Annotated in this window: 61 protein-coding genes and 1 pseudogene (2 of these 62 only partly in view); 25 read left to right on the top strand and 37 right to left on the bottom strand. The window is 40.1% G+C overall.

The annotated features are described in order from the left end of the window. A protein-coding gene (locus tag BQ5321_RS02265) for a hypothetical protein (protein WP_071392998.1) crosses the window boundary here: on the top strand, nt 1-219 show its 3' portion. Its footprint begins 36 nt before the window's first position; only the last 219 of its 255 coding nucleotides appear in the window; its start codon lies beyond the left edge, outside the window; its stop codon occupies nt 217-219. A 70-nt stretch (nt 220-289) separates the two neighbouring features. On the opposite strand, the gene BQ5321_RS02260 is transcribed toward BQ5321_RS02265, so the two are convergent. After that, nucleotides 290-490 (bottom strand): hypothetical protein, encoded by a 201-nt coding sequence (locus BQ5321_RS02260; protein WP_139187746.1) that lies wholly within the window; start codon nt 488-490, stop codon nt 290-292. A 470-nt stretch (nt 491-960) separates the two neighbouring features. Beyond that, nucleotides 961-1,362: a bacteriohemerythrin gene (locus BQ5321_RS02255; RefSeq protein ID WP_071392996.1), complete on the bottom strand. Its 402-nt coding sequence runs from the start codon at nt 1,360-1,362 to the stop codon at nt 961-963. 379 nt (nt 1,363-1,741) lie between these two features. On the opposite strand from BQ5321_RS02255, the gene BQ5321_RS02250 reads away from it, so the two are divergent. Next, complete coding sequence (locus tag BQ5321_RS02250; RefSeq protein WP_071393041.1) at nt 1,742-2,134, top strand: GntR family transcriptional regulator; 393 nt, start codon at nt 1,742-1,744, stop codon at nt 2,132-2,134. Between the two features lie 40 nt (nt 2,135-2,174). After that, nucleotides 2,175-3,266, top strand: coding sequence for a DUF1648 domain-containing protein (locus BQ5321_RS02245; protein ID WP_071392995.1), 1,092 nt, complete (start codon nt 2,175-2,177; stop codon nt 3,264-3,266). A 32-nt stretch (nt 3,267-3,298) separates the two neighbouring features. On the opposite strand, the gene BQ5321_RS25050 is transcribed toward BQ5321_RS02245, so the two are convergent. Together BQ5321_RS25050 and BQ5321_RS02240 are read right to left on the bottom strand one after the other, a co-directional pair. Beyond that, entirely contained in the window at nt 3,299-3,403 is a 105-nt protein-coding gene (locus tag BQ5321_RS25050) for a hypothetical protein (protein ID WP_390622130.1), read from the bottom strand. Further along, nucleotides 3,384-4,757 (bottom strand): hypothetical protein, encoded by a 1,374-nt coding sequence (locus tag BQ5321_RS02240; RefSeq protein WP_071392994.1) that lies wholly within the window; start codon nt 4,755-4,757, stop codon nt 3,384-3,386. Before BQ5321_RS02240 ends, BQ5321_RS25050 begins: the two co-directional genes overlap by 20 nt. Nucleotides 4,758-5,160: 403 nt before the next feature. Between BQ5321_RS02240 and BQ5321_RS02235 the strand changes: the two genes are divergently transcribed. Next, nucleotides 5,161-5,397, top strand: coding sequence for a hypothetical protein (locus tag BQ5321_RS02235; protein ID WP_071392993.1), 237 nt, complete (start codon nt 5,161-5,163; stop codon nt 5,395-5,397). A 36-nt stretch (nt 5,398-5,433) separates the two neighbouring features. Here the strand turns inward: BQ5321_RS02235 and BQ5321_RS02230 are convergent, their stop codons facing one another. The 4 genes from BQ5321_RS02230 to BQ5321_RS02215 all read right to left on the bottom strand — a co-directional run bounded on the left by BQ5321_RS02230 (nt 5,434) and on the right by BQ5321_RS02215 (nt 10,034). Beyond that, nucleotides 5,434-6,072 (bottom strand): HAD family hydrolase, encoded by a 639-nt coding sequence (locus BQ5321_RS02230; protein WP_071392992.1) that lies wholly within the window; start codon nt 6,070-6,072, stop codon nt 5,434-5,436. A gap of 120 nt (nt 6,073-6,192) precedes the next feature. Then, a complete protein-coding gene (locus BQ5321_RS02225) occupies nt 6,193-8,715 on the bottom strand; it encodes a bifunctional diguanylate cyclase/phosphodiesterase (protein WP_071392991.1) in 2,523 nt (840 codons plus the stop codon). A 271-nt stretch (nt 8,716-8,986) separates the two neighbouring features. Further along, nucleotides 8,987-9,730: a twin-arginine translocase subunit TatC gene (gene tatC, locus BQ5321_RS02220; protein ID WP_071392990.1), complete on the bottom strand. Its 744-nt coding sequence runs from the start codon at nt 9,728-9,730 to the stop codon at nt 8,987-8,989. A 115-nt stretch (nt 9,731-9,845) separates the two neighbouring features. Then, on the bottom strand, nt 9,846-10,034 hold the full coding sequence (locus BQ5321_RS02215; RefSeq protein ID WP_071392989.1) for a twin-arginine translocase TatA/TatE family subunit: 189 nt from the start codon (nt 10,032-10,034) through the stop codon (nt 9,846-9,848). A 243-nt stretch (nt 10,035-10,277) separates the two neighbouring features. Here BQ5321_RS02215 and BQ5321_RS02210 point away from each other — a divergent pair, with 243 nt between their 5' ends. After that, nucleotides 10,278-11,003 (top strand): polysaccharide deacetylase family protein, encoded by a 726-nt coding sequence (locus BQ5321_RS02210; RefSeq protein WP_071392988.1) that lies wholly within the window; start codon nt 10,278-10,280, stop codon nt 11,001-11,003. Nucleotides 11,004-11,283: 280 nt separating this feature from the next. On the opposite strand, the gene BQ5321_RS02205 is transcribed toward BQ5321_RS02210, so the two are convergent. Both BQ5321_RS02205 and BQ5321_RS02200 read right to left on the bottom strand, forming a co-directional pair. Beyond that, entirely contained in the window at nt 11,284-12,771 is a 1,488-nt protein-coding gene (locus BQ5321_RS02205) for an FAD-dependent oxidoreductase (protein ID WP_071392987.1), read from the bottom strand. Between the two features lie 21 nt (nt 12,772-12,792). Then, nucleotides 12,793-13,137, bottom strand: a complete 345-nt coding sequence (locus tag BQ5321_RS02200) for an FMN-binding protein (protein ID WP_071392986.1) — start codon at nt 13,135-13,137, stop codon at nt 12,793-12,795. A 555-nt stretch (nt 13,138-13,692) separates the two neighbouring features. Here BQ5321_RS02200 and BQ5321_RS02195 point away from each other — a divergent pair. Further along, nucleotides 13,693-14,106 (top strand): FMN-binding protein, encoded by a 414-nt coding sequence (locus tag BQ5321_RS02195; protein ID WP_159433397.1) that lies wholly within the window; start codon nt 13,693-13,695, stop codon nt 14,104-14,106. A 215-nt stretch (nt 14,107-14,321) separates the two neighbouring features. On the opposite strand, the gene BQ5321_RS24335 is transcribed toward BQ5321_RS02195, so the two are convergent. Further along, nucleotides 14,322-14,477, bottom strand: a complete 156-nt coding sequence (locus tag BQ5321_RS24335) for a hypothetical protein (protein WP_187143710.1) — start codon at nt 14,475-14,477, stop codon at nt 14,322-14,324. An 857-nt stretch (nt 14,478-15,334) separates the two neighbouring features. Between BQ5321_RS24335 and BQ5321_RS02190 the strand changes: the two genes are divergently transcribed. The 8 genes from BQ5321_RS02190 (at nt 15,335) to BQ5321_RS02155 (ending at nt 24,245) form a co-directional block, all read left to right on the top strand. Then, entirely contained in the window at nt 15,335-16,948 is a 1,614-nt protein-coding gene (locus tag BQ5321_RS02190) for a spore germination protein (RefSeq protein ID WP_084786608.1), read from the top strand. Between the two features lie 167 nt (nt 16,949-17,115). Next, complete coding sequence (locus tag BQ5321_RS02185) at nt 17,116-18,306, top strand: Ger(x)C family spore germination protein (protein WP_071392984.1); 1,191 nt, start codon at nt 17,116-17,118, stop codon at nt 18,304-18,306. 2 nt (nt 18,307-18,308) lie between these two features. Continuing rightward, the gene (locus tag BQ5321_RS02180; RefSeq protein ID WP_071392983.1) at nt 18,309-18,542 is read left to right on the top strand and encodes a hypothetical protein; all 234 of its coding nucleotides are present in this window, start codon (nt 18,309-18,311) and stop codon (nt 18,540-18,542) included. Nucleotides 18,543-18,559: 17 nt separating this feature from the next. After that, nucleotides 18,560-19,684 (top strand): GerAB/ArcD/ProY family transporter, encoded by a 1,125-nt coding sequence (locus tag BQ5321_RS02175; RefSeq protein ID WP_071392982.1) that lies wholly within the window; start codon nt 18,560-18,562, stop codon nt 19,682-19,684. Between the two features lie 113 nt (nt 19,685-19,797). Beyond that, on the top strand, nt 19,798-20,988 hold the full coding sequence (locus BQ5321_RS02170; RefSeq protein WP_071392981.1) for a glycine C-acetyltransferase: 1,191 nt from the start codon (nt 19,798-19,800) through the stop codon (nt 20,986-20,988). Nucleotides 20,989-21,288: 300 nt separating this feature from the next. Continuing rightward, complete coding sequence (gene sdaAB, locus BQ5321_RS02165; protein WP_071392980.1) at nt 21,289-21,948, top strand: L-serine ammonia-lyase, iron-sulfur-dependent subunit beta; 660 nt, start codon at nt 21,289-21,291, stop codon at nt 21,946-21,948. A 195-nt stretch (nt 21,949-22,143) separates the two neighbouring features. Then, nucleotides 22,144-23,046: an L-serine ammonia-lyase, iron-sulfur-dependent, subunit alpha gene (sdaAA, locus tag BQ5321_RS02160; protein ID WP_071392979.1), complete on the top strand. Its 903-nt coding sequence runs from the start codon at nt 22,144-22,146 to the stop codon at nt 23,044-23,046. A gap of 152 nt (nt 23,047-23,198) precedes the next feature. Further along, nucleotides 23,199-24,245 carry an S-layer homology domain-containing protein gene (locus BQ5321_RS02155; protein ID WP_071392978.1) on the top strand — a complete coding sequence of 349 codons (1,047 nt, stop codon included), beginning with the start codon at nt 23,199-23,201 and terminating at the stop codon, nt 24,243-24,245. A 127-nt stretch (nt 24,246-24,372) separates the two neighbouring features. Here BQ5321_RS02155 and BQ5321_RS24780 read toward each other — a convergent pair whose 3' ends face one another. From BQ5321_RS24780 to BQ5321_RS02135, 4 genes are all read right to left on the bottom strand, one after another. Further along, nucleotides 24,373-24,504 carry a hypothetical protein gene (locus BQ5321_RS24780; protein WP_261798730.1) on the bottom strand — a complete coding sequence of 44 codons (132 nt, stop codon included), beginning with the start codon at nt 24,502-24,504 and terminating at the stop codon, nt 24,373-24,375. Nucleotides 24,505-24,728: 224 nt separating this feature from the next. Beyond that, a complete protein-coding gene (locus BQ5321_RS02150) occupies nt 24,729-25,190 on the bottom strand; it encodes a hypothetical protein (RefSeq protein ID WP_071392977.1) in 462 nt (153 codons plus the stop codon). A gap of 132 nt (nt 25,191-25,322) precedes the next feature. Next, nucleotides 25,323-26,384 carry an S-layer homology domain-containing protein gene (locus BQ5321_RS02145; RefSeq protein ID WP_071392976.1) on the bottom strand — a complete coding sequence of 354 codons (1,062 nt, stop codon included), beginning with the start codon at nt 26,382-26,384 and terminating at the stop codon, nt 25,323-25,325. Between the two features lie 326 nt (nt 26,385-26,710). Next, a complete protein-coding gene (locus BQ5321_RS02135) occupies nt 26,711-27,289 on the bottom strand; it encodes a hypothetical protein (RefSeq protein WP_071392974.1) in 579 nt (192 codons plus the stop codon). A gap of 320 nt (nt 27,290-27,609) precedes the next feature. Between BQ5321_RS02135 and BQ5321_RS02130 the strand changes: the two genes are divergently transcribed. Both BQ5321_RS02130 and BQ5321_RS02125 read left to right on the top strand, forming a co-directional pair. After that, the gene (locus BQ5321_RS02130; RefSeq protein ID WP_071392973.1) at nt 27,610-27,792 is read left to right on the top strand and encodes a hypothetical protein; all 183 of its coding nucleotides are present in this window, start codon (nt 27,610-27,612) and stop codon (nt 27,790-27,792) included. 211 nt (nt 27,793-28,003) lie between these two features. Further along, complete coding sequence (locus BQ5321_RS02125; RefSeq protein ID WP_071392972.1) at nt 28,004-28,846, top strand: aldo/keto reductase; 843 nt, start codon at nt 28,004-28,006, stop codon at nt 28,844-28,846. 53 nt (nt 28,847-28,899) lie between these two features. On the opposite strand, the gene BQ5321_RS02120 is transcribed toward BQ5321_RS02125, so the two are convergent. Further along, nucleotides 28,900-29,085: an aspartyl-phosphate phosphatase Spo0E family protein gene (locus BQ5321_RS02120; protein ID WP_071392971.1), complete on the bottom strand. Its 186-nt coding sequence runs from the start codon at nt 29,083-29,085 to the stop codon at nt 28,900-28,902. A gap of 450 nt (nt 29,086-29,535) precedes the next feature. On the opposite strand from BQ5321_RS02120, the gene BQ5321_RS02115 reads away from it, so the two are divergent. After that, nucleotides 29,536-30,165: a GyrI-like domain-containing protein gene (locus BQ5321_RS02115; RefSeq protein WP_315970071.1), complete on the top strand. Its 630-nt coding sequence runs from the start codon at nt 29,536-29,538 to the stop codon at nt 30,163-30,165. A gap of 109 nt (nt 30,166-30,274) precedes the next feature. Continuing rightward, a complete protein-coding gene (gene proC, locus BQ5321_RS02110; RefSeq protein WP_071393039.1) occupies nt 30,275-31,075 on the top strand; it encodes a pyrroline-5-carboxylate reductase in 801 nt (266 codons plus the stop codon). 115 nt (nt 31,076-31,190) lie between these two features. Here proC and BQ5321_RS02105 read toward each other — a convergent pair. Then, nucleotides 31,191-34,158: pseudogene (locus BQ5321_RS02105) on the bottom strand (Tn3 family transposase). 147 nt (nt 34,159-34,305) lie between these two features. Between BQ5321_RS02105 and BQ5321_RS02100 the strand changes: the two are divergent. Continuing rightward, nucleotides 34,306-34,881 carry a recombinase family protein gene (locus BQ5321_RS02100; RefSeq protein ID WP_071392969.1) on the top strand — a complete coding sequence of 192 codons (576 nt, stop codon included), beginning with the start codon at nt 34,306-34,308 and terminating at the stop codon, nt 34,879-34,881. Between the two features lie 312 nt (nt 34,882-35,193). On the opposite strand, the gene BQ5321_RS02095 is transcribed toward BQ5321_RS02100, so the two are convergent. The 4 genes from BQ5321_RS02095 to BQ5321_RS02080 are packed head-to-tail and all read right to left on the bottom strand — an operon-like array spanning nt 35,194 to nt 36,756. Further along, the gene (locus tag BQ5321_RS02095; RefSeq protein ID WP_071392968.1) at nt 35,194-35,919 is read right to left on the bottom strand and encodes a ZIP family metal transporter; all 726 of its coding nucleotides are present in this window, start codon (nt 35,917-35,919) and stop codon (nt 35,194-35,196) included. Between the two features lie 2 nt (nt 35,920-35,921). Next, nucleotides 35,922-36,185 carry a hypothetical protein gene (locus BQ5321_RS02090; RefSeq protein ID WP_071392967.1) on the bottom strand — a complete coding sequence of 88 codons (264 nt, stop codon included), beginning with the start codon at nt 36,183-36,185 and terminating at the stop codon, nt 35,922-35,924. 11 nt (nt 36,186-36,196) lie between these two features. Next, nucleotides 36,197-36,544 carry a sigma factor-like helix-turn-helix DNA-binding protein gene (locus BQ5321_RS02085; RefSeq protein WP_071392966.1) on the bottom strand — a complete coding sequence of 116 codons (348 nt, stop codon included), beginning with the start codon at nt 36,542-36,544 and terminating at the stop codon, nt 36,197-36,199. 17 nt (nt 36,545-36,561) lie between these two features. Further along, on the bottom strand, nt 36,562-36,756 hold the full coding sequence (locus BQ5321_RS02080) for a hypothetical protein (RefSeq protein WP_071392965.1): 195 nt from the start codon (nt 36,754-36,756) through the stop codon (nt 36,562-36,564). 187 nt (nt 36,757-36,943) lie between these two features. On the opposite strand from BQ5321_RS02080, the gene BQ5321_RS23580 reads away from it, so the two are divergent. Together BQ5321_RS23580 and BQ5321_RS02075 are read left to right on the top strand one after the other, a co-directional pair. Next, nucleotides 36,944-37,105 (top strand): YvrJ family protein, encoded by a 162-nt coding sequence (locus BQ5321_RS23580; RefSeq protein ID WP_084786605.1) that lies wholly within the window; start codon nt 36,944-36,946, stop codon nt 37,103-37,105. 81 nt (nt 37,106-37,186) lie between these two features. Next, nucleotides 37,187-37,675 (top strand): hypothetical protein, encoded by a 489-nt coding sequence (locus tag BQ5321_RS02075; protein ID WP_071392964.1) that lies wholly within the window; start codon nt 37,187-37,189, stop codon nt 37,673-37,675. 124 nt (nt 37,676-37,799) lie between these two features. Here BQ5321_RS02075 and BQ5321_RS02070 read toward each other — a convergent pair whose 3' ends face one another. The 9 genes from BQ5321_RS02070 to BQ5321_RS02030 form a co-directional block, all read right to left on the bottom strand. Next, a complete protein-coding gene (locus tag BQ5321_RS02070; RefSeq protein ID WP_071392963.1) occupies nt 37,800-38,105 on the bottom strand; it encodes a hypothetical protein in 306 nt (101 codons plus the stop codon). A gap of 342 nt (nt 38,106-38,447) precedes the next feature. Continuing rightward, on the bottom strand, nt 38,448-39,401 hold the full coding sequence (locus BQ5321_RS02065) for an ROK family glucokinase (RefSeq protein WP_071392962.1): 954 nt from the start codon (nt 39,399-39,401) through the stop codon (nt 38,448-38,450). A 105-nt stretch (nt 39,402-39,506) separates the two neighbouring features. Continuing rightward, a complete protein-coding gene (locus BQ5321_RS02060) occupies nt 39,507-40,535 on the bottom strand; it encodes a LacI family DNA-binding transcriptional regulator (protein ID WP_071392961.1) in 1,029 nt (342 codons plus the stop codon). A 108-nt stretch (nt 40,536-40,643) separates the two neighbouring features. After that, nucleotides 40,644-41,135 (bottom strand): PTS sugar transporter subunit IIA, encoded by a 492-nt coding sequence (locus BQ5321_RS02055; protein WP_071392960.1) that lies wholly within the window; start codon nt 41,133-41,135, stop codon nt 40,644-40,646. 71 nt (nt 41,136-41,206) lie between these two features. Next, the gene (locus BQ5321_RS02050) at nt 41,207-41,992 is read right to left on the bottom strand and encodes an endonuclease/exonuclease/phosphatase family protein (RefSeq protein ID WP_071392959.1); all 786 of its coding nucleotides are present in this window, start codon (nt 41,990-41,992) and stop codon (nt 41,207-41,209) included. A gap of 2 nt (nt 41,993-41,994) precedes the next feature. Then, nucleotides 41,995-43,635 (bottom strand): PTS transporter subunit IIBC, encoded by a 1,641-nt coding sequence (locus BQ5321_RS02045; RefSeq protein WP_071392958.1) that lies wholly within the window; start codon nt 43,633-43,635, stop codon nt 41,995-41,997. A 72-nt stretch (nt 43,636-43,707) separates the two neighbouring features. After that, the gene (locus BQ5321_RS02040; protein WP_071392957.1) at nt 43,708-45,378 is read right to left on the bottom strand and encodes a glycoside hydrolase family 13 protein; all 1,671 of its coding nucleotides are present in this window, start codon (nt 45,376-45,378) and stop codon (nt 43,708-43,710) included. A gap of 187 nt (nt 45,379-45,565) precedes the next feature. Continuing rightward, nucleotides 45,566-47,374 carry an FAD-dependent oxidoreductase gene (locus tag BQ5321_RS02035; protein ID WP_071392956.1) on the bottom strand — a complete coding sequence of 603 codons (1,809 nt, stop codon included), beginning with the start codon at nt 47,372-47,374 and terminating at the stop codon, nt 45,566-45,568. A gap of 234 nt (nt 47,375-47,608) precedes the next feature. Next, nucleotides 47,609-48,880: a MerR family transcriptional regulator gene (locus tag BQ5321_RS02030; RefSeq protein ID WP_071392955.1), complete on the bottom strand. Its 1,272-nt coding sequence runs from the start codon at nt 48,878-48,880 to the stop codon at nt 47,609-47,611. A 725-nt stretch (nt 48,881-49,605) separates the two neighbouring features. On the opposite strand from BQ5321_RS02030, the gene BQ5321_RS02025 reads away from it, so the two are divergent. From BQ5321_RS02025 to BQ5321_RS02010, 4 genes are all read left to right on the top strand, one after another. After that, nucleotides 49,606-50,094 (top strand): sigma-70 family RNA polymerase sigma factor, encoded by a 489-nt coding sequence (locus tag BQ5321_RS02025; protein ID WP_071392954.1) that lies wholly within the window; start codon nt 49,606-49,608, stop codon nt 50,092-50,094. Between the two features lie 131 nt (nt 50,095-50,225). After that, nucleotides 50,226-50,444, top strand: a complete 219-nt coding sequence (locus BQ5321_RS02020) for a DUF1659 domain-containing protein (RefSeq protein ID WP_071393038.1) — start codon at nt 50,226-50,228, stop codon at nt 50,442-50,444. Nucleotides 50,445-50,476: 32 nt separating this feature from the next. Next, nucleotides 50,477-50,695, top strand: a complete 219-nt coding sequence (locus BQ5321_RS02015) for a DUF2922 domain-containing protein (RefSeq protein ID WP_071393037.1) — start codon at nt 50,477-50,479, stop codon at nt 50,693-50,695. A 99-nt stretch (nt 50,696-50,794) separates the two neighbouring features. Beyond that, entirely contained in the window at nt 50,795-50,935 is a 141-nt protein-coding gene (locus BQ5321_RS02010) for a YvrJ family protein (protein WP_071392953.1), read from the top strand. 98 nt (nt 50,936-51,033) lie between these two features. On the opposite strand, the gene BQ5321_RS02005 is transcribed toward BQ5321_RS02010, so the two are convergent. The 7 genes from BQ5321_RS02005 to BQ5321_RS01975 form a co-directional block, all read right to left on the bottom strand. Next, the gene (locus tag BQ5321_RS02005) at nt 51,034-51,354 is read right to left on the bottom strand and encodes a 2Fe-2S iron-sulfur cluster-binding protein (RefSeq protein WP_071392952.1); all 321 of its coding nucleotides are present in this window, start codon (nt 51,352-51,354) and stop codon (nt 51,034-51,036) included. Nucleotides 51,355-51,398: 44 nt separating this feature from the next. Then, entirely contained in the window at nt 51,399-52,313 is a 915-nt protein-coding gene (locus BQ5321_RS02000; protein ID WP_071392951.1) for a catechol 2,3-dioxygenase, read from the bottom strand. Between the two features lie 65 nt (nt 52,314-52,378). Then, nucleotides 52,379-52,765: a VOC family protein gene (locus BQ5321_RS01995; RefSeq protein ID WP_071392950.1), complete on the bottom strand. Its 387-nt coding sequence runs from the start codon at nt 52,763-52,765 to the stop codon at nt 52,379-52,381. 51 nt (nt 52,766-52,816) lie between these two features. Further along, nucleotides 52,817-54,229, bottom strand: coding sequence for an amidase (locus BQ5321_RS01990; RefSeq protein ID WP_071392949.1), 1,413 nt, complete (start codon nt 54,227-54,229; stop codon nt 52,817-52,819). 226 nt (nt 54,230-54,455) lie between these two features. Next, complete coding sequence (locus BQ5321_RS01985; RefSeq protein WP_071392948.1) at nt 54,456-55,736, bottom strand: Rieske 2Fe-2S domain-containing protein; 1,281 nt, start codon at nt 55,734-55,736, stop codon at nt 54,456-54,458. Between the two features lie 310 nt (nt 55,737-56,046). Then, a complete protein-coding gene (locus BQ5321_RS01980; protein WP_071392947.1) occupies nt 56,047-57,354 on the bottom strand; it encodes a TRAP transporter large permease in 1,308 nt (435 codons plus the stop codon). A gap of 14 nt (nt 57,355-57,368) precedes the next feature. After that, on the bottom strand, nt 57,369-57,410 hold the 3' end of the coding sequence (locus BQ5321_RS01975; RefSeq protein WP_071392946.1) for a TRAP transporter small permease. It continues 540 nt past the right edge of the window; 42 of the gene's 582 nt are visible here — the last part of the coding sequence; the start codon falls outside the window, past its right edge; the stop codon is at nt 57,369-57,371.

Here is a 57,410-nt window from a genome sequence, read left to right as displayed (position 1 = left end):
CAGTTAAAAAATGCGCAGATGGAGGTACAGAAGGCTCATTTAGAATTACAGATGGAGGAAAATGAATTATTAAAGGCTATGCAGGAGGAGGAAATAGAGCTTCAGCAGCTAAAACAAGCGCAGCAGAAGGTAAAACAAGAACAAGTCGATGTCCAGAAGGCACAGGAGAAATTGCAGCAGGCACAAGAATCGGTCATGACCTATCAAAATTTACAGTAAAAATTTAATCAAAAAAAAGTTCTTTTGCTTCTATTATATCTCGGTTGGAAGCAAAAGAACCTGTCATCTATTATTGTTCCTCTAGCATTTTGATTTTTTCTTCGATGTATTGCTTTTCCAGTACTCCTAATTGGAGGGAAAGGTTTATATAAGAGGAGCTATTTGCACCGCTTTGATTATAGAGTTCCCCTAGGCTATTTCTAAGTTTAATGATTCTTTGTAGTTGTACATAGTCGCTTTGAATATGTTGTTCAGTGACTGCCATCATCATACACCTCTTCATAATAGAAATTTTGGAATGAATGACATATTGAACCCGAAATACTCTTATTATGATTGAAACAAAACATTTCTATTAATCATAAGAGCGGATCATCGTAATTCCAATAAAAGCGTAACACAGTCACTGTTACCATGAGAATACATTATGAAATAGTAAAACAATTTACAAAAATTACACTATATATCAATATAACATTTTAGTCAAACCCATATTTCACAATATGAAAAGATTAGTACAGGTTCCACAGACTCCTTTTCTCTCATTTACACTTCTCAATCAAAAGATACTTTTTTATAATAATGACTCTATATAAAGTAAAAATTTTCAGAAAAGAGAGCAACTTTTTCACTAGTATCTAGTATTCAAAATAAAGTAAGGTGGAATTCAATACGAATTCCACCCATTATTGGTATATTACCATGTCATGTATTTATTTAGCTAAATGTCATTATGCTTTATTATTGTACGCCCTTTTCATTTAAGAATGGACTATATTGTTGGTCGATATTTGGAATATGTGAATATAACCAATCACGAACAAATGCAGTTGTTTCTTCTGTGATTTCAGCTTCTCCTGCATTGAATTTATCTTGAAGCTCTACACAGGTTTGAACTAAATTGTCATGCGCTTTTTTGTGTGCCTCATAATCCGGGTAACCGTTAGCCTGCATTAATTCCTCTTCAGTAGCAAAGTGTTTCACAACATAGTTAATCAAATTGCTTAGTTTTTCACCAATCACTGCTCTATCCCCCGATAGTGATTCGTGCAAAGCATTTGTTAGTTCGAATAGCTCTTGATGCTGACCATCAACCTCGTTAATTTTTACGCTGTAATTCTCGCTCCAAGTCATTAGTGACATTTGTTATAACCTCCCCGTTTTTTGTAACAATTTGTCAACAAAGTCATAATACCATAATTTAAAGCGCTTACAATTCAAAATCAATAGAAAATATTGAACGTTTTGTGAAAATATGGAAACTAGCTCTGAGTACCCAGTTCCGATGTAATAAAATAGCAAGGAAACGCTTCAGCTACCTCCTTCTTTCGTTGGAAGTGGGATAGCCTCCGGCGGATGTCTCGGATTTTTAAAGGTAGTTTACCCGAGCGAGCTCAGGTAATCCGGTCGCAAATTCGACGGGCGAATTTGATTTCTACACTCTAAAGCTTTATTCTGTTCTATACATAATAGAACAAATTTGTTATAATAAATATAGAACAGATAGGGGGGGTGTTTCTTGATGATTATTCGTATTGAGCCTGAGTCTGATATTCCGATTTATACGCAACTGTCCAACCAAATTATCGAGGGGATTGCCAGAGGAAGTCTTCGGCCAGGGGACTCACTGCCATCTGTAAGAGCGTTAGCTGCTGATCTAGGCGTCAATATGCATACGGTTAGTAAAAGCTATCATCAATTAGAGAAAAAGGGCATCATACAAATCGTGCCAAAATCTGGTGCCATCATCCGCTCTCAAGATGAAGTAAAACAAAACGGACCTTATGAAGAGCCGTTTATCAATTCATGTATGCCCGTCATTGCGGAAGCTTTAGTTGTGGGAATGACTAGAGAGCACATCGAAGCACTTGTTGCCACTGTCCTCAATGATCTTGAGGGAAAAACACCATCATGATTATGCCACTCACCTATTACCCTTGAATGGAGGAATAAATATGGCCTTTGTTGTCTTTTTCATTTTGATACTCTTTTTAGCCATTATGGAATCCGCTATTCCTTTTTTAGTGAAAAGGACCGTTGTTTTCGGCGTCTCTGTCCCAGAGAGATTTGTCGAAGATGCTATTCTTGCTCGCTATAAAAAAACGTATTCTATCATTGTTGCTACTGTTTCAATTGCGGCACTAGCGTTATTCTATTATTGGTACCACATGTACAGTCCTATGGAAGATAAAATGGTGCTATACGGAATGATCCTGATGTTCAGTATCCTAATTTTAAGCTTTGCCCTCTACTTTTTTTACCATGGGAAAACAGCACAGCGGAAAAAAGCGGAGCAATGGGGAGAAAACGCGAAGCAGCTGAGAGCAGCTGATTTATCTGCAAGAGCTGAGGATGAAATGCTCCCTTGGTATATCTTTCTGTTGCCAATGCTTATAACCGTCGCTGTCCTAATCTATACCATTATCAAATATCCGCTTCTACCTGCTCAAATACCGACACACTGGGGAATAAGTGGAAAGCCTGATGCTTTTACCGAAAAAACACCTGTCTCTGCCATTCAAATGCCTCTCATTCTATTAGTCATGCAGGCAATGATGATGGCAACGGTGGTATCGCAAAAGCGTTCAGGAATTAAAGTAAGTGCCACTAATACAGCAGGAACACGAACTCGGCAGCTTACGTTAAGAAAATATACAAGCTGGTTCATGTTTTTAATGACTTTGCTCTTAACTATTCTCTTTTCCTTTTTCCAGCTTTCAACCATTCATACGGACTTAGCTGGAGATGCGATAAGCTTTGCCCTGCCAATGATTTTTATGCTACTTGTTCTGGTTGGAACGCTTATTTTTGCCCTTAAGGTGGGCAGATCAGGCAAGCAAATTACCGCTGATTCTACAGAAAGCATGGAAGATTATGATGATGATCAATATTGGAAGGGTGGTCTCTTCTATTTCAACAAAAGTGACCCCTCCATCTTCGTGGAAAAAAGATTTGGCGTTGGCTGGACCTTGAATTTTGCAAATCCGATTGGATATTTCATTATTTTTGTACCAATTACTATCATTTTACTCCTTAGTTTCTTATAAATATTGGCAAGTTCCAAAAGCAGAGTGGCGAACTATCGCTGCTCTGCTTTTAATGGACTTGTTTTATAAACTCTTACCTCTAAATAATTGGAAATTCCGTCGCCATCTGTGTCAGGATTATAGGGGTCGGTCCCGATTTTGTCTTTCCTCGCAATCTGTCAGGCCATCACCATCTGAATCAGGACAAGCTTTATCAGAAGCATCAGAATGGTTGTCAAAAAGCTTCTTAATCGGCAGTGAAAAATCCAGCTTAATGACACTTTCAAGAACAGAGTTTAAGTCTAGATCCTCTGTTAGAGTAACAATCGCCTTATTTAGTACTGAAAGTGTACCCCAGGCAAAGCTTTGTGTAAATACCTGTATGTGTTCAACAGGCTCGCTTCCAACTGTGAACTCCTTCTCAAACACAGCAATTTCCTGATTATTGACAATCACAGACTGAACCATTTTGACGGCTGTCCCAGCCGCATCTTTTATCATTTCTACTCCATTCACAGCCTTTGCTAGAATACTGGCGCTTTCTCTACTTTTATCCATCGTGTTAGCTGCTGCTTCAACCATTTGTTCTTGTTTGATGACCGCATTGCCTGTGGTTTCAGATGTATGCTTTTGGGAGGTCGTTATGACTGTATTCTGGACAGCTTTATTCAGATTCTTATCTTGATTGATTATTCCACTCTGTTTTGTATCCATTACAGTTTCTGTTATTTGTTCCATATAATCGGTTTGACTTTCTGTTATAAAGAATTGCTCTTGGTTCGTATTAAGTGATGTTTCCTGGCTCTGCTTATCCCTTTTCGTCACTTTAACGGATTGATTATAGTTTACCGTTAAATCCTGTTCCTGCTCAGCCTTCACATGATTTGCTTCTAAAACCTTCTGCTTTTGTTCGGCTATGATTTCGATGATCTGCTCCTGCTCATAGGAGCTACCTACACGCTCTCTTACATGGGATTTTGCTTCAGGATTAACCTTGTTTTCTTCATCTGTTCCTGCTGCCGCTTCATTATTATCTCCGTTTGATGATTCGGCTTCTGTACTTGTGTTTGTTTCTGATTGTGATTTATCTTCTGTACCTTCGATTGTTTCTGTTTGGGGTTCGTCTGCAGCATCTTTTATCGTTTCTGTTTGCCCATCACCATCAATCGTATCAGTTATATCTTCTATAGCGTATCCCAATATTGCTTCATCCATTTCTGCCTGATTTTCGGCTTCAACCGCTCCGTGATCCGTTTCCTTCTGCTCTTCTGCCAGGGTCGTCTGTTCCTGAGATTTCTCAACCGTTACCGCTTGGTTTTGTTCGATCTCTTCTGCCGTACCTCCTGTTTCAACACTCTGTTCTTGCTGAACATCCACTTCCAACTCTTGACTTTCTTCAACCTTTTCATTAGCAGATAGTCCTGCTCGACCCGCAGCATCCGCCAATAAGGATGTAGGTCCAAATAAAAGGATTTGAAGCATCAAAAGGGTCACAACTATTCGCTTTATCACAGTTCCAATTTCTCCTTTTCCATTTATGGGCTGCCTCCATATTTTAATTGAAATTGATTTTTCCACGTGTAGTATACGATTCAACAGACAAGATAAGAAAATCGAAAATTCTGTTATTTTTCTATTCAAAAAAGCTATTTTCTCGTTTTATGAAGAGCATTCTCCTATTCTCTCAATCGCCCCGTTTTAACAATGATTTACATAGTCTTAGAGGCAATTTTACAAAACTAACAGATTTTTAACTTGATTTGATCGTTGAGCTAGAAGGAAGACCTCTATCGAAATGTCTCGAATTTGTGACGGATATGTCACTATTTCGCCTTTTTCCAGTACTTACCACCATATCCTATCTGATGTATAATAGGGGCATGGTAAGATAATCTTTATTCAAGGGGTTGGTAATATGGATATTCAAAAAGAAGATCTTCATTTACTTGTGGACCTTGTAGACGATAAAGATACAAGACTCGTCTATGACCTTATTAGAGCAGTTATCGATCAAAATGACAGAGAAATGCTAGAAATTTATCACACTACACCATCACCCGACTTAGAAGAAAAGATTTACAGACCGGCTAACCACGATTTCAACAGTGATGATCTCATCGATTGGGAGGATTCATGCTTAAATATGGTGTGAAGCAGGATAAGTGATCCTGCTTCTTTTTTTGCGGTTTTATAAATAGTACTTAACCTCTTCTATTCCATGAACAATATGCCTAGCTTTCGCAAGATCCTGGTTACCAGAGTCAGGATTCTGATAGCCAATGGTTTTCATGCCGGCTTTATTGGCTGCTTCGATTCCTGCTTTGGAATCCTCTAGAACGAGACAGCTGCTTGCTGGAACCTTTAGTCTGGCTGCGGCTTCAAGATAGATGTCAGGAGCTGGTTTCCCCCGCTTGACCTCCTCCGCACTGACGATACAGTCAAAAAGAGAAGCGAGTTGAAATTTGTCCAGCACAGTTTGAATTAGAACCTTGGGGGATGATGAGGCTAATGCAATTCGATAATCTAGGCTTTTTAATTCCTGCAATAAGTCTGGAATTCCCTTTATCGGTTGAAGGTCACTTTCCTTAAAACAGATAATCTTCTGTTCCTCCATTTCCCTTATGATATCAGGTAAATCCAGTTCAAGATTGTTCTCCTTTATGATTAATGCCCATACCGCATCGGCTGGCATCCCCACATACTTTTCCATATCCTTCTCCGTTAACGGAATATTGTTTTGACAAGCAAATTCTAGTTCCACTTGATTATGTAAAGGTTCACTATTAATAATGACGCCATCCATATCAAAAATAAACGCTTTTTCCATTCCAACACCTCATTACCGTGTAGTACAGCCTTTATTATATCAGTAAACCTTCTTACTCAAAAACAAGCCGAGAATCCTTGTAAGAACCCTCGGCATGAATAATTTGTCTCTAAGACCCTATTAACTTGGAAAAACCAGAACCTCCCCCTGCTGTTTTTTCAAGCTTTCATATTTCAAACTAAATTCCTCTGGAAACAAAGGCGGACTGAAGAGATAGCCCTGGAGTTGCTGGCATTGGCTGCTTTGCAGGAACTCCTTTTGGATGTCTGTTTCGACGCCTTCTGCAATGACATTTAGATTCAAGTTGTTGGCCAGCGCAATAATTGTTGAGACAACCGCTGTATCGGCCTTTTCTGGATTATGGACAATATCACGAACAAAGGATTGGTCGATTTTCAGACGGTCGACAGGCAGATGCTTTAAATAAGATAATGAGGAATAGCCCGTTCCAAAGTCATCAATCGAAATCTGAACACCAACTTCCTTTAATTCCTTAAGCTTTCTCATCGCATAGTCCGCATTCATCATCATGCTTTCGGTAATCTCTAAATCTAGGTATTCAGGAGCAAGCTCTGTTTCTGCGAGGACCCCCTTTACCATTTCAACTAAATCATCCTGGTAAAATTGTCTAATGGATAGATTAACGCCAATGGCAAGCGGCGGAAAGCCTTCATCATGCCACACTTTCATTTGCTGACAAGCGGTTCGAAGCACCCATTCCCCGATTGGTACAATGAGTCCAGTATCCTCAGCTATCGGGATGAACTTTCCCGGTGAAATCCAGCCCTGTGTCGGATGCTGCCAGCGTATCAACGCCTCCAGCCCAATGATGTCTCCACTTTGAATATCCACCTGTGGCTGATAAACGAGACTGAGCTCCTTATTCTCCAGCGCATGGAATAAATCATTTTCAAAAATAAGCCGCTCCATCGCCCTGCCTTCCATTGACGTACGATAAAATTGATAAGCGCTATTCTGCTGCTTTGCCTCTATTAACGCCACATTCGCATGCTTAAATAACAAGTCACAGTTCATCCCGTGATCAGGATAGATCGACACACCAATTTTAATAGATACATTCAATAATAGATTCTGGGCATCCAGCGGCTCCTTTAACGTATCTTGAATGTGCTGAATCAAATGAATAACTTCATCCTCTTCTGCAATCGAGGTTAGTATGAGACCATATTGGTCACCCGTCATCCTTCCTAAAATCATGTTCTCAGACATCACCTGCTGCAAACGTTCCGTAACCCCCTGTAAAATGGAATCACCAAAGGAATGCCCCAGTGCTTCATTAATATTTTTAAATCGGTCAATATCCAGCTCAAGAACAGCCGTTTTCGTATCCGGCTTACTCAGAATGATGTCAGATAATGCATCCTTTAAAAAACGAAAGTTCGGTAGCTGCGTTAATTCATCATAAAAGGCCATATGATGAATTAATCTCTGATCCTTTTCCTGCTGTGTGATATCACGGAAAACCATGATATTTCCGTTTACTTTCCCATCCTCCAAGAGCGGCGTAATTACATAGCCCGTAGGAAAAGTGGTGCCATCCTTTCGGGTGAAGACATCCCTTTCTACTCGACAGGACTTGCTATCGGTAAAGGAGCAAACCCCCAGGCTGTGCTCTTCGTTTTGCTGAATCAACGAATAAATATTTTTACCCTGCACTTCATCCTTTGTCCATTGAAGAAGCTGCTGAGCTTCCAGATTAATAAATGTTACATGCCCACTCGTATCTGTTACAATTAATCCTTCTCCCATATGCGAAGTAATCGTTTCGAGAAACTGTTTATTTTGCTTCAGCCTTTCCTCTGATTCCTTTTGCTTTTGGAAAGGCTCCTCAACAGATGTATGATAGACGGCTCTTTGCATGAAGTACATCCCTGCTATTTGGAATAGGTGACCGATAAAATTATTGATATCATAAACACTTTTATAGGTGGTAAAAAAATAATCCGATGTCATGAAGTACAGCGAAGCCATAATCAGCATAAGATTAAAAAACTCTTGGGAGCGAGATCGGACGATGACGAAATAAATAATAAAAACCTCTAGTATCATGCCGGCATATTGGAGATTATTTTTAATGGAAGTCGTACCGATACCTTCCCGAACTAGCTCTGGCAGTAATGGGGTGGGATAAAACACAATCACGATCCAGGTTAGGGCGTAAAAGAATGAAATACCATAGGCGAGAAACCGCTTACTTGAACAAACAAGCCTGTCCTTTGATGTTACAATCGCCAACAGTCCGACTACCTCTGTCAAACGGGCTGCCATAAAGAACCATGTTGCTTTATAGGCTGAGCTTTCTGAGAGAAAAAACGGCATCCCTTTAAAGGTGATGGCATGGGCAATTTCAATTAAACCTACCGAAAAAAACATCGCCCCAATCCAAAGACGATAATTGGACAAAACATGGGGAAAAGCCATCCAAGACTGAATCGCAATCGTAAACGAAATCGTAATAATGAAAAATTCCATTATCAAATGGATGGTTAAATAGTTATTCTCTCCAAATATGCCGTAAAAGGGCTCTCTAAACCATAGTGCAACCATCAAAAACACGGCAGATGCCAGGATAATAAATCTTGTATCTTTAGAAGACTGAAAAATATACTTTATATTCCTCATATAATCTCCTCTCTTTTCGAAGCAAACACTGATTCCTCCAGAATCCCATTTGCTTTTTACAAAATACAATTTCTATTTTTTGGGATTCACAAGAATATAACAATTAGTTAAATAGTCCTTATATTTAATTCTATCGATAGGCCTTAATACCTTCTTAGAAATTTGACCATTTTGTGAATAAACTATAGAAATATAATATTCATGACGTTAATACACGGAAATGTCCCCAGCACCTATACTAATTGCAACAAAAAAAGCATAAGTGAATGACTTATGCTTCTTCGAATTCGGCTTCCCATTTTTGTTGTTTTTTAAGCTTTCGTTTATAGACGATTTTTGATAGATTCACGCTGATTTCATATAGGAATAATAATGGAACTGCAACTAAGAAGTCGGACATGACGTCCGGTGGTGATATCACTACCGCAACGACAATCAGTAGGAAATATGCATATTTCCTAATCTTTTGCAGGACATATGGATTAATGATTCCCAAGGAGGTTAGAAACATCAGTACGACCGGTAATTCAAATAGAATACCAAACGGAATGGTCGTGGTCATGATAAAACGGAAATATTTTTCCGCCGTAAAGTTGGTTACCATCATGTCTCCACCAAGTTCTATTAAAAAGCTCATAATGGTTGGAAAAATAATGAAGTATCCAAAGCACAGCCCGATAATAAATAAAAAGAACAGAGCTGGAATATAGGATAAGGATACCTTCACTTCATTTGGCTTGAGGGCAGGCTTGATAAATGCCCATAATTGATAAGCCAATACTGGAATCGTCCCTGCTATGGCCACCACTGTAGCAATCATAAAATAAATCCATAGAATATCACTTGGTCCGAGTACAATTAGTTTGACATCCAAATCGCTCGTCATCCATGCATAGACGTCCTCGACATAGATAAACCCAACTATGAATAGTATAATAAATGCCGCAACGATTTTTATCAGCCTTGACCTTAGTTCATCAAGATGGTCTATTAAATTTAACTCTTTTTCTTCCATAGTACATCCCCGTTAATTAGTTTATTTGCAAAACTGGAACACTCCACAGCTAAGCCTAGTCATTCCACTTAGTCGTTTGAAAAAGGTGTAAGTTCCCTTACACCCTGTTTTAAGCTTATTTAGTTGCTTCGACCTTTTTGGTCTCATCCATGTCATCACTTGTTAGTTCACGTGCAGATTTCTTAAATTCGCCTAATGTTTGTCCAACCGCACGGCCAAGTTCAGGCAGCTTCTTTGGGCCAAATATGATAAGTGCCAATACGATGATGAGAATTAATCCTGGTACGCCAATATTTGCTAGCATTGCGTGCATCTCCTCATTTATCTTTTAATCTCAAAAACTATTATAATACACCCATTTCAAAATAGCGAAATGAACATGAAGACTTAATGAAAACTTCACAGTTTGTTAACAAAAAATTAGCACCGTATTCCCCATTTACGAGATTTACATATATTATACCGAAACAAGAGACCCGACGTCCCCCATCATATTTTCAATCATTCTTGGAATACTAAGGAAAAAATAATGAATAGTGGGGTTTGTATGAAAAAAGCTGTGGTTTTATTATTAGGAATACTATTTCTAGCACCAACACAGGCTTATGCTGAAAAAGCCATTCCGATTCTTGTCTATCATTCGATTGATGAGTATCAGGGAACAGGGCAGAAGGAGCTATATGTTACACCGAACCATTTTGAGGAGCAAATCAGGTATTTACGCGACCATGGCTACACGCTATTAACCTTTGAGCGTTGGAAGGATCGAAAAACTGTAGACAAACCGATCTTTATTACCTTTGATGACGGGTATAAAAACAATTTGAAGGCCTTTGAGATTTTTTTAAGGCTGCGAACCGAGGAATTTAAACCAACCGGTACTATCTTTGTTATCTCCGACTTCATTGGGGGAGTTGGTCGCTTAACATCAGCAGAGTTAAAAATGCTAGCAGAAACAGGTCTGTTCTCGATTCAATCTCACACAGCCACACATCCGGATTTGACTAAGAGAGAAAAGATGGAATATGAGCTGCAGGACTCAAAGAAAAAGATTGAAAGAATCACCGGCAAGCCTGTCATTGCCCTTTCGTACCCTTACGGCAACTTTAATTCCAGGGTAGTCGAGGAAACCAAGAAATACTATCAATACGGACTCACAACAACACCGGGTCCCTATAAAGAACAGAATATCAAAAATGAGCGATATCTCCTGCCGCGAACCTATGTTAAAAACTCAACAACGATTGAAGACTTTGCCAAACTTGTAGAATAATCCTTTAATCTATATCAAAAGAGAATAGGAATCTTGCGAGAGGATAATCTGTAACTTTTTACCATAGTAAAAATCAGCTTGTTAATCCTTCCTATTAATGTTATATTAATCAAGCGATGAGCTAATTTGCATAAGTCAATGGACATTCGCTATGCGAACGGATGAATGTGGTCATCTGGTCCATTGCCGCAATACGCAGGAAAGACGTCTGTCTATGACAGGCGTCTTTTGCATTTACAGTATTGCTAGCACAAGAATCTTCCCCATGCTTCCTTCCTTTTTATTTTTCTGCTGCATTGGTTCCAGCAATTCTACCAAAGGTTAAGCTCATTTGGATGGAGGTTCCGCTAGCAGGATACTCTCTATAGAAGAAGTCTCCGTTTGCTACTTCCCCTGCTGCGTATAGGTTTGGAATTGGTTGTCCCTCTTTGTCTAATACATGTGTATCTGCATCGATTTTAACGCCAGTCATGGTACCGATTGTTGCCGAGACAACTTTAACGGCATAGAATTTTGCGTTTTCAATTTTGGTTTGCTTGGACATATCCTTGCCAAATAAAGTATCCTGACCGCTTTCTACCATAGAATTGTATTCTGTTACAGTTGCAGCGAATACATCCTTATCAAGACCAGCCTGGCTCGCTAAATCCTCAAGAGAATCAGACACAAAGGCTTCTCCTCTTTCAACTGCTTTGTCTAATAGCTCGTTGTATGTTGTGCCATCAAAGATTAAATACGCACTTTTATCTGTTTGCTGTGATAAGGCCGTATGAATGATTGGATAATCAGTTGCTTCATTCACAAAACGCTTGCCCTCTTTATTGACTAATAAATAGGGGCTCCACATAATCATACTCACTTCAGATTCAAAGTTTGGCTCCCCTTCAACGCCTCTTATACCAATGACGCCACCGTTACCTACTATCTCAGCTCCTACTTCCCCAGCCATAAGCAAGCCATCACCAGTATTTCCCATTCCTACATAGTTAGTATTATCTTTGCCCATAAGGTCAGGGTTGTATTTCTTCATTAAATCTTCGTTTCTATCAAAACCACCAGTCGCTAATACAACGGATTTTGCATTAAAGGTAATTTCATTATCGTCCTTATCCACTGCTTTCACACCAGTAATTTGACCATCATCACTTTGAATCAATTCTTTTGCTGTTGTTTCTAATAAAATTTCCACGTTTTTGCTTTCAGCATAGGCCTTTAATGGAGCAATAATTCCATTACCGCCGTCAGTCGTTGAATGTGCTCTTAATACAGGACTAATCCCAGCTGGAGATAGATTTGGCAGTTCAACACCAACATCATTCACAAGCCAATTGATAGTGTCGCCTGATTTTTCCGCAACGGTTCTTAACAGTACTTCGTCAGCATGTCCTTCTGAGCGTTCCATCCAATAGTTTACAAGATTTTCCACTGAGTCCTCTACACCTGCTTTTTCTTGAAGCTCGGAGCCGGTTGCATAAATAATACCGCCGGAAATCAGCGTACTTCCACCAACAAACGGCATTTTCTCTAGTACAACCACCTTGGAGCCTGCTTCAGAGGCTTCAATGGCTGCAGATAGTCCTGCCGCCCCTCCGCCAATGACTACAACATCATAATCCTTGACTGTTTCAGTAGCGGTTTCTTTAGTAGCGTCATCGCCACTAGATGTTTCTTCACCGGAATCCTTGCTAGAGCAGCCGGAGAAGAAGGCTAGAATCATAATCATACTAAGAAATAAACTAATAAATTTAGCCTTTTTTCCAGATAACATCACGTTACCTCCTAGAATTATTTATTCCGCCTTACTTAAAGCATCATTTACAGCTGTAATGATCGTGTTGGATGTTGAGGTTGCACCTGTGACCGTATCAACTTCTGTACTTTGCTGCTCCACAATCGATTGAGGTACCTGTTCAATTGCACCATCAGAGACTCCTGGTGATTCTGCATGTTCCACAATATCAACCTTTGAGATTTTCCCCTCTTCGATGGAAACGTTTACAACTAAGTCACCATGCATCCCTTCAGCTCTTCCCTCATAGTCACCGTCAGCCCACTCACTGCCACCTCCGCCGCAGCCAAAAAGAACGATAGCTGTTCCAACGATTGCTGCAGCTGTCATGAATTTCTTTTTCATGTTTTCTCTCCTTTTGTGAAAATAATCACAAATTTATTTCGCCTTAATTCTTTATAGTGAAGTTAAAGCAATTCATCATGTGAGTAGATTCACATTTTATTAAATGCCTATCTCGCGTTTTGAACTCTCTATGATATACCAATTCTATCCATAACGCTCAATGTAAATATAATTCTCAATAATAGAAACGTCAACGGAATTCACGCACTATTCATAAAAACGTCAACCTGAGTGACAATAGTAGACTCCCGTCAATTTTTGCTCACACAGATAAAATTCGCCCGTCGAATTTGCGTCCGGATTACCTGCATCGCTCGGGTAAACTACCTTTAAAAAATCGCAAGACTCGCCGGAGGCTTAACTTCATTCAGCCGGGGTTTGAACCCCCACTGAATCGGTAATCACGAAACATTCTTATTTTGTAATAACTTCGCCATAATGATATGACTAAATTCTTACAAAATGACTGGTCTATAGTGAGATGAGTTTTTGTTTGTTAAGATGAAATTAGGAAAATATTGTAAATATAGTAATAAAAAAATGGAGCTGAGAATTATGAAAAAGAGGAGTGGTGTATTAAAGTACTTGCTGTATATTTTTGTGTTACTGCTGATAGCTGGCTGCGGCCAAGCTATCGAAAGTAATGCTGGGGAAACGGGCATTTTTCATCCTGGAACCTACAAGGAAAAAACAGAAGGCTACAAAGGACCGATTAAGGTTTCGGTTACAGTGGATGAAAATACGATTAAAGAGGTAAACATTATCGAACATCGTGAAACGGAGGCCATAACGGATGATGCACTCGAGCAAATTCCTCATGCTATTGTCGAAAGGCAATCCATTTCGGTTGATACGGTTGCAGGTGCCACATATACAAGCAGAGCCATTATCGGTGCTGTCAAAGAAGCACTATTAGCTGCTGGGGCTAGCCTCGACGATATCACGAAAAGTGTCGACAACGAATACTAGTCAAGCTGTGGATGAAAAGTGTAAAACATCCATCAACGGGTTTTTTCGAAGCATAGGCTGTGTTAGTCAGTCCTCCTCGATAGACTTCTCTACCTTTCGTCTACCTCTTCCCCGCTGATGGTCAGTCGCAAATAACCTGATAGATCTGTATCAAATTCGCCCGGATTTTTATCGAGCCAAATCGTTAATAGAGCTGATTCTTCTAGTAAGACTACCTACTTTTTATTTACCTGTCGTCCACTTTTTTTCTGGCTTTGCGAACCAGAGTTTCCTATTTGAAATTCATTACCTAGTTCAAGATCGTTTCGATTATCCTGTCTCTCTTTTTGTGCTCTTGTTTGATTATTGTTTTGGACACCTTGCTTTGACATTTGTCTTCATCTCCTTTTGAAATCGTAACGATTATAGTATGTACAAGCACTCAGGAGAATATTTTCTTTTGTCAAAATGTTAACTGTTACAATAATCACCCAGAAAAAAATCGATAGATGTAGTTTCTATTATTCAATGAAGCGATAGAAACAGCCATGAGCCATTTTCCAAGCACCAATCAAGCTCATCACTTCACATTTTAGCAATATCATTTTGTCATGTTGGTGAAATCCTTTGAAAGGATATTGTCTTCCTGCTTCCAAATCCAGTAAGATAAAGGTGCTTTGATAATGTGAATTGCTTCACTTATTTAAGTGATGGCTATTCATTGGACGGTTTTCTTCTCTCGGTACCCTCCTAGGACTAAAAGAAGCTACAAAACCGTCCACATTTTTCCCCATATCAAATTCGCCCGTCGAATTTGCGTCCGGATTTTTATCGAGCTCGCTCGATAAATTACCTTTAAAAAATCCGAGACATCCGCCGGAGGCTTAACTTCATTCAGCCGGGGTTTGAACCCCCACTGAATCGAAGGACCATTTGCCTTCATCCCCCACTTGTAGAAGTGGAGGACTTCTGCTGAATGGAGTTTAATTAATACGTTATAAAACATACAAAAAAGGACAAGGAATGAAACGATTTCTCACTTCATTCCTTGTCCTTTTTCATTCCTATTAAAGAATACCCTGCTTCATGCTTTTTTTAATAATTCTCAGGACGTTGGGAAAAGTAATTTATAAATATTTTAATATTCGAAGACAAATTCGTATGACATTTATGAAGTCGCGGTTAAAGCTATTCCCTGCAAGATGGCTTACTGTCAGCAATGAAGAGGTATGAGATGAGGTGATTTACCGTGCGTACGCGTAAAGTGTACCCAATTAGACGAAAAAAATCTCAAATACAAAAGAATGAAGAGTCTCAATCTAACCAGTCAATTGAGAATAGTGATAAGGATCCTAACGTGAAACAGCTGTCATCTGATTTAGAAGAGAATCTCTCCTACTTTAATACAACAACAGGAAACAGCTCTGACATCACATTACGAAAATTTCCTTTAGTTGAACAAGAGGGACAAACCGTCTGCCTGATTTATGCTGATGGATTGTCTAATTCTGCCTTCATCCAGGAGTTCATCTTAGAGAGCTTGATGGTCGATATTCAAAAAATTCATGTAGGAACGCGAAACCAAAATGAAAATGTATTCCGCACCATTAAAGCACGGGGAATGCCCGTTGCCGATTTAAAGGAATTTACCGATTTCGAGACACTTTTCTCTACCGTCCTTTCAGGTGATACCGTCCTGTTAATGAACGGTGTTTCAAAGGGACTGGCACTGAACTCCAGAGGCTGGGAAAAACGCAGTGTGGCAGAACCCACTTCACAAACAGTTGTTAGGGGCCCTAAGGATTGTTTTACGGAAACGCTACGGACAAATACAGCGTTAATTCGAAGACGAATTAAGGATAAAAATCTTCGAGTTGATTCCATGAAACTTGGCACCAGAACCCAAACCGACATCTCCATCATGTACATAGCTGGGATCGCTACGGACGATATTGTAGCAGAAGTGAAAAGCCGACTTAAGCGGATCAGGATTGATGGAATATTAGAAAGCGGACATATTGAAGAGTTTATTCAGGATGCGAGGTATTCACCTTTTCCCACCGTAATGAATACGGAACGACCCGATTCTGTTGCAGCTGCACTGCTGGAGGGAAGGATTGCCCTTGTTATAGATGGAACCCCCTTTGTACTTGTGGTTCCCTCTCTATTCATTCATTTCTTCCAATCCAGCGAAGACTATTATCAGCGTGCCGATATTTCAACCTTTATTCGGCTGCTACGATACCTGGCCTTTTTCCTGGCATTGCTTACACCTTCAGCCTACATTGCCGTCACCACCTTTCATCAGGAAATGCTGCCAAGTGAAATGCTGATTAGCCTAGCCGCTCAGCGTGAAGGGGTACCGCTTCCTGCTTTAGTAGAAGCGATTATGATGGAAATTACCTTTGAGATTTTGCGGGAAGCTGGCATCCGAATGCCGCGAGCAGTAGGATCGGCCATTTCCATTGTCGGAGCGTTAGTCATTGGACAGGCTGCAGTAGAAGCTGGCATTGTATCGGCCTCCATGGTGATTGTCGTTGCCTTAACCGCTATTAGTAGTTTTGTTTCACCTTCTTTCAATATGTCGATTTCAACGAGGTTGCTGCGATTTCCCTTAATGTTACTGGCGGCCTCCTTTGGCTTATTCGGCATTTTATTAGGCTTGATTGTCATGGTCCTTCATATGAGCAGCATTCGATCATTTGGCATTCCCTATCTTGCTCCAAATGCTCCCTTTAACCTGCAGGATCAGAAGGATAACTTTGTAAGAGCACCACGCTGGCTCCTGCGAACAAGACCAAGACTCATCAGTCCAAACAACATAACTCGCTCCACAACACCACCTCCTAAGCCACCTAAATGATACAGGCGGAGGGCATTATGGCATCCTTTTTATACAAGAGGATGAAATGGAGCGAATCCTATTCAGGAAGATTTACCTTTTATGAAGCATGAAAACCACCCTATGCTTCTAATAAATAGAATCAGGTGACCATTACTCATGCTTCTACATGTTAGTGAGGGATATAAATGAAAAAGAAATTGGTGTTATTGTTGGTGGTTATCATGATGACTTTATGCGGCTGCTGGAGTAAGCGCGAATTGAATGAGCTCGCGATTTGTGTAGGTTTGGGGATTGATAAGGCAAAGGATGGATATTTGGTTTCGGTTCAGATTGTGAATCCTGGTGAGCTATCCGGCAAACAGCGGTCAGGACGATCAGAGGTTCTCACTGCAAAGGTGAAAGGGGATACCGTGTTTGAAGCCCTACGCAGACTTTCTACCTTTTCACCGCGGAAAATCTACATGGCACAGCTTCGTCAGGTGGTATTTAGTGAGGAGCTTGCCAAGGAGGGAATTGGAAAAACGCTTGATTTTTTAGCACGTGACCATGAATTAAGAACGGATTTTTATATTACCGTTGCTAAGGGACAAAAAGCACTCGATATCCTAAAGGTGCAGTCCGCTCTAGAGAATATTCCTGTTAATAAGCTTTATGCATCCATGAAGAATTCTGAGAGGTCATGGACCGTCACCAAAACGGTGCAGCTCGATGAATTAATTAATAATATCCTATCACCAAGTAAAGAAGCCGTATTAACAGGGATACACCTTACCGGGAATCCCGATAAGGGAGGCAATGTCTCCAATGTTCAGCATTCTACTCCAGCGACAACTCTCCATATTGGAGAAATCGGCGCTTTTAAGAGTGACCGGCTGATTGGCTGGTTGACCGAGGATGAAAGCAAGGGCTACAACTATATTACAGACAATGTCTATAACACACTTGTTACCGTCCCGTGTCACCCTGGGAAAATCTCGATTGAAACCATTCGCTCGAAAACTGATGTAAAGGGGAAAGTCAAAAATGGGAAGCCTCAAATAGACCTCACCGTCACCTCCGAGGGTAACATCGGTGAAGTCATGTGTAACGTCGATTTGCTAAACCCAGACCATATTAAACAAATAGAATCTGATTATAAGCTTGAAATTGAAGATAAGCTCAAAAAGGTTATCTATCGGGCTCAAAACGAACTACATAGTGATATTTTCGGATTTGGAGAAGTAATCCATCGAGATGATCCGGTTAGCTGGAAAAAGCTCAAAGCCAATTGGAATCAAGAGTTTAAAAATGTGGAAGTAACCATTCATGTAAATGCTGAAATTCGCCGTTTAGGAACCATTTCAGAGTCTCTTCAGAATCAAAACAAGGGGGAATAGCGATGTGGGGAATTACAGGTATTTTGTTTATTGGAATTGCCGTTTCTTCCTATGAAGTCCCGCGTCTTGTTAAACGCAAATATTGGCGAGATCTTATTGTATTTTCTATATTCATGTCAGTAGGAATCACATTAAATATCCTTTTAAATTTGAATGTTGAGATTCCAAATCCTACGAATATTCTATTAAAAATATGCACACCCATCCATACATTCATAGATGGAATTTTATCATAGGCAGGTGTATAAGGTTGATGTTGGAAAAAGGGAAAATAAGTATTGGTGATTTTCGCATCATGGTCATTATTTTTTCAATCGGAAGCTCAGTCATTTTGGCACCCAGCATTCTCGCTGGTACGGCCAGGCAGGATGGTTGGCTCTCGTATTTCATTGCGATTGTAACGGGATTAGGGTTTCTTTATATCTATAATCTTCTTGCCTCCCTTTATCCTGAACTTTCGTTTGTTGAATACAGCCGGAAAATACTCGGAAAATGGATCGGCAGCATTATAGCCATCCTCTTTCTCACTTATATTTTTCTTGTTTGTAGTACTCTCTTAAGAGAGATTGGTGAATTTATCACCATCAATGTTCTAGTCGAAACACCTATTCAAATCATTATGATTATGTTTTTAATAACCAGTCTGATTGGGATTCGTTTAGGCATAGAGGTAATTGGCCGGACAGCGATGATTTTTTTTCCTTGGATAATAGGACTTTTTACCCTGTTGTTTCTCTTTTTGATTCCAGAGTATGAGCTAATCAATATTCAACCCGTATTTGAGGAAGGGATTAAACCCATTTTGAAGGGCTCCTACCATACATTAGCCCTACCCTTTTTAGAGCTTTCGATATTCTTAATGATTGTTCCTTATGTAGTAAAAAAAGACAAAGTAAAGAAAGCCTTTTACAGTGGTGCCCTTATTGGCGGTATGATTATATTTTTTCTTGTCCTATTAACCTTTATCTCACTTGGACCCGATACGACGAATAGACAGATGTATTCAACCTATCTAATGGGGAAAAAAATCAGCATTGGTGATTTTATTGAGCGGATTGAAATTATTGTGGCGATTATTTGGTTTTTATCGATTTATTTTAAGCTTACGCTATGCTATTACAGCCTAGTATTAGGGCTTGCCCAGCTATTTAAGCTGAATAGCTACCAAATCCTTGCTTTCCCACTAGGTATCCTAATCATTAGCTTCTCCATCCTGCAATACCCAAACATATCACTATTTAAAGAGGCACTCATGAAAACACTCGTCCCGTACTCTCTTTTCACCTGCTTCATCATCCCTTTGCTTCTTCTGACAATAGGGAAAATAAAAAAGCAAAGGAGTGGTACTGTATCTTCATCCTCATCCAGTGGAAATTGAATGAAGATTGGAAGCAGAAAAGCCCCTGCTTCCTGATAAACCTAGAATAAAGACGCGATTGTGCTAATAGATTCTGAATAAACACAGATGCATGATGATGAGGGGGAATTGACTTGGCTAAGGAGGCATTAGATCGTTTCTTAACGCCGCAGCTTAAAGAATTACGCGATAAAGGGCTTTATAATCTAATTGATACGGTCGAGGGGCCAAATGGTCCAGAGGTCCAGATTAATGGGAAAACCGTTATCAATTTGTCCTCCAATAACTATCTAGGGCTCGCCAATCATGACAGATTGAAGCAGAAAGCCATTGAGGCTGTAAAGAAATATGGGGTTGGTGCGGGTGCCGTGCGTACGATTAACGGGACACTTCCGATACACAATGAATTAGAAAAAAGAGTTGCAGAACTAAAGTACACCGAAGCCGCCATTGCTTTCCAGTCAGGCTTTAATTGCAATATGGGCGCCATTTCAGCCGTCATGACGAAAAGGGATGCGATTATTTCCGACGAGCTAAATCACGCCTCTATCATCGATGGCTGTCGACTGTCAGGGGCAAGAATCCTGCGTGTGAAGCACCAGGACATGGCTGACCTTCGGCGTGTGGCAAAGGAGGCAACAGAAAGCGGATTATATGAAAAAATCATGTATATCACGGATGGCGTTTTTTCCATGGATGGTGATGTAGCAAAGCTTCCCGAAATTGTCGAGATTGCAGATGAATTCGATTTGATTACCTATGTAGACGATGCTCATGGCTCAGGTGTTATGGGTGCGGGGGCCGGGACTGTGAAGCATTTCGGACTATCCGACCGGATTGATTTTCAAATAGGAACACTCTCAAAAGCAATCGGGGTAGTTGGTGGTTATGTGGCTGGTTCCCAAAAATTAATTGACTGGCTGAAGGTCCGAGCCCGACCTTTCCTGTTCTCAACCGCCATGACACCAAGTGATGCAGCAGCATGCATGGAAGCCATTGACATGATGATGGAATCAACCCAAAGGGTTCATAAGCTTTGGGAAAATGGCGACTATCTGAAGGCCGGTCTGAAAAGACAAGGCTTTAACATCGGACATTCGCAAACCCCCATTACCCCTTGTATGATTGGTGACGAAGGCTTAACACAGCTTTTCTCGCGCCGTTTAATGGAGGAGGGCGTATATGCGAAATCGATTACCTTTCCGACCGTTCCAAAGGGAGCAGGAAGAGTTAGAAATATGCCGACAGCGGCACATACAAAGGGAATACTCGATAAAGCCCTTGCTGTATATGAAAAGATTGGAAAGGAATTAAATATCCTTTAGAGTGAGCCCCCCTGAAAAATAAGGAATTCGAGTAAAGTATCGAATGCGAGCTAAAAGGAAATCGTAAACCATAACCATACCCTTTTAAAGTTGAAAAAGACTTTTCATCCACTTGTATAGAATATGAGATATTTATCACCGTAAACGGGAAAAAGAAAAATTACAATGGATACGAGTGCCTTTATTATAGATACCAGCCTTAATCCCTTCATCAGAGGGAAGTTTCTTCATTTACAAAATCATGAAGACTGAGGTTGTCTCACTTCCATTAAATTACAATTAGAACTTAGGTGATTCTACATGAAATATCGCTCAGCATTTGATATTATCGGTCCGGTGATGATTGGACCTTCCAGCTCCCATACGGCAGGCGCAGCCCGGATCGGCCGAGTAGCGCGCACCCTTTTCGAAAGACAGCCAACTAAAGTCGTCATTTCGCTTTATGGTTCTTTTGCCAAAACGTACAAGGGCCACGGAACAGATTTGGCTCTTGTGGCTGGCTTATTGGATTTTGATACCTTTGATGAACGGATTCCCGACGCCTTTGACATCGCTGATCAAGTCGGCATGGAGGTTGTTTTTCAAACAGAGGAGGCCGTACCGGAGCATCCTAACACCGTCAAGATTCAGCTATCCGACGATGAAAAGCAGCTTGAAGTCATCGGAATCTCGATTGGTGGCGGTGCGATTGAGATTACGGAAATCAACTCGTTTAAATTGAAGCTATCGGGTGATCCCGCTATTCTTGTCACCCACTATGACCGCTTTGGGGTTATAAGCCGCGTGACTACCATTTTATCGAAATACAGAATCAATATTGGCCATATGGAAGTAGCTCGAAAGGAAAAAGGTGACACCGCGATTATGGTGATTGAGGTCGATGAAAAAATGGACGACTCTGTGATTGCCGAACTCAAGCAGCTGGACTATGTGACCGGGGTGATTAGGATGGTGGAGTAAACGATTAACAGGATATTCTTGTGTAGGTTGAAGTTCTAACACCCATCACCTAAGTCATGCATTGGGAGGAAATCGGCTCCATGTGAAAATCGCACCTGTTTTTCCATACAATAATACAAGCAGATAAGCAGGTCTCACGTCCATCTTAGGACAACCTACTAGATAGAAGAAAGACGTACATCAGGGGGAAAACTTATGTTTCGCAATGTCGCTGAACTCGTCAAAGCAGCAGAAATGGATCAAATCAAGATAGCTGAGGTTATGATTCGTCAGGAGGTAGAGCTTTCGGGGCTTTCCCGTGACGAGGTGATAGCCAAAATGGAGCAAAACTTAACAGTAATGGAGCGCGCCGTGGAGCGTGGGCTAAAAGGCGTTCATTCGCGGACAGGATTGACTGGCGGGGATGCAGTCTTATTGCAAAACTATATCCAAAAGGGTAACACACTCACAGGAACACTCCTGTTAGATGCGGTCAGCAAGGCTGTCGCCACAAACGAGGTAAATGCCGCAATGGGAACGATTTGCGCAACACCGACAGCCGGTTCAGCGGGGGTTGTACCCGGTACTTTGTTTGCTGTAAAGGAAAGCCTAAATCCAACCAGATATGAAATGATTGAGTATCTTTTTACAGCGGCTGCCTTTGGATTTATTGTAGCAAATAACGCATGCATTGCAGGTGCAGCAGGCGGCTGCCAGGCAGAGGTTGGAACAGCGGCAGGCATGGCAGCCGCTTCCATTGTTGAAATGGCGGGTGGTACACCACAGCAATCAGCCGATGCGATGGCAATTACCTTAAAAAATATGCTTGGCTTGGTTTGCGACCCGGTTGCAGGGCTTGTGGAAGTCCCTTGTGTAAAACGGAATGCGATGGGAGCTTCCAATGCCCTGACAGCAGCTGACATGGCCCTTGCCGGCATTACCAGTCGCATTCCATGTGATGAGGTTATTGCCGCTATGTATGCAATTGGACAAACGATGCCATCCTCCTTAAGAGAAACCGCAGAAGGCGGATTAGCCGCTACACCAACCGGACGAAGACTCGAGGCAGAAATATTTGGTCAACCAAAGGAACGCCTTGTGGATTATCTAGTGAATTAAGGATGCATGTGGACGGTCAACTGCTTCATTTTTGAAGCACTGAGTTGTCCTCTTGCATCTTTTTGTGTTTTTTCAGAATTATCACTAATATTATGAGCTATCTACTATTATAATGGATTTACAGAATACTTTTTAAGAGGGGTGAGTGGTTTTTGCGAAAATGGTTCCTATCGATCGTTGGATTATTCTTTTTATTTAACTGCTTCAACCTTAGTGCTGCCGCCTCATCGTTTACTGATTTACCATCCAGCCACAAATTTTATCAAGAAATAGCCTTTCTTCAACATGAAAAGATCATTGACGGGTACCCTGATCATACGGTTCGACCGGAAGCGGACATGACACGTGCAGAAGCGGCCATTATGCTTGGACGAGCTTTAAAGATTAATGGCTCAGAGCGAAGCACCATATTTACTGACGTTCCTTCTGAGCATATAGCAAGCGGCTTTATTGGCGCTATAGCAGAAGCAGGTGTGATGAAAGGATTTCCTGATGGTACCTTTCGTCCAAACCAGATGATCACTCGAGCTCAGACTGCCATCATTCTATCAAGAGCCTTTAACCTCACAGAAGAATCCCACATTCCTTTTACCGACCTGTCACCTACGATGGAAAGCTACCTACATATCAAAATAATCATTGCTAATAACCTTACACAAGGCTTTGAGGACAACACCTTTCGTCCCTATCTGTATGTAACACGCGCCCATTTTTCAGCCTTTTTAGCACGTGCTTTACATGATGATTTTAAGGTGGAGCTGCCTCTCATTTTTCTAAAGGACCCATCTAAGGTCTATCATTATCATTATGAGAATGAAGGTGATGCACGTTATGTTTACTCCCATGCGGATGATGATTGGAATCTCTGGCAGGTCTATCATGAGGACGGATCCTCCTATTCAATCGTGGAAAAACAGGATAGCGAAGGCTATAAATTCGGTTACCCCTATTCTGAGTATTCAATAGAGGTCGCCCAGCCAGTTGAAGTCGGTCATAAATGGGACGGTTATGGGGATATCCCGGATTATTATCAAATAACAGCCGTCGATTTATCTATGACCACACCAGCTGGAACCTTCGATAACGTCGTTGAAGTAACAAGAACTGACGGGTATGTAAGCTATTTTGCCCCAACCAGCGGAATGATTAAAGTGACCCGAGCTGGGACTACGATAGCTGAGCTAATAGAAATCGAATAAGGTGTCATTTCAGGATATCATGCGTGTTCAGGCTAGTCTGCCCGAAACATAGAGTAGCTTCAAAAAGACACAAAAGAAGTGCTTGATCACTTTGGTCAGGCACTTCTTTTTAACGATGAGCTTCCCCTTACTTATTCTGTTTTTCCAGCGCTTTTAGGGCTACTTTTTCAAATCCATTTCCTCTTTCCTCAGCAAACTCCACGTCCGCTTTTGGTAGAGCATTGTTCTTATTGTTTGCGCGATGCTTATTTTTAGGCATTTTTACACTATCCTTTCGTTATTAAAGGTCTCCTTCTCGGATGCCAACGAAATCAATATGAATAACTTGAGGTCAGCTCTGTTATCGGCATCCTTTTTTAGTTTGCTTTATATCTTATCCGCTATGCGAATCAAATTAGCTTTTCTCATTCAAAATAGCAAAGAGAGCAAACCCTGATTGGTTTACTCTCCTTGCGTCCTTCTATCATTTGTTCAAAATTTGCGTTATTCGATGCTCTCTACAAGGTTTTGACCATGTTCGTTCGTCTTATAAATAACGGTCAATTCTTGTCCATCCTTCATGTCGGCAAGCTTTTCACCAATTTCTTCATCGTAAAATTGAAAGGCCATAACACCCTCTGCAGCTGCATCTGTTTGCAGTTCAAAGGTATGTGGGTCAGCTAAACCTCCAAATGTTCCCTTTACGGTTAGAGCATCTGTAGATTCTTCGTCACCTACGACTGGATCTTCACCCTCACCTGAACCCTCGGTTTCAGTAGGCTCTTCATCAACCACTGGCTCTTCAACATCCTCAGAGTCATCATTCGTCGTTTGCTCATCCTGAACATCTGTCACATTCTCATCTCCAGGATCGACAGCTTCTTCCTCTGTTGTTCCACAGGCAGAAGCAAACGCCATAATGACCATAATCAACAAAGCAAGAAAACCAAATCGCATCTTTTTCATGGTACATTCCCCCTTACCTTTTTTATAACATATTTGTCCATCGAAATGTTGGAATATAAAAAAGTGTAAGCAGAAGTTCATCCAAAAGGACCATTCCATTCTTTCGTACTATGACGAAAAATGATATTTACGTTATCGATCCTGATAATTGTAGATTTTCCATTTACCTGTTAAGCTGTCTTTTTTAAGGTGGTATACTCCATTATCCATCTGGGTGGTGAAGTTTTGATTAAGCTCTGGCTGTGATGGGAGTTTCGCATCGATGGTTACGCTGATTCCAGATACTTGGACCTTTGCGAAGCGGTTTGCTTTTTCCAGGACCTTGAACTGCATGTCTTCATCATTGATTTCGATGGTAATCTCCGCTTCTTCGACCGCGGGATAGAACCAATCAAATGGCTTTGGATCGCCGCCCCCTGATTGATAGAAGCCTGTTCCATATTCCTTATCTAAATCCGCTATTTCGGCGAAACGGTTTGTTTCAACCAAGGTATGCTCGCGGGTAATATAATTCTGTAAAACATTTGTCAGGTCCGCATCCTCAGGCAACTCTGATAGTTCCTGCTGAAGTGCTCGTTGAAGCATGACAAACGCTTCCGCCCTCGTCGCAAATTGGTTCGGACTGAAGGAATCTCCATAGCCATTGATAATATGTGCGGATGAGGCCATTTGAATAAACCGGTTTGCCCAATTATCTTGCGTAACATCCTTAAAGGTCTTTCCACTATCACTTGAAAAAACGGTTGTATTTTCAAAAGCTAGCACTATAATCTTTGTGATTTCGGCTCTTGTAATAGGGGCATGTGGATAAAAATAGCCCTTGTCGCCATCAACCAGTCCCAAATCACTGGCTATTCGAATGGAATCACCGTACCATTCACCCTTTTCTACATCTAAAAACGACTTTCCCAGTCCATCACTTGATAATCCTAATGCAGCTACAATCGTCCTCACAAACTGGGCACGGGTGATGTGTTCATCCGGATTTACATACAACAGACCACCATGACCTGTGGAGCCCTCCACTACATCGGCATAGAGTAGATTTTCCATCTCCTCAGACGCCCAATGATCATTAAACCCTTCATCGGAAAATTTATAATCTGAAACCGTTTTCATTTCTCCTGCTAACGCCATTTGATACGGGAGTAAAGCAACGAACAATACAAGTAACAACAGTTTGATTGTTTTCATACTTGTTCACCCCTCAATGCAGTCTAATAATTGATAGACTATGTAATATAACAGCTTTATCAGTCAAACAACAGCAGTATCCTCCCTACAGAGAAATCCTAACTCAAATCCCCTCCTACCTTCAAACATATAACCCCAGCCTTTATTCAAACCAACCATTATATTTATAATTTTAAATATTCGATAACTAACCATGTTTTCCTCTATACGATAGACATTCTTTTTAAAAATACGACAAAGGTCTAGTACCTGTCTTTTGCTGAATAGCACAAAGGGACGGTACTGGTGCTTCAATAGAAGCACGAATACCGTCCCTTTGATTCTATTTATTTCAAGGCCTCTTCGAGAGCGGCAATTTCCTCTGGTGTAAAGCGTGAGTATGCCATTTGAATGGCAAGCGCCTCCTGTTCAGGTGTTAAGCCGTTTGCAGATGCGCGATTATAGATTTCAATTTCTTCCGCTGAAAAACGGCTGAACCCGAAAGCAATCGCTTCCTCTCTTGTGGCAAAATGTAAACCTCCGTTAGCTGGCTGTGTAGCAGGGGATGTCTCAGCAGGGGATGTCTCAGCAGGTGCTGTAGAAGGACTACCTCCTGAATTGTCCGATGCTGCCGCTTCATCACCAACAGCCTCTCCTGCTCCGGGAACTTCAACAGCAGCTCCCACGTTAGTAGCCGCATTTGAGTTGCTGCCTTCCAACGTGGAATCCTCGCTATTTGTTGAGGATTCCTTGTCTGTTTCTTCTGTATCCTCTTTCACTTTCTGTTCCGCTTCCTTCTGCTTGATTTCATTTTTCGCTACTGTATTTTGCTCTTCTACTTTCCCGTTATAGTTAATAGCAAGAATAGCCACACTAGCTAGAAGCGCTACACTTACTACCGCAATGATCTTACCCTTTAATTTCAATTGGAACTCCTCCTTAATCACGGGGACGATGTTGCTGCATCCGTTTACCAGAAGCAACGAAACCTTTCCTCCGCTCACTCTATCATATATTTCAGCTATTTCTATCGTCAATGATATATTCTGGAATATCGTTTTTACATGAATCATTACCTGAGCTCGCTCGGGTAAACTACCTTTAAAGAGATTCCTATTTTTACGAATAATACAAGTTACGGTTAACATAATTTAGTGTTAAATGGACGGTAAAAAAAATCTGTCACGACCATGGCTGCTGTATCCTCTGAGAATCTGTCTTTAGCTTCCAAAAGGAGCGGATAGCAGTGAAACGAAAAAACAAGCACCTGCAGCTCATTCAGCTTCTGGGCATTTTCATCCTCATCTACATCGTTGTCGAGGTCATGCAAAACCTCAAAATATATTTCGTTTACAGCTCAGGCGTCGGTCCCTTCTTATTCATTGGATTCATCCTTGTATTGATTGTGGTGCTTTATATCAAAGGATAGTTTAGAAGCAGTGGGGCGGTTCTTAATGAAATTCTGAGGAGACTATCAATATACATCTATTATCACTTTGGCATCATTGAGGACTGTCCCACTTCTTCCATATTAAACGACATTTGCCCTTAGACCTTGGCTATGTGCTAAGGCCAAATATTACTCAAACAATCACTCCATATGGTAATCTATTACTATAACTGAAAGGAGTGAACTGTTGATGGTTTTATCTATTCCAGAAATAACACTTAACGACGGTCTTCATTTGCCTGTCGTTGGCCTTGGTACTTATTTGCTTAAGGGAAATGCAGGGGTTAACTCCATGCTGACGGCGATTGATTCCGGCTATCGTTTGATTGATTCTGCCTACAATTATGAAAACGAGGGAACGGTCGGAGAAGCTGTTCGTCGTAGCTCGGTTCCGCGTCAGGACCTGCTAATTACCTCTAAATTGCCTGGACGATATCAAGAATATGACAAAGCCGTCACGACCATTCAAGAATCCTTATACCGTGCGAACCTAGATTATTATGACTTATATTTGATTCACTGGCCAAATCCACAAGTTGATACATATGTAGAAGCATGGCAGGCCTTAATTGATGCGAAAAAGTGGGGCCTTATTCGCTCTATCGGTGTGTGCAACTTCTTACCGGATCATATCGACCGTTTAGTCAAAGAAACGGGTGTGAAGCCTAGTGTCAACCAGATCGAATTACATCCGTTCTTCAATCAACTAGAAGCAAGAAAATGGCATCAAGAGAATAACATTGCGATTGAATCCTGGAGTCCGCTGACACGTGGTATTCGCGATATTCACGTTGATTCGATTCAGGAGATTGCCAATCGTCACAATAAAACCATTCCACAGATTGTATTACGATGGCATTATCAGCTAGGCGCCATTTCTATTCCAAAATCTGCTTCACCTGAACGCCAGCTTGAAAACATTTCAATCTTTGATTTTGAATTGGATCAAACCGAAATGAGCCTTATCTCTGGATTAACGCGTCCAGATGGTCGAATTAATAACCAAGATCCGGCGGTTTATGAGGAATTTTAGAGAATAAGCCAAAACAAAGCGCATCACTAATTTTTAGTGATGCGCTTTGTTTGTTAAGCGATTTCATTTATCAGAATTGCTTGATACCTTGCGATATATTCATCAAGTCGTTGACTTAGTGTGATAGTATTTAAACTGGTAAGCCCCTCTTTCATACCAGTTCGGATCATTTCTTCGCGTACAGTTGTAATAGTTTTCAACAGGTCATTCTTTTCATCATTTTTGATTTTTAAGAACATAACAATGACCCCCTTTTTTTTCAGAATATAATAGCATTTTATAAAAAATCCCAGCTTTAAACAGTGACTAACCTCACAACTATAAGCTTAAATAACTGGTAATTTTCTGTGAACTAGCCAGTATATATTGCTCGTTTACAGAAATTGCTATATATAGTATATAAGTACTATTTAATCACTTAATAGATTAAAAATCCACAGATAAACAAAGAAGATTCTGAAATATTTTTGAATATTATCAAATTCGCCCGTCGAATTTGCGTCCGGATTACCTGAGCTCGCTCGGGTAAACTACCTTTAAAAAATCCGAGATATCCGCCGGAGGCTTAACTTCATTCAGCCGGGGTTTGTACCCCCACTGAATCGAAGGACCATTTGCCTTCATTCCCCACTTGTAGAAGTGGAGGATTTCTGTTGAATGAAGTAAAACCTAAATAAAAAGGATGATAAATGATGAGTAAGTATGAATGGAGAAAGCAAGCGAAACAGCTCTATTTACCGACTAAAAAACCAACTAAAATGGTCGTTCCGAAAATGAATTATTTTACCATAGAGGGCAGAGGAAATCCAAACAGTGAACCATTTCAAGAGCATATTGAAGTCCTTTACACATTGTCATATGCCATTAGAATGATGCCTAAAAAAGGAATCACCCCAGAAGGGTATTTTGAATACACCGTTTTCCCTTTAGAAGGGCATTGGGATTTAGATGAAGAGGGAAGGAAATTAGCTGATTTAAACAAGGACCATTTAACATACAAGCTCATGATCAGACAGCCTGAATTTGTGACAGAAGAGCTGTTTCAATATGCTGTTGAAAGTGTAAAGCAAAAAAAGACGATTCCTCTTATAGATATGGTTCGATTTGAGACGATCTCGGAAGGTTTATGTGTCCAGGCATTGCACGTTGGAAGCTTTGATGACGAACCCAAAACCTTCAAATTGATGGAGGAATACTGTGCCCAAAATAACCTAAAAAGAGCGGAGAAAACCCATAAAGAAATCTATCTTTCTGACCCGAGAAGAACGGCGCCGGATAAACTGAAGACGGTTTTGAGATTTAAAGTAATTGAAGCGTGAAATCAAATCACTCTGCTTCAAAATTGAAAAAAAAATTCTATATTCAGAAGTTAGAAAAGGGTATATTTATTGTAGGTTTATTTTTATTAAAAGAAAGCAAGGTGTAGATATGGGTAAGACAATTGGATTTGTTGGGGCAGGGAATATGGGAAAGGCGATGATGGGCGGAATTGTAAAGGCAGGGATTGCTGCTCCGCAGGAAATCGTCGTCTATGATGTATACCTTCCTTCATTAGATGCCGTGCAAACCGAGCTCGGAGTAACCACCGCTTCCAATGAAAAAGAGGTTATGGAAAAAGCAGATATCGTGATTCTGGCCGTTAAGCCAAATATGGTTGCTGATGTGCTCAACACGATTAAAGGTGAAGTTTCAGAGGATAAGCTAATCGTCTCCATCGCTGCCGGTGTGACGCTTGAGCGCTTAAGTGCCAACGTCCCTGAAAAAACGAAAATCGTTCGTGTCATGCCAAATACACCGGCATTAGTGGGTGAGGGAATGTCTGCCTTATCCTGCAATTCCTATGTGACAAAGGCCGACCAGGAAGAGCTTCTCAAGATTTTCAACAGCTTTGGCGAGGCTGAAATTGTCAGCGACTATTTAATGGATGTGGTCACGGGCTTAAGTGGATCAGGTCCCGCATTTGTCTATATGTTTATTGAGGCCTTGGCAGACGGTGCAGTCGCAGAAGGAATGTCACGAGCCAACGCCTATAAATTTGCCGCGCAAACCGTCTTGGGCTCTGCGAAAGTCGTACTCGAAACAGGCAAACACCCGGGTGAGCTAAAGGACATGGTTTCTTCACCAGGCGGAACAACCATCGCGGGTGTGAAGAGCCTAGAAAACGACCGCTTCCGTGCAGCGGTGATGAATGCTGTCGTAGCAGCGACTGAAAAGAGTAGAGCGTTGTAAGCAGAGGGCCATTTCTTTGCTATCATATAGAAAGAAGCAGAGGGGTACCGTCAGGAAAATGCGGATTTACAACGCTAAGCCCATTTTCAAGACGATTCCCCCATTTTTAACAACGTTAAGAAAGTTTCAATGGTCTTAAAGAATCTAAAGAGACCATTTTATCAGAATTAAAATGGTATTCTCCTAGCAAATTAATATGTTCCCAACCTAGAGGCGACATATGGTGCAATAATTCCTCATTAAAACTACCAGACTGTTTTTGATATTCGACTGCTTTTGTTAGATGTAAGGTATTCCAGATACTAATGGCATTGATAATTATGTTTAAAGCACTGGCCCTTTGAAGCTGATGCTGTATGGTTCGTTCCCTAAGCTCTCCTTGTTTTCCGAAGAAAATAGCCCTTGCTAGCCCATTCATGGCTTCTCCTTTATTCAATCCTCTTTGTGTATTTTTCTTCTTAGTGATTCATCTGAAATATAATTAAGAATAAAGATTGTTTTTTCTATTCGCCCCATTTCGCGTAAGGCTGTAGCTAAGCTGTTCTGTCTTGCGTAAGAACCTAATTTCCCCATAATAAGGGATGCTGAGACTGTTCCTTCTCTTATTGAATGGGCTAATCGTAAAACGTCCTCATAATTTTCTCCAATGACTTTTGTATTTATTTGTCCACGTAAAATTGCTTCTAGTTTTGGATACTCACTTGCTTTATCTATTGTAAATAATTTTGAGTCCGATAAATCTCTTATTCTTGGAGCAAATTTAAACCCTAATAAATGAGTCAGTCCGAAGATTTGATCTGTGTAACCGGCTGTGTCTGTATAATGCTCTTCTATGTTTAGATCCGTCTCATGATGTAATAAACCATCCAAAACGTGAATTGCATCCCTTGAATTTGTATGAATAATCTTTGTGTAGTAAGAAGAGAATTGATCACTCGTAAATCGATAGATGGTGGCTCCTTTTCCAGTTCCGTAATGTGGGTTTGAATCTGCATGTAGTGACGAAACACCCAGCTGCATTCTCATACCATCTGACGAGGATGTTGTACCGTCTCCCCAATAGGAAGATAATTGTAATTTGTGATGAAAATTTACTAATACAGCTTGGGCTTTATTCATGGCATCTTCATACATACGCCATTGAGATACATTGGCTAATTGTTTATATGTAAGTCCGGGTGTTGCTTCAGCCATCTTGTTCAAGCCAATATTCATTCCCATTCCTAAAAGGGCAGCCATGATAATGATTGTTTCTTCTTTATCTGGTTTTCGATTATTGGAAGCATGAGTGAATTGCTCATGAAATCCTGTTATATGTGCAACATCCATGAGTAAATCAGTTAATTTTATTCTTGGCAGCATTTGATAAAGGCTCGCACTAAACTTTTTTGCTTCTTCTGGAACATCTTTTTCTAAGCGTGCAAGTGACAGCTTTCCTTTTTCAAGGGAAACCCCGTCTAACTTGTTGGAATTGGCAGCTATCCACCTTAACCTTTCGTTAAGGCTGTTGGTTCTCTCGGTCATATAATCTTCGAATAATAAACTAACTGACAATCTCGTATTCTCCTTCGTTTGGTTCCATGTATCTTCTGAAAACAAATATTCCTCAAAATCTCTATACTGTCTGCTGCCAACAATGGAAATATCTCCTGCCCGAACATGCTCCCGGAGTTCTGTTAAAACAGCCATTTCATAGTAATGACGATTGATTGTTGTACCATCATCTTCATATAATTGCTTTTTCCAGCGTTTTGAAATAAAATCAATAGGTGAGTCATCAGGCACTTTTCGCTTTCCAGATTCGTTCATTCCTCGGATAATCTCTACAGCTTGTAAAAGTAACTCATTTGCCTTTGTAGAATGAAATACCAATACCCTTAATAGTGTTGGTGTATATTTTCTAAGTGAATAAAATCGTTTTTGCAGTAAGTCTAAATAATCATAGTCGGCAGGACGTGCAAGCTCTTGGGCTTCTTCCACCGAAGTGACAAAAGAATTCCATTCAATAACAGATTCTAAAACCTCAAAAACGTCTAATTTTTCCTGTTTTGCTTTGATTAAAGCTTGTCCGATGTTCGTAAAGTGTATAACTTTCTCATTCAGCTTTTTACCGTTTTGTTTCTGAATTTCCTCCTGAGCCTTGCGGCCTTTTGATAACAGACTAAGTATTTGTCTGTCATGAATTTCAAAAGCTTTATCCGTTAACTCCTGAGTAAGATGTAATAAATAGACGGTTAATATTGAATATCGTTTATTTTCTTGAAAATCACGAAATGCATAAGGCTCATATCTTGAACCTAAACGAGATAGCTGTAACAGGCGATTGCGATGCAGATGACTAATTTTTACCCTCTCTAATTCTATTCCCCGTATGTATTCGAGTCGTTCTATTACTTTTAGAAATGTTTCGGGTGAAGGATGCCCTGGTGGTTCCTTTAACCAACCCAATATCGTTTTGTTGGATTCGGATGAATGCTGCGAAGTAATGATCTCTTCAAGTTTTCTTTTTGCTCATTTGTTAGGGATTGACTAACTATATTATATAGCTTCTTTTCGGCCATTCCTCTTGCCTCCCACACCATTCTCTCAAGTGTAGTGATAGCAGGTAGAATGATTTTGTTTTTTCTTAGAAAGTCGATACATTCATGCAGTAGATGAATGGCATCACCATTTTCCAAAGCTAATTGATGAAGATGCTTAAATGTCATTCGGTATTCTTTTAGGGTAAAGGTTACAAAATCGTATTCACTTCGAATTTCTTTCAAATGATCCCAAAGTGTATTTTCTCTTTGAGGATAAAGACTAAGTGAAGATGGACTGGCACCGATTTGTTTTGATATATAATGTATGACCAAATCTGGGATGTTTTTGATATGTGTGTACGGCCAACCGGGATACTGAAGAACAGCTAATTGAACGGCGAACCCTAACCGGTTTTCTTCTCTTCTTCGTTTATTTATAATTTCAAAATCTCGTTTGGAAAATGTGTAGTAGGTTCCTAGCACCCAATCATCTTCAGGAATTTGCATAAGAGCATGTCTCTGTTCGGGTGTAAGCAATTCCCTACCTCTCGCAATTGTCATTCAGTATCATCCCATTTCTGTATTTTTGTAATTTATTACTTCAATTATATATCAATAGAGTGTACTCTATTGATACAAGTGTAGTAGACTGATAAAATCATAGTTAAAAGTGTCTCATAAGACTTGTCTCAAAAATGAGGTGATATTTTGCGAAAAATCGGTTATATACGTGTCAGTTCATCTAGCCAAAATCCTTCAAGGCAATTTCAGCAATTGAACGAGATTGGAATGGATATTATTTATGAAGAGAAAATTTCCGGGGCAACAAAGAATCGCGAGCAACTTCAAAAAATGTTAGGGGATTTACAAGAAAATGACATTATTTATGTGACAGACTTAACTCGAATCACTCGTAGTACACAAGATCTATTTGAATTGATCGATAGCATACGAGGTAAAAAGGCAAGTTTAAAATCATTAAAAGATACATGGCTCGATTTATCAGATGATAATCCATATAGCCAATTCTTAATTACGGTAATGGCTGGTGTTAACCAACTTGAACGGGATCTTATACGTATGCGGCAGCGTGAAGGGATTGAATTGGCTAAGAAAGAAGGAAAGTTTAAAGGTAGGTTAAAAAAATATCATAAAGATCATGCAGGAATGAATTATGCAATAAAATTATATAAGGAAGGAAATATGACTGTAAATCAAATTTGCGAAATTACAAATGTCTCTAGAGCTTCATTATATAGAAAGCTATCAAAAGAAAACAAGTAGTCCTAATTATTCCTATTAATTATATGGCAAAATAGTGGAATATTTTTTTGAAATGAATGTTCTTAAACTCCCATAAATTTATTCTATTTTTTCTTAAGTACTTGCTTATTCGCAGGATGCAAAAACGATACGGATTTAATGTTATTAATGATATATGGTAATGTAGACATGTGAGAATAGGAAATGGAATAAAAACTGCTTTGCTAGCCAATATTCAACGGTTTTCTTTGGTCTTTAACTTAGAACAGTTAAATTATGCTGCACTTGATATTAATGAGTATAAGTATTATAGGAAATATAGTCTCGGTATAACTAATGAAACCATATATTCAACAAGGGAATAATACAGATTCCTATGAATAAGAATAATCTATTAAAGTGGTTTTGATCTAAGTTGGTTTTAGGAATTAAATCCACAATAGGTATGTATAAAAAAATTCCAGAGGTTATAGATAAAGCAAAAGCATAAATGGTACTTTCATTCAAAAGGATGGATTCTGAGAAAAACAAGGCAATATTCGTTCCAAATAAAGTGGCTAAAATAAGGAAAAGAACGGATAGTAACGCCTTTTTTTTATCCTGATAAAAATAAAATGTCATAAAGTATACTAAAAAGCCGTCCAGAAATTTATGAATCATGGACCCTAGAAGAATTAACGAACCCACATATTGATTCAAGAGAAAACTACTAAATATAATCATTCCCTCAAATAAAGAATGAATAAAGATTCCTAAAAGTGAACTTAAAAAAACGGCCACCTTTTCATTTTGATAAAAACGTCTCTTTGACAAAACTTTTTGAATCAGAAAAAGAAATAAGAACCCAATACAAATAAAAAGGGAACTAAAATGGCTTAATTGGATAGTTTCAGGAATAAGTTCAAAAATTGTAATCGATAATAAAATCCCAGAACTTAAAGATAAAAAGCCACTCAATTTTCGAACCGACCAATCCTTTTTTAAAAAAAGGATGAACCCACCTAATAAATTAGCAATCAATGATAAAGAAAGATATAGATAGAATGCTTGGTTTAACATGTTTACTCTCCTTTACGTCCAGACTTTTGGTTTTGTATTTTCTCTAAAAAATCCCAAAATCCGGGTGCCTCCAAATTTTGTATTGTCTCCATCTTTTCAATAATTTTTATGGTAATTTCCTGCTCTAAGTCTTCTCTTTCTTGAGAAGCAGTATGTCGAAGACTTGCTTTAATTTTAGGTTGAAAATTAGAAATTAACTCATCTATATCCATATCCGAATTTTGATCCTTTTTATTTAAAAAAGAAAAACCTTTATGTAATCTCATTAGACATCCTCCTAGCAAATAGTATCTTTTCTGGAGAGTAAGGCTGATTTTAATTTTTTTAAAGCTTTCTTGTGAAGATTCGAGGTATTTTGTGGAGAATCATGAAAATAATCAGCAATTTCTTTATTTGTAAAATTATAAACATAAAACAATTCAAGTATTTTTACTTGTTTATTCGAGAGTTCATCTAAAGCCAAATACAAAGCAGAATTCTCAATTTGTTCTTTAAGTGAACCAATAGAAATAGGTATGTTGTTATCGGAATTTCCTTTTTCTGGTAAATAATCAATAATTAATAAATTACGTTCTCGGTTCTTTCTTAACTTTTTATCAAAATCAATAGAATAAAAATAAATCAATGAACTAATATACTTGGTTATTTTGGCTTTTTATAAAAAAGTCGGAATTCCGAGTCTAATCTTTGGGTATTATCTAAAGTCGGTTCTTTGATAATTCTTTCAAGCAACTCTCGGTTTGTTTCCCTTTTAAAAAATTCAATAATAATGGGTTGTTTAAATGCCTTTTTTCGAGTGATAAAATATAAATCTACTCTTTGTTTTGGTATGTTCATATGAAAGTCCCTCCTTGTATTTAATAAAGTGGAGTAAAGAGGCAAATAATCAATCAAAAAAGAACAAGTGTTCTATTTATAATAATATTTTATCACTTTTTGAAACTATCGTGATATGATTTAATAAATCCTTTCCTTTATCTCTTTAAGTAATAATAAGAATTTCTATTTTGGGGGGAAAAGGAAAATGGGTGAACTAAACATATGGTTAGAAGCTATTGGTAATGTAGGATTTCCGGTTTTAGTAACGTTTTATTTATTAATGAGATTCGAAAAAAAAATTGATATTTTGACAGAGACCATTGACAAATTAATTGAAATAACGAGGAAAATTGAAGAAAAAGAGTAGTAAAATAGAAAGTTACTGAATTTTCTTAATGGAAAAGATTACTTTTATTTCTTATGTAATAATTTGAAGGGAGATAGAAAGATGAAGCGTTTAATTGTTTTAGGTTTATTTTTTTCATTATTTCTGTTGTTAGTGGGCTGCAATAAACAAGAAATAAGTGAAGAAGAAGTCAAAAAGTTTCTCTTGGAATACAAAGAAACTCAATACAATATTGATGATTTAACGAGCATTCCTAATAGCCAAGAAATTGCCGACAAAAGTAAAACCTATCTTTCTAGGGAAGCTTTTGATCAACTAAATTCCAATCGGATTTTTGATATCTCTCCATTTATGGCGAAAAAATTAAATAAAGTCATCCAAGTCCAAGACATTACATTAGAAAAAGTAGAGAAAAATAAGGATTCCGTAGATTATGAATACAACCTAATTATCGAATTACAAGATCCAACAAATGGAGGTTCAGAAAAAATATCAAAAAAAGGTGAAATGACTATTAAAAGAGAAGAAGGCCAATTAATGATTATTCGTGACTGGGAGGAAAAAGTAAAAATCGGGAATGATGTGTTTTAAAATAGTTATCTTTAGGAGCTATTAGTAACTATTTTCTCTTTACTGCCAAAACAAGGGAAGGGATGTTCCAATTAATGGAAGCATCCCTTCTTTTTTGATTAAATGTATTGTATTTTAGGAGTATTTACTGAGCTAAAAAAGTATAGCCATCAAGAGTTTTTGAAGTAGTATAACGCATTAATGATTTATCTACGGTATATCCTGTCACCCCACCAGTAGTGATAATCCCCTTAATTGCTCCTTCTGTAACATAATTATAGATAGAGCCTCCAAAATGAGGATAGCCTCCGCAAATAAAACGTTCGTTACATGCACATTTGTACCAACCTGATAGTTCTCGTATTACATTTCCTGATAGATCCCATACAACTGTAGGTCCCATTGAATACATTCTGTGTTTTCCATAAACTGGACATGGTGCAATAGCCATTTTTATTACCTCCTCTTATTCGTTGAATACCGGCATTCACTATATAAAGAGGTAATATTAATTTATTTATCAATCAAAAATAATAAATGTTTTTAAAAAATAGTGGACCTACAGAATTCTAGGTTAGTTGAACTTCCTTTTATACCAGATTACCATTTTATTAATGTTTTAAAGCCTAATTTTCCACTTAAAACACCGAGAAATTAGATTTTTTATTAATAGAGATTTCCTTAACGTTGTAAATCCGCATTTTCCTGACGCTACCCCTTTGCTATCATATAGAAAAAAGCAGAGAAAGTATTCCTCTGCTTCTACAGAAAAAAGCAGGGGTCTCCTGCTTTTTTATATCAGTTTTTGCTTTGCTAGCCAGGCGGCACCAATAACGCCTGCTTGGTTGCCTAGGGTTGCTGGGACGATTTCTGCAGCTTGGGCGACTCTTGGAAAGGCAAAGGGTGTGAAGATGGCTCTTACGGGCTGTAGCAGGGTATCTCCCGCCTTTGAGACACCGCCACCAATTACAATTTTTTCAGGGTTGAGTCCATTAGCTAGATTAGCTAGAGCTAAGCCTAAGTGAAAAGCAACCTGCTCGATGACTCGGTTAGCCAGCGAATCTCCTTCCTTTGCCGCATCCAACACTAATTTAGCTGATATCTCCTCATGGGCTCTTAATTGACTTTCTTCCACACTGGAAGAAAGCTCCTCACGCGCCAGACGGACAATTCCGGTTGCAGAGGCGATGGTCTCTAAGCAACCATTTTTACCGCAATTACAAGGTGCCCCTCCAACTGGTACCGAGGTAACATGGCCGATTTCTCCACCAGCTCCATTCGCCCCATGAACAATCTCACCGTTGACAATAATTCCACCGCCAACGCCTGTACCTAATGTGACACACAGCATGTTTTTCGCTCCGTGACCGGCCCCCTTCCACATTTCACCGAGGGCCGCAACATTGGCATCATTTTCTACCGTCACAGGCAGGGACGTTTCACGCTCGAGTATTTCCTGTAAAGGGAAGTTCCTCCATCCAAGATTGATTGCCACCTCAAGCGAGCCATCCTCGTTGACCGGACCCGGTGCGCCAATCCCAATCCCGGCTATCTGGATTTTGGATTTCTTTAATTCATCAAGCTTCTGATCAATTGATCTTGCGATGGATAGAGGAATATCTTTCCCCTTTTCTCTTCTATCTGTGGGGATTTCCCAGCTGTGCAGGATTTCTCCAGCCTGGCTTATAAAGGCCATTTTAATCGTCGTCCCGCCTAAATCAACACCAACTAGCCATTTTTCTTCCATAATCATTTCCTCTTTCTTTCGTTATAGGTCGTTCTGTTCTTTCATTCCATTCCATTCGAGGCAGCTTAAGCCTCTAAAAACAAAGCCGCCAAAGGTGTGGCGGCATTATTGGTTTCCTATGTTTTTACATGAGCTCCGCTCTGTCATATGGTACGGCACGATGATTCTTTTCGCAGGCTCATCCGGATGGGTAATCATTTCAATTAAGCTTTTTGCTGCGTGATAGCCTAAATCGAAAATCTTGATATCCACCGTTGTTAAGGGAGGCTGTGAAAGCTCGGAAAATAATAGATTATTAAAGCTCACGATGGACATATCGTCTGGGACACGAAGGCCCATTTTCTCCAATGTATTAATGATGCCAAAAGCCATCAAATCATCCACCACGACAAGGGCCGTTGGCTTTTCCTTCAGTGCCAGCAGCTCAGAAATTGCCTGCTTGCCGCCCTCGATTAAGAAGTCCTCGTGCACAAGATACTGGTCACAAATGACCATCCCGGCCTCCTGCAGTGCGGTTTCATAGCCTCGCTGTCGTTCCTGTGTCACCATTAAGGAGGTATTTCCACCAACAAAGGCAATTTTTCGATGCCCCAGCTGTAGCAGGTATTCTGTTACTTCCTTTGCTGCACTAAAGTTATCGTTATCGACATGCGAGATTTTCTCTGCAGCATAAGGAGGCTTTCCGATGACTGTATAAGGGAATTCCTTTTCCTCTAAAAAGGCCATCACCTTGTCATTCATACGTGAGTATAGCAGGATGACGCCATCCACACGGCCGCTTTGCACCATCCGAACAACGCCGTCATAAATTTCATCCTCCATTTCACCCGTTGAAAACAGAATCGCATATTCCTTCATATGAGCCATTTTGCTAATTCCACGAATCACTTCAGGGAAAAAGGGATTCTGAAAGACCTTATCGGTTGAGTTCGGCATAACCAGTCCAATCGTTTGTGTCGTGCGGCTTGCTAAATTACGCGCCTTGTAATTGGGCTGATAGCCCAGCTCCTCCATTACCTGACGGACCTTTTTCTTCGTCTTTGTGCTGATTCTTGGGTTATCCGCAATCACCCTTGATACCGTTGAGGGTGTCACATTGGCAGCCTTTGCCACATCTTTAATCGTAATGACCAAGCACTTCACCCCCCTTATTACATTTCTAAAAAAGCTGCGCCTCACATGCACAAGCTCCTGCAGCTGCTTAGCCCTGGCGAATGTATGACACAGCTTTATGTAGTACGCCTATGCTTTGGATATTTCCATTATAATATCTTTTCCACCCGTTGTGGTTGCACTTGTAAGTTTATTTTCTAACTTAAATTCTTCTCCGTTTAAAAGGATGATTGGCGTAATGATTTCTTTGCCAAGGCTTGAAACTTTTTCAATATCAAATTCGGCAATCGGCTGACCCTTTGTCACCTTCGTACCATCCTGAACTAAGATATTAAATCCTTCACCCTTTAATTCAACTGTCTCTAATCCCATATGAATCAGAATTTCTGCCCCAGCCTTCGTACGCATTGTGATGGCATGCTTGGTCGCAAATACATTGACAATCTCTCCATCAACCGGTGCATACACCTGCTTATCTGCAGGAATAATGGCCATTCCGTCTCCCATCATTTTTTGTGAAAAGACCGGATCGGGCACGTCTTCAAGCGTAACTGTTTTTCCAGTTAAAGGAGCCATCACCTGCTCCGGCTCTACTTTTTTCTTAAACAATGATTTAAACATATCTCCAAACACTCCTTTACTTCTGTAATAAACGGGCAGGAAGACCCCCGTGACGAAGGTCTTCAGCTATATTATATCGTGATTTCCACTCCGAAATGGTCAGAAATAACCGGTTTATTTTTCCCATTAAAAATAACAGTCGATTCCTTTACTTCAACTGGAGTACTAGAAAAAATATAATCGATTCGTAAATCCTGCTTATTCTGGTCCCAGCCTGCAATATTGCCTGCCACGGTTATCCCGCTATCCCTCTTGTTTGCCAAAGCGTACGTATCATGAAGTCCATAACTCATGATATAATCATAGCCTTTTTCTCTTATTTCGGCAGGATTATTAAAGTCACCCATTAGGAAAAATTTCTCGTCCTTTACTGCGATGCGATAGAGCCTGTCGAATTGGTTCTTAAATGGGTCCGCTTCATCGACCCACCAGCCAAGATGGCAGGAATAAAAGGACATCGATTCATTGTCAATGGTAAGCTTTATCCGGATTACTTTCCTTGTCTTCCAATCATTCGTATCGTCAGACTCAGAAACGAAAAAAGCATTTGTCTCCTCAATTGAATGCTTCGTTAAGAAAGCGACTCCTTCTTCATAAATATCATACCCAATATGAGAGAAATCCCAGGTAAATTGATAGTCATTTACACCTAGCTGCTTTAATTCCTCAAGAAGAACGAGGGCAAAATTATCCTTTTTAATGTGTCCCTCGATGATTTCGGCATCGATGGACTGATTCACCTCCTGCAGGGCAATCACATCATAGGATTTTTCCTTAATCGTTTCGGCTAATGTCGTTATTTTCTCCAGCTGATTCTCTTCCATCCAGGAATGACAATTTAACGTTAAAAGCTTCATCATTACGCCCCTATACGGTCTTGAATATCTGACTTCAGCACGTCCGCTTTCGGACCATAAATGGCTTGAACACCCTTCCCTTTAATAATCAAGCCTAATGCACCATGCAACTTCCACTCTTGCTCTGCTGCAACAAGGTTAACATTCTTAATGGTAACACGTAGGCGAGTCATGCATGCATCCACTTCTTCAATATTTTCTTTTCCGCCAAGTAATCCAATAATTGCGGTTGCAAGAGAGCCGTCTTGTTCATTTGAACTCATCTTCCCTGCTTGTCCTGTCTCGTCTTCAATATAGTTACCTAAACGTCCTGGTGTCGCGTATTTTAATTTTTTAATGATAAAATTAGCAACGGTATAGTTTAAAGCAAAGAAAATCAAGCAAGCAACAACAAAGTACACAAGGTCTAACCAGAGGCCTGCCTTTAAGATCATTGGTGTTCTTGTTAAAAATTCAATAAAGCCAAAGGAATGAATTCGGATATGAACTAAATCGACAACCGCAAAGGCAAGTCCAGTCATAATCGCATAAACAACATATAGCACGGGTGCAACAAACATAAACATAAATTCAATTGGCTCTGTAACACCTGTTAAAAATACAGCTAGTCCTGCAGAAAAGAACATAGACTTATACTTTGCACGCTTGTCCTTATCGACATTACGGTACATCGCAATCGCAATCCCGATTAAGGACGCACAGGAAAGAATCATTTGTCCAACTTTAAAACGGGCAGGTACTACATCCTCTAATAACGCTTTATATCCAGCTGTGTCTCCAGCTGCTAACATATTATTTAAATCAGCAATCCAGGCAAGCCAAAGTGGGTCCTGACCAGCCACGACCGTTCCAGCACTTGAACCTGTTAATATCGTATAGGTTCCACCAAGCTCGGTATAGTTCATTGGCACGGTCAGCATATGATGCAGGCCAAATGGCAGCAATAAGCGCTCTAATGAACCAAAAATAAATGGAGCGATAACTGGAGCCGTATCACGTGATGAAGCAATCCAGCGTCCAAAATCATTTAGCAAGCCTTGAATGAATGGCCATACTAGTGAAAGAATAAGTGCAGTAATAACAGAGCCTGCAATCACAACGAAAGGAACAAATCTTTTTCCGTTAAAGAACGCAAGGGACTGTGGAAGCTTATCAAAATTATAGTACTTATTAAATAATGTGGCTCCTAGGAAACCGGAGATAATTCCAACAAACACACCCATATTTAGTGCAGGCGCACCAAGTATGGATACGAAATAATCTGAAACAACTAATTCACTGCCAAATAAGGAAGCAACGGTCGCTTCTGGGTCTGACAGCATGGTACCGTTTACACCAAAGATAGCACCTGTGATTCGGTTTATAAGAATAAAAGCTATTAAAGCAGCAAAGGCTCCGCCGGCCCGCTCCTTCGCCCACGAACCACCAATGGCAACGGCGAACAGGACATGAAGATTTCCAATAATCCCCCAGCCGATTTCTTCCATTACAATCGCAATCGTTTTTAGTAAGGCGATATCTACACTGAACATCCCTACTAATTTTCCAAGTGAAATCATAATTCCGGCTGCGGGCATAACAGCTACAACAACTAGTAAAGCTTTTCCAAACTTTTGCCAAAAATCAAAGGATTTTAGTTTCATTCTTTTCAGTCCCTTCTTCAACTAAACGCCCGGTTAGTGCAATCGTTTGCACCAACCGGCATAAAAATTAATTTATTTTATTTGATAAACTCTTGCTTCAAAAGGCTTTAATTTGCCCTGATAAACGTCAACATACGAATCAATAGGATAATTGCTCATTAATAGCTCTGCCTGCTTCTTACCCTGTTCTGCCGTTGGCAGCTCGTAGTCCGTTTCTTTTGCAAACAGATTCGTAATAATCAAATACGTTTCATCTTCAAATTTTCGAGTATAGGCAAAGATCTGCTCATGCTCAGCTAGGACAAGCTCGAAACTTCCATATACAAAGGTCAAGTGTTCCTTGCGTAGCTGAATCAGCTTTCGATAGTAATGATAGATGGAATCCGGTTCGTTTAGCGCTTTTTCGACATTGATATCCTTATAGTTTGGATTAACCTTTAACCATGGCTGTCCTGTTGTAAAGCCTGCCTGTTCACCGTCTGTCCATTGCATCGGTGTTCGTGAATTATCACGACCATTCTTCCAAATGATTTCCATCAATTCCTCATGTGTCTGCCCATCCTTGATGCCATTGTCGTACAGGTTTTTAATCGATACATCATCATAATCCTCTATCGAAGGAAACTTCACATTGGTCATGCCAATTTCCTGTCCTTGATAGATAAATGGTGTACCCTGCATAAGAAAATACATCGTAGCAAGACATTTAGCAGAGGCATCCCAGTAGTTCTCTGTATCTCCCCAGGTTGAGACGGAGCGTGGCTGGTCATGATTTTCCAGAAATAAGGCGTTCCAGCCTACCCCATCTAGATTGGTCTGCCAATTATGGAACGTTTCCTTTAACGCAGGAAGATCAATTCCTCCTGTCACACTTTTCCCCCACAGGTCTAAGTGCTCAAATTGAAAAATCATATTAAAGACACCGTTTTCCTCGCCGACCCACTCTTCTGCTTGGTCAGCCTTGACACCGTTGGCCTCACCAACCGTCATGATATCGTACTTGGCGAAGGTTTCACGCTTCAATTCCTGAAGAAAAACCTCAATTCCCTCGCGATTCATATGCCCTTTAAATGACGGTACATATTTAAGCTTATCTGGATTCGGTAAGTCCGGGAAGCCAGGAACTTTCTTGATATGAGAAATCGCATCAACACGGAAGCCGTCAATTCCTTTATCAATCCACCAATTGACCATTTCATATAACTCTTTTCGAACCTTTGGATTTTCCCAGTTTAAATCCGGCTGTTTGCGGGAAAATACATGCATGTAGTATTCCTTTGTCTTCTCATCATATTCCCAAGCCGACCCGCCAAAAATGGATTCCCAGTTATTTGGCTCTTTCCCGTCATGTCCCGGGTGCCATATATAATAATCCCGATACGGGTTATCTTTTGAAGAACGAGATTCAATAAACCAGGCATGCTCGTCAGATGTATGGTTAATTACTAAATCCATAATAAGTTTCATGCCGCGATTATGGGTTTCGGTTAATAGCTGGTCAAAATCGTCCATTGTACCGAAGTCTTCCATAATCCCTTTATAATCACTAATATCGTAACCGTTATCATCATTTGGCGAAGAATAGATTGGACAAATCCAAATCACATCAATGCCAAGATTTTTTATATAATCGAGCTTCGAAATGATTCCTTGAATATCGCCAATTCCGTCGCTATTTGAATCCATAAAGCTACGTGGATATATTTGATAAGCAACCGCTTCTTTCCACCATTTTCTTTTCATGATGTCTTCCTCCTCTTGACTATGACATTACTATAACACAGATATTTATATTTGCGCAACCGTTTGCATAAAAATTTTCATCGCTGGGCACATCCAAAAAAAAAAGCAGAAAACACTGTCGAGAATCGAGTGTTTTCTGCTTTTATATCATGATGATTGTTCTAATGTAATAGGTTTTTTACCGCTATTATTTCCCCGCTGCAATCGCTTTTGCAGCGTGTTCGCCGCTAAGACGTCCGCTTGTTAGTGCAAATTGAACGGCACTTCCTGACATGTAAACCTGGTTGTACAATCTCTTATTTGCATTTTCACCTACAGCGTAAAGGTTGTTAATCACGGAACCGTCTTCACGAATGACACGGAAGTCATCGTCCGTTTTCACACCAGCAAAGGTTCCCATTGTTTTAGGGTACATTTTGATTGCGTAGTATGGCGCTGTTTCTACCGCGATAGCGTAATCCTTCTGCTTACCAAGTTCATCAGAGCCAATTTTTGCTCCATTGTTGTATTTTTCCATCGTCTTCACAAAGGTATCAGCAGGTACCTTCATCGCCTCTGCCAACGCTTCAAAGCTGTCAGCCTTCACAGCTTCTTGAGAAGGAAGGGCCGCTTCAATCGCAGCTACCACATCCTTATTGGCTTCTGTAGCGTCTAGAATTAACCAAGTTGTATCCTGCTCTATTAATTTATTCGTTGCAATTGCATAATGCATTTCTTCATTTGCAAAGCGTTCGCCCTTGCCGTTTACATACATTTTCGTCCAATCCATGCCTAGAGAACCGGTTCCTTCAATTCTACTTCCAATCCCAACACCGATTACCCATGGCTCTTCATACATAACCGCACCGGCTTCTAATGCCATGTTCATGCCATCGCCCATGCTACCAGCAGATGCTGTACTTAATTCAGCCGTGCCCGCTGCTTCCGGAATATATTTCTTTAGCATTTCTTCATTCTTAGCATAGCCGCCTGCAGCTAAAATGACCTTTTCTGCATGAACAGTCACTTTTCCATCTTTACCCTCTGCGACTACACCTGTCACATTTCCTTTATCATCGACGATAAGCTCTTTTGCAGGAGTTTCTGTTAGAATTTCAATTCCTTCTTGTCCAAGGAATTTATCCATGTTAGCAATTAACACACTGCCGCCGCCATGTCCGTCTGTTTTTGGAAAGTGAATTCTTTCGACTGGATCAAGACCAAAGCCTGTAATGGCTCCATATTCATGGCCGATATAGTCAACCATCCATTCTGTTGTCTCAACAGCATCATCCATGTATTTATCAACGAAGTCATAATCAGGGTACATGCCATCTGGGTTGCTTGTCGCTTGACGTTCCTTCCATAGTGACATCCATGATTCCTTCGTATCTTCAATTCCTAATTCCTTTTGGAATTTCGTGCCTGTAGCTGAAATGCCGCCGCCAGATAAGGCTGTGGATCCACCAACCTGGGCAAGCTTTTCTAATACAATAACCTCTGCCCCATTTTGATGTGCTGAAGCAGCTGCTGCTAAGCCAGCACCGCCGCCGCCAATCACGACAACATCTGTTGTTAATTCAGTATCCTTGCTTTCTTTGTCATTTGCTGAAGCTGTTTTTAGTGCGTCAACATCGCCGCCTGCCTGCTTCACACAATCCTCAACAGCTGTAAGAATTGCCTTTGAGGTGTTTGTTGCACCTGAAACCGTATCAACAGCCAGTGTCTGTCCGTCTACGATTCCCTGTGGAATACGCTCAATTGGCGTATCGCTCAGCCCTGGAGTTTCTTTATGCTCCTTCACTGATACAGATACAATGTTTGATTCATCAAATTCAACCTCAACCGTCACATCGCCATTATTTCCTGATGCTGTTGCCGTATAGGTTCCTGCTTTGTAGAGTGCTTCCTTTCCGCTTGCTGATTCATCAGAAGTAGATTGTGAACATCCAATTAAACTAACTAATAACATAAAGCATAGAACCAAGGCCCATGCTATTTTCCGTTTTGGAGCCATGTTTTTTCCTCCTTGAAAAAATAATGATTACATCCTGATTGTAGAATCTTGAGTTCTGACCATGTCAAGGTATATTTGTGAAGTTTTTAACAAGAAAAAACATAAAAACATGGGGTTATGTCTATGTTTTTTCCGAAAGAGCAAAACAATCGGGTCATATTAGAAAAAGCAGACTATGCTTTATGTAAGCTTGTCTGCTTTTTCTAGAATAATATGAGCTACCGCTTCAAGCTGTTACAGCATGACCGGGATTTTCTTTTTTTCTGAAGATATTAGACGGATGTTTTGTCTTTTCCTTCCCGAGTATAAAGCCAAATACATCGTCTGGTTATTCATTACGTCCATCATAAAGGGATTATTTTCAATTACCGGACCGAATTCCAGCATATCCAGCTTAAAGATATTCTGGTCCGCTAATTTTTCTATTAAAATATCCTTATTTAACACTTCTCTAATTGACTTTCCCACTCGTCCTGTGTTGTTTAATCCTTTTTCAAGATAAGGAAATGCCCCAAGTAGTAAGCCTTCCTCTTTTAAAAAAGGAGACACGTGATCGAAAAGAAAGCTATTACTCCTTTTAGCGTAATTAGAGGTTAACCAATGATCAACTACGATATCAATGGAATAATGCTTTAAGGGTATCCGGTCTATGTCACAGTAAAAAAAGATAAAGCTTTGATGCTGATGCTGCCATTCCATATCTCTTTTGATATTCAATAATCTTTCTTTATTATCACTGACTATGACATAGGTCGTTGTGCTTGGCATATGTTCAATATGCTGTGCTAGGAACCGGCCGGAGCAGGAATCGAGCTCCATTATATATCCCGGCTCCTTTGTATGCTTAAGCAAATAATGGTTTAAAAGATTGAGTCCATTATAGATTAGGTTGATAAATTTAGGTGATGCCGCCTCTAAAAATTCCTTCTTCGTTGGAAGGTTCTTATTCTCAACAATTACTTTTTTATTTTTGTCGATATAAACCCCATCTTCTATTTGAGCCTGATACCCGCAATCACATTGAATATCTGCCGTAAGGACCATACTTTTCCGGATCGATCCACCATTAATGTCCAATGTATTTTTACATTCAGGACATTGTAAAAGACCGATTGCATGAAAGGGCAGTCCTAAATGATTAAGGCTTCTATTTCCTTCCTCCTGTAAATCCTTGATTTTATGATTTAAATCCTCGGTTATTTTTTCAAATCGCTTCTGCTCAGAGATAATCTGCTGCTTTTTCCGCTCTAATAAGGATAGATAAAAATGACGAAATTCATTTGTATTTTCTCCTTCCAGCCGATAAAAGCTCATAATTTCCTGGATTTCTGCAAGGGAGAAATTCAACCTTTTCAGCATCTTGATTCTTTCGATTACCTGATGGTCATATTCATTAAATCGATACTGCCCACCGTTTTTCTCAGCAATCAGCAGACCGCGATCCATATAATGACTGATTGTATCCTGGGAAAGATTATGTTTTTTTGCAAATTCTCCTATTCTCATATACTTTCTCCTTTTATCATGGAAATAGAATGTCATGCGATGAAGGGTTTAAAACGAGGAATCAAATTCGCCCGTCGAATTTGCGTCCGGATTTTTATCGAGCTCGCTCGATAAGGTACAAAAAGCATTTGCTGAATGAAGTTAAAGCTAGAACAAAAACTGAGTGCAAGAAAATTTAGAATTATATGGATATATTAAATTAATATTTATTGAACTTATTCATATTTTAGCATAGCTAGTCATGTCAAGCAGCTGTGCCTTCCCATTTGTTGTAATTTAGACACACTATAGTATGCTTCTAGCCAGACGTTTTCATTTCAACCACCATATACTTCTTCTTAATACTTGAAAATATTACTTGCTATGAAACGCGTTTCATATATTATTCTATAATTAGAAATAATTGAAGTATGGAAATAGTAAAAGCATAATTGGCGTTACGTTTAAGGCGGCGTGACAATTGTGTTTTCGGGTGCTCCTTTATCGGAGCACCTTTTTATTTCGTTTTTCTCCGAAACTTCCCGCTTACTTAAGTTCTGCCTTTTTCCTCGTTTTGTGCTCGAAATGAACATTTTCCACACAGAAATGAGCATTTTCCAGCTGCAAATAGGTATTTTCCAAACCGAAATGGCGTTTTGAAGAAGTCGCACTCTATCCTGTTTCCCTGTATTTTAGGGTTACCCGGGAATACAAGGAATGGTGCACGTTCCGAAAGGCGTTCAAGCATGGACCTTGAATTTGAACAACTGGCCTCTAAGTATTCAAACATGATTTACTCGATTATCCATACTTTGCATATTTACAAAAACCAGGATGATTTCTATCAAATTGGCTTAATCGCGCTTTGGGATGCAAGCAAAAACTTCAAGCCTGAAAAAGGAAAGTTTTCCACCTATGCCTACAGCTTTATTAAAGGAAGAATTCTCTGCGCCTTAAAAAAGGAAAAACAATACGATGACCAATGCTTTTACCCAAGTGAAGAATACTGGAACCTATTAACAGTAGAAACTGAACTGCTAGAAAAGGAGACACTATTAAGCCATTTTCGCCATCTAACGGATCGTGAGCAAAAGTGGGTCCTGCAGCACTTCTATGTTGGTCTCTCCAATCGTGAAATAGCTCGCATAGAAAATCGAAAGCTAGCAACCGTCCGTTCCTGTGAAAGGAGAGCGCTGCAAAAGTTGAGAAGAGATGACGCACATGCTTTCATATAAATATTTGGATTACCTCCGGCTGTGGAGCAGAAGTACTCCCCCTTTTCTTCCAATAGAAAATTTTTTAAATTCATAGGACACTTTTAACGACTTTCTCTATATAACAAGCATGAAAGGAGAGGATGATGAAGATGGCACAGACATTAGCAAAGTCATTCAAGCTGCAATTAACGTTCGAAACAGGGATGAATGAAAGTGGAAAACCGATTTTAAAGAGGAAAACGTATGCCGGGGTAGTGGATTCAGCTACAGCCGATCAGCTTTATCAGGTGGGACAGGCCTTAGCATCCCTTTCCATCCATCCGCTTTCAACGGTTGAAAAGAATGCACTCTATGAAGTAATGGCTTAATAGCGAGAATTTAAGAGGAGAGGATGACAAATATGGCAAAGAAGCTTGAGCTCCATTTTACCAATGGTTTAGGAAAAACGGCAAAGCTAACGATTGATTATCCGAAGGAGCCGGTTGATAAAACGGCTGTGAAGCAGGTAATGGATATGGTGATTGCCGCCAATATTTTCGGCGGTGATAATCATAGCTTTGTCATCGCGAAAGAAGCACGTCTTGTTGAGCATAATGTAACTGATTACGAAATCGTATAAGAAGGGCTACCCTCCGTCAGGTAAGCCATTGAAAAAAGGCTGCTTTCCATTGGGAGGCAGCCTTTTCCTTTATAAAATGAACGAAACGAGGTGTCTTTCATGGAAGAATTCATTCCCCTCATAAGTGAGGTCGGCTTTCCAATTGCGGTTACCCTGTTCTTGCTCTATCGAATCGAAGCAAAGCTAGATTCCGTCGTTCAATCGATCCAAAGCCTACCAGAGCGATTAAGCGGGAAATAAGCTTCCCAAGAAATTTCTCTTAGGTTTGGGCTGTAGAAGCGGAGGAAAGTCCCTTCCGCTTCACTCCCAATAATAGCATATGAACATTACTTGATTACTTAGCGAAGGGCTTCTGCTTCTTTTTTATGCTTCTCGTAATCTTCGCTGGTGATGATGGATAGGTCACTTTTAGGTGTCATGCAGCAGGCTAAAGCATAGCGATTGTAAAGCTCTTCGTCTGAAAGGTACTCATGGGAGCGCGTCAATTCATGGTCGAACTCACCATCCAATACCTTTACCTTGCACATCCCACAGCCACCTCGCTGACAGCCGGTTGGCATTGGTATGAAATGGTCTCGCGCTGCCCGTAGGGGTGTTTGCTCTGGAGCACAAGGATAGTCAAATTGTTGGTTTCTTGCCTTTAAGGAAACTTTATACATATTTTCACCTCACCGTTCATTTTCTCATCTATTCAAAGTACCGTTTAGGTCAGTGCTTTCATAAAGGACTCGGATAATTCTCTTCGATGATAGAAAATCCCTTGTCCAATTTTATCCTCTGTCCACGTAATGGTTGGCATATCCGGATATGAGAGATAGCCACCGGCAAATGCTTCATTACGGTTTCCTGATGGGTCAAAGAAGTAAATCGTTTGTCCTCGCGTAATTCCATGACGGGTTGGCGTTACATCAAACGGTACTTCATACATGGATAAAAGGTCTGCCGCTTTAAATACATCATGAAGGGAATCCACGGCAAAGGCAGCATGGTGAAGCTTCGCATCAGGTCCTTTAACAAACGCTAAATCATGGGCTTTATTCGTTGAGAACAGGAAGCTGCCTAATAGCTCCTCTCCATCTACTGTCGTAATTCTTTCACTTTGTCTAAAGTTTAAAGCTTCAATAAAAAATCTTGTAACTGTTTTAAGATCGTCCCCAGTTAGTAAACAATGGTCAACACGATGTGGCGCAATCCCTACTGCTTCTAATGGCCATGGATGAGGGTTTAATGTTCCCACAGAGCTTCCTAGAAAACCAATTTCATGATAAAGCTCACAGTGATGTCCCGTTGGCAAAATAAAATGAACGGCTTCCCCTTCTGCTAATCTTGTGTGGCTCGAAATCCGAGTAGTTGTACAGCCAAATTCCTCTATTTTTCTTTCATAATAAGCAAGATCATCAAGTGTCTCTACTTTAAAAGCCAAATGGACTAATCCCGCCTTGTTCGATTGGGTTAAAATGAGACTATGATGATCAAATTCATCCCATGCCTTTAAGTAAACACTATTTCCCATACGTCCTGTTTCTTCTAACCCGATAACCTTTGTATAGTATTCAACTGATTTATCTAAGTCCAATACAGCTAATTCCACACGGCCTAAACGCATAATTCTTGCCATTATTATCCCCCTTATATATGTAAATTTTTTTGTGCTTATAACTACCCTATTTGAAGCTGACTCGCTTATTTTACTTTTTCTATTAATTGCAGCAACTCCCTATTAGGACCATGAAAGAGAATCATGCGTCCGCCTTCCAATGTTGGCTTTACTTGTTCAGAAGGAAGAATGATTTCTTTTTCCTTTAAAAACTGAATCGTTTCCTCCATGTTTTCAACTGTAAATGCAAGGTGATTCACGATTCCTGTTTCACTGTACTCGGTAGCTCCTGTTTTCTCTTGTATCAGTTCAATCTCCATATCTGGTTGTGCTTCGAGATACAAAAAAACCATCTCTCGATCCAGTTTATTACCGCGGAGTCTGACGTTAAAACCAAAAGTCTCCGAATAAAAACGAATCGATTGTTCCATATCACGTACCATAATGGCCACATGCTCCATTTTACATATCATTTGGTTCTCCTCTTATTCTTCAATTTGTTGATTGTAAGCATTCTCTTAGCTTCATGATGGAAAGGGGCTAGTCCCATGTTTGATTAAAGCCTTGACCCATGGCATTGATTTTTCGTAGCAGTCACCGATTTGAAGGATTCTCTGATCTGTAAATGGTTTTCCAATTAGCTGTAATCCGACAGGCAGATTTTCTAATGTAAAACCGCAGGCTACAGATAAGGCCGGAAAACCGAGAATATTAGCTAATGGCGTTTTTCCCAAGGTAAACATATTACTAATAGCCATTTCCGGCACCATTGTTCCAATCTCAAATGGGGGCTGGACATTGGTTGGACCCACTAAGGCATCAATTCCCATCATTTGCTTCATTGTGTCTCTGACAAATTGATCACGTCTGCGCTGAGCACGAAGGTATGCTGTCGCAGTAATATCACTGCCAAATTCAAAGCGGTATTTTAAATCATCGCCATATAGATGCCCGTACTTATTCAATAACGGTTCGTGAACAGAGACAACCTCTGATTGAGCAATTGTTTTTAATGCATTCAGTGCTTCATCAATTCCCGGTAAATCAATTGGAACGATTTCTGCCCCGAGGATTTCCATTTGACGGAAGGCTTCTTCAATGACCCGTTTCACATCCACATCAATCCCAGCAAACATATAAGGTACATAGAATCCTAGCTTTACACCCTTTAAGTCGTTTAGTGTAACGTCAGACAAGGCTGGTACATTTCTTTTTACAGATGCCGGGTCCTTTGCATCATGCCCTTTCATCACTTCAAGCATGATGGCCGCATCCTGCACGGTTCTGGTCATCGGGCCAGCGTGGTCCAATGACCAGCTGAACGGCAGACACCCCCGTCTGCTGACAACTCCATAGGTTGGTTTGAACCCGACCGTACCGCACATGGCAGCCGGAAGACGGATGGAACCAGCTGTATCTGAACCAACGGCGCCAAAGGCCATTCCCATTGCGGTTGCCACAGCTGACCCGCCGCTTGAGCCACCAGGAATCCTTGCCTCATTCCAAGGGTTCTTCGTGCTTCCGTAATGAGGATTTTCTGTGGTCGCCCCCATCGCAAACTCATGTAGATTGGCCTTCCCAATAATAACGGCTCCTGCCTTCCTTAGCTTTTGAACCGCTGCAGCATCCTCATCAGGAATCCAATCTTCGAATATTTTTGAGCCACCGGTTGTTTTTACACCCTTTGTTTGAAAAATATCCTTTACCGCAATTGGAATCCCATGTAAAGGTCCCCTCACCTGGTTGGCAACAAGCTCCGCTTCCAATTGCTTCGCCTGAGCCAACGCCTCTTCTTCCATAACGGTAATATACGCATTGACTCTCTCATGCTCGTGAATTTGATTCAAGGTTAACTGGGTTAATTCAACAGGCGATATCCGTTTCGTTTTTATCGCATTACCAGCATTTTCAATGGTTTCAAAAAGAAATTCATTCATCGCATGTCTCCTCATAATCTTCTAGATTAAAAGTGAAGGCCGGCTCTAATGTAGCTAATTCTATTTCCACATCGTCTAAAATCGTGCGCAAGTATTCTTCTAACGTCATGCAATCCCTGCTTTCGCTGTAAATTTCTCCAAAGGAGGCCAGGCATCTTTTAACCGTTTATGTTTAGTGATTACTTGATGCCTGAACCCTTTACGCATAATCAGAAACGATACTATATTAAGATTTTACTTCCTGCTCATCCTTTTTAAACTGATTCTGCATTGGGAAGGCTACCTGCCAGGATTTTTGGTTGCTATCATATAGTCCTGCACTGTACAGATTTTTCAGTGACTTATTCTCTAATGCCAATTTCTCCTTGCCTTCTTGGAATGCTTTTACTTGTTGAAGCAATAAGCGGCGCATATGAATGATAGGCAGGTCACTTGTTCCAAGATGCTCTTTTGAGCGGTCAACAATCGGTCCCATTGTTTCAGTTGCCGCATGATCCTGGTTCGCGATACCGCGGATACCGGAGAAATTGCCTGTAATTTGTAGGTCGCGATCCTGTGCGTATTCATTTTCCAGATTAACTTGTTTTCTAAAATGCTCATCCAGCTTCAAGCCACGGCGGTCATGGTTCGCCTGTACATCAATTGGATGGTTATGGGAAAATTGGACATCCCATGACCATGTGCTGTAATCATCTCTTGGAATGAAGGCATGCCACATGCCATCCTCACCCTCAAATCGTGGGGGATACGTATAGAATGGGAAGATATAGTGAATTTCCATAAAGGCATTATCTGTTTCGTTTCCAATTCCAACAGCTACACAGCGTTTTCCATAGTTAGCATCCTCAACAGCCTGTTTAACCGGTGGATTCTTCACAAGCGGATGGTTCGGGTCAATTCCTAAGTCAGTACTTAAAATCCCTTCACCTGTCTCCTGTTTGCCGTGAGCCTTGTGAAGAAACGCAGCATGGACATAATCCAGGTCATTTTCCATTACCTGAGCATAATTGCACTCCTGCCAAACCCGCTCTGACATCATATAATCATCTGGCAGTCCCATCCAATAGAACTCAGGGAATTCCGGTTGCTCCTCCTCAGGTCCCATGTACGTCCAAATCATTCCTTTTACTTCTTTAATCGGATAGCTCTTAATTTTGATTTTCTTTCTAAACTTTGGATCTCCTTCTTCAGATGGAATATCTGTACATTCACCCTTCGTATTAAACTTCCATCCGTGATACATGCAGGTGATACCACAGCCATCATTAATACCGTAATAAAGAGATGTCCCACGGTGTGGACAAGCCTCTTCTATTAAGCCAACCTTTCCCTCAGTATCTCGAAATGCAATCAAATCCTCACTAAGCAATCGAATACGCTGCGGCTTTCCGTCATTACTTAATTCATCAGATTTTAGAGCAGGAATCCAATATCTTCTAAACAGCTCACCCATTGGAGTTCCTGGACCCGTACGTGTTAATAAATGATTATCCTGTTTTGTTAACATAATTGATAACCTCCTGATATAAACTCTTTTTATTTTCGGAAAATTTAAATTATAATTATATAGTAGTGAAATATCTGATTGGAAACAATGTATGAATAGGTTAGAAAATGACTCACCTATTCAACCGAAACATACAGTTGGGTCAACCTAACACAAATTAAGAAAATTTGTGGCTCTCAAATCCAATAGAAACCATGAACTCTCAAAAAAGAGCAAAAGGCTGTCCTAATCGTTTTAGGACAGCCTTTTGCTCTTGATAAGATATTCTGTCATCCCAATAATTGCTTCCTTAATAGATGACAAATACATTCTATGTTTTCATTAAACTTGGTAGCCATAATGTAATTTCCGGAAAGGCAATTAATAGGGCTAGCGCTATAAGGAACAAGGCAACAAACGGAATAGAAGATTTATAAATGGCACTCATTTTATATTTACTTACAGATTTAAGGACAAATAATCCTAATCCAAAAGGAGGACTAATAGCACCTACTTCAACCGCGATTAATACAAGGGTTGAAAACCAATATAAATCAAAACCAAGTGTCATGGCTACTGGTGTAAAAATCGGTAATACAATCATAATGATAGCCAAACCTTCCATAAAAGTACCCATAATGATAATAACAAATAACATTAAGCTTAATAGTACGATTGGGTCAATGGAAAGACCTGCAATTAGACGAACCATCTCTTGGGTAGCCCCTGAAAAGGCAAGAATTTGACTAAAGGCAGTTGAACCTGTCACAATCATTAAAATCATGACGGATATTTTCATCGTTCCTTTAAATGCATTAATTAAACTTTCTTTTGTTAATTTTCGATAGGCTGCTGCAAGGACAAGGCTACCAAAGGCACCTAGGGCTGCTGATTCAGTTGGTGAACTGATTCCTAATAAAATCAATCCGATCACAAGGAATAAGATAAACCCTAACGGTAATACATATTTTATTGTATCGACCATTTTCTCTTTCAGTGATATTTTTTCCGTCGAATATACAGGCGCTAAATGCGGCTGGGTCCTTGCCCGAATAATAACGTATAGCGCAAATAAAATGGCAACTAGAACTCCAGGTAAAATGATGGCCACCATAAAGGTGCCAATAGACACTTTGGATACGGAAGCAAGCAATACCCCTAAAGCACTAGGCGGAATGAGGACAGCCAAGCCCCCACTGCCCAAAATCGGACCTAAGGCTAATTCATTTTTATAGCCTTTCTTTTCCATCTCAGGGAGTAATGTAGAACCCAAAATCGCCGTAGTGGAGGCGGAGGAACCCGTTAAAGTGGAAAGCGCTGTACCACCACCAACAGCAATTAGGCTTAATCTACCCGGAACTTTACCAAACCATTTATCTATCGTATTAATAAGGTTTCCTGCAAGGCCAGCATGGAACATGATTTCACCCATTAAAACGAAGAGAGGAATAGGAATTAATGAAAAATTGACTAGTGAGTCTTTGATACTCATGACCAGTTGATCCATTCCTTCCATTCCCCAAAACACTAGTGCTCCGCCAATATTTACGAGAATAAAAGCAAATGCCACTGGAACTCTCATAAACATCAGTGTGAGCAGGCTGAATAATATAATAATCAGAACTAACCACCATTCCATACCTTCACCACCTTTTATACATTTGATTTAGGGTTAATACTTATATCTGTATTTAT

It is taken from the genome of Bacillus tuaregi (genome assembly GCF_900104575.1).
In the GTDB taxonomy this organism is placed as follows: Bacteria; Bacillota; Bacilli; order Bacillales; family Cytobacillaceae; genus Bacillus_BD; species Bacillus_BD tuaregi.
This window is presented reverse-complemented; position numbering and strand designations above follow the sequence as displayed.

Excerpts from the sequence above, each read along its gene's own strand:
- proC (WP_071393039.1), top strand. The coding sequence starts at position 30,275 with ATGGGTAAGACAATTGGATTTGTTGGGGCAGGGAATATGGGAAAGGCG.
- BQ5321_RS02120 (WP_071392971.1), bottom strand. The coding sequence starts at position 29,085 with ATGTTCTTAAAAATCAAAAATGATGAAAAGAATGACCTGTTGAAAACT.
- BQ5321_RS02205 (WP_071392987.1), bottom strand. The coding sequence starts at position 12,771 with ATGTTATCTGGAAAAAAGGCTAAATTTATTAGTTTATTTCTTAGTATG.
- BQ5321_RS02185 (WP_071392984.1), top strand. The coding sequence starts at position 17,116 with ATGAAAAAGAAATTGGTGTTATTGTTGGTGGTTATCATGATGACTTTA.
- BQ5321_RS02200 (WP_071392986.1), bottom strand. The coding sequence starts at position 13,137 with ATGAAAAAGAAATTCATGACAGCTGCAGCAATCGTTGGAACAGCTATC.
- BQ5321_RS02035 (WP_071392956.1), bottom strand. The coding sequence starts at position 47,374 with ATGGCTCCAAAACGGAAAATAGCATGGGCCTTGGTTCTATGCTTTATG.
- BQ5321_RS02030 (WP_071392955.1), bottom strand. The coding sequence starts at position 48,880 with ATGAGAATAGGAGAATTTGCAAAAAAACATAATCTTTCCCAGGATACA.
- BQ5321_RS23580 (WP_084786605.1), top strand. The coding sequence starts at position 36,944 with ATGGGTGAACTAAACATATGGTTAGAAGCTATTGGTAATGTAGGATTT.
- BQ5321_RS02020 (WP_071393038.1), top strand. The coding sequence starts at position 50,226 with ATGGCACAGACATTAGCAAAGTCATTCAAGCTGCAATTAACGTTCGAA.
- BQ5321_RS02090 (WP_071392967.1), bottom strand. The coding sequence starts at position 36,185 with ATGAGATTACATAAAGGTTTTTCTTTTTTAAATAAAAAGGATCAAAAT.
- BQ5321_RS02075 (WP_071392964.1), top strand. The coding sequence starts at position 37,187 with ATGAAGCGTTTAATTGTTTTAGGTTTATTTTTTTCATTATTTCTGTTG.
- BQ5321_RS02045 (WP_071392958.1), bottom strand. The coding sequence starts at position 43,635 with ATGAAACTAAAATCCTTTGATTTTTGGCAAAAGTTTGGAAAAGCTTTA.
- BQ5321_RS02015 (WP_071393037.1), top strand. The coding sequence starts at position 50,477 with ATGGCAAAGAAGCTTGAGCTCCATTTTACCAATGGTTTAGGAAAAACG.
- BQ5321_RS02195 (WP_159433397.1), top strand. The coding sequence starts at position 13,693 with ATGAAAAAGAGGAGTGGTGTATTAAAGTACTTGCTGTATATTTTTGTG.
- BQ5321_RS02040 (WP_071392957.1), bottom strand. The coding sequence starts at position 45,378 with ATGAAAAGAAAATGGTGGAAAGAAGCGGTTGCTTATCAAATATATCCA.
- BQ5321_RS02010 (WP_071392953.1), top strand. The coding sequence starts at position 50,795 with ATGGAAGAATTCATTCCCCTCATAAGTGAGGTCGGCTTTCCAATTGCG.
- BQ5321_RS02245 (WP_071392995.1), top strand. The coding sequence starts at position 2,175 with ATGGCCTTTGTTGTCTTTTTCATTTTGATACTCTTTTTAGCCATTATG.
- BQ5321_RS02115 (WP_315970071.1), top strand. The coding sequence starts at position 29,536 with ATGATGAGTAAGTATGAATGGAGAAAGCAAGCGAAACAGCTCTATTTA.
- BQ5321_RS02005 (WP_071392952.1), bottom strand. The coding sequence starts at position 51,354 with ATGTATAAAGTTTCCTTAAAGGCAAGAAACCAACAATTTGACTATCCT.
- BQ5321_RS02055 (WP_071392960.1), bottom strand. The coding sequence starts at position 41,135 with ATGTTTAAATCATTGTTTAAGAAAAAAGTAGAGCCGGAGCAGGTGATG.
- BQ5321_RS01990 (WP_071392949.1), bottom strand. The coding sequence starts at position 54,229 with ATGAATGAATTTCTTTTTGAAACCATTGAAAATGCTGGTAATGCGATA.
- BQ5321_RS02050 (WP_071392959.1), bottom strand. The coding sequence starts at position 41,992 with ATGAAGCTTTTAACGTTAAATTGTCATTCCTGGATGGAAGAGAATCAG.
- BQ5321_RS02215 (WP_071392989.1), bottom strand. The coding sequence starts at position 10,034 with ATGCTAGCAAATATTGGCGTACCAGGATTAATTCTCATCATCGTATTG.
- BQ5321_RS24780 (WP_261798730.1), bottom strand. The coding sequence starts at position 24,504 with ATGCCTAAAAATAAGCATCGCGCAAACAATAAGAACAATGCTCTACCA.
- BQ5321_RS02145 (WP_071392976.1), bottom strand. The coding sequence starts at position 26,384 with ATGAAAACAATCAAACTGTTGTTACTTGTATTGTTCGTTGCTTTACTC.
- BQ5321_RS02175 (WP_071392982.1), top strand. The coding sequence starts at position 18,560 with ATGTTGGAAAAAGGGAAAATAAGTATTGGTGATTTTCGCATCATGGTC.
- BQ5321_RS02260 (WP_139187746.1), bottom strand. The coding sequence starts at position 490 with ATGATGATGGCAGTCACTGAACAACATATTCAAAGCGACTATGTACAA.
- BQ5321_RS02070 (WP_071392963.1), bottom strand. The coding sequence starts at position 38,105 with ATGGCTATTGCACCATGTCCAGTTTATGGAAAACACAGAATGTATTCA.
- BQ5321_RS02095 (WP_071392968.1), bottom strand. The coding sequence starts at position 35,919 with ATGTTAAACCAAGCATTCTATCTATATCTTTCTTTATCATTGATTGCT.
- BQ5321_RS02000 (WP_071392951.1), bottom strand. The coding sequence starts at position 52,313 with ATGGCAAGAATTATGCGTTTAGGCCGTGTGGAATTAGCTGTATTGGAC.
- BQ5321_RS02235 (WP_071392993.1), top strand. The coding sequence starts at position 5,161 with ATGGATATTCAAAAAGAAGATCTTCATTTACTTGTGGACCTTGTAGAC.
- sdaAA (WP_071392979.1), top strand. The coding sequence starts at position 22,144 with ATGTTTCGCAATGTCGCTGAACTCGTCAAAGCAGCAGAAATGGATCAA.
- BQ5321_RS02080 (WP_071392965.1), bottom strand. The coding sequence starts at position 36,756 with ATGAACATACCAAAACAAAGAGTAGATTTATATTTTATCACTCGAAAA.
- BQ5321_RS02180 (WP_071392983.1), top strand. The coding sequence starts at position 18,309 with ATGTGGGGAATTACAGGTATTTTGTTTATTGGAATTGCCGTTTCTTCC.
- BQ5321_RS02250 (WP_071393041.1), top strand. The coding sequence starts at position 1,742 with ATGATTATTCGTATTGAGCCTGAGTCTGATATTCCGATTTATACGCAA.
- BQ5321_RS01995 (WP_071392950.1), bottom strand. The coding sequence starts at position 52,765 with ATGATATGTAAAATGGAGCATGTGGCCATTATGGTACGTGATATGGAA.
- BQ5321_RS02025 (WP_071392954.1), top strand. The coding sequence starts at position 49,606 with ATGGACCTTGAATTTGAACAACTGGCCTCTAAGTATTCAAACATGATT.
- BQ5321_RS02225 (WP_071392991.1), bottom strand. The coding sequence starts at position 8,715 with ATGAGGAATATAAAGTATATTTTTCAGTCTTCTAAAGATACAAGATTT.
- BQ5321_RS02065 (WP_071392962.1), bottom strand. The coding sequence starts at position 39,401 with ATGGAAGAAAAATGGCTAGTTGGTGTTGATTTAGGCGGGACGACGATT.
- BQ5321_RS02230 (WP_071392992.1), bottom strand. The coding sequence starts at position 6,072 with ATGGAAAAAGCGTTTATTTTTGATATGGATGGCGTCATTATTAATAGT.
- BQ5321_RS02150 (WP_071392977.1), bottom strand. The coding sequence starts at position 25,190 with ATGAAAAAGATGCGATTTGGTTTTCTTGCTTTGTTGATTATGGTCATT.
- BQ5321_RS02125 (WP_071392972.1), top strand. The coding sequence starts at position 28,004 with ATGGTTTTATCTATTCCAGAAATAACACTTAACGACGGTCTTCATTTG.
- BQ5321_RS24335 (WP_187143710.1), bottom strand. The coding sequence starts at position 14,477 with ATGTCAAAGCAAGGTGTCCAAAACAATAATCAAACAAGAGCACAAAAA.
- BQ5321_RS02210 (WP_071392988.1), top strand. The coding sequence starts at position 10,278 with ATGAAAAAAGCTGTGGTTTTATTATTAGGAATACTATTTCTAGCACCA.
- sdaAB (WP_071392980.1), top strand. The coding sequence starts at position 21,289 with ATGAAATATCGCTCAGCATTTGATATTATCGGTCCGGTGATGATTGGA.
- BQ5321_RS02255 (WP_071392996.1), bottom strand. The coding sequence starts at position 1,362 with ATGTCACTAATGACTTGGAGCGAGAATTACAGCGTAAAAATTAACGAG.
- BQ5321_RS01985 (WP_071392948.1), bottom strand. The coding sequence starts at position 55,736 with ATGTTAACAAAACAGGATAATCATTTATTAACACGTACGGGTCCAGGA.
- BQ5321_RS01980 (WP_071392947.1), bottom strand. The coding sequence starts at position 57,354 with ATGGAATGGTGGTTAGTTCTGATTATTATATTATTCAGCCTGCTCACA.
- tatC (WP_071392990.1), bottom strand. The coding sequence starts at position 9,730 with ATGGAAGAAAAAGAGTTAAATTTAATAGACCATCTTGATGAACTAAGG.